The organism is Dyadobacter sp. BHUBP1, assembly GCF_050587785.1.
Classification (GTDB): Bacteria; Bacteroidota; Bacteroidia; order Cytophagales; family Spirosomataceae; genus Dyadobacter.
Genome location: NZ_JBOBIH010000001.1, coordinates 346,030 through 402,509, shown reverse-complemented (window position 1 = coordinate 402,509; position 56,480 = coordinate 346,030). Strand labels below are relative to the sequence as shown.

Genomic DNA, 56,480 nt, shown 5'->3' with positions numbered 1-56,480 from the left:
AATGACGGTCCAGGAAACAGAACGCCTTATACTCAAGATAGAAATACAGGTAGGGACTATAACCGGCAAGAACCATCTCTGGACGACGACGATCAGGATGATGACGATGCACCAGGCACTCCGGCAAGACCCGCCGAGCGTAATTTCGGCGACCGGGGCTTTTCGGGAGGAGGTAACTTCCGCCAGCCGGATAAGCAGCGCGACAAAGGGCATCACGATCGCGGACATGACCATAATCGTCATCAGGGAGGTCGGCCTAAAATGGAGGACCGCTACTCGAAAAAAGGCGGAGGCGGTTCGAAAGATTACGGCCGCCGGTATGGAGGTGGCGACGATGATTGGGATTGATACGTTACAAATGAAAAGAGCCTGCAATCACTTGCAGGCTCTTTTCATTTCCTGAATATGAAGTAAACAGCCAGTACCAGAAACAGGAAACCGACAAAGTGGTTCCACCGGAATGTCTCCGTTTTAAAAAAAACGAGCGTAAAAACCATGAATATGACCAGTGTAATCACTTCCTGGATCACTTTCAGTTCCACTAATGAAAATGGACCACCATTCTCTTTAAAACCAATCCTGTTGGCAGGGACCTGAAAACAATACTCAAACAGGGCTATTCCCCAACTGATGAGGATAATGGAGAATAGCCCCAGTTTACTAAACCAGGCCATCTCCTTGAATTTCAAATGTCCGTACCACGCCATAGTCATGAAGGCGTTGGACAATACCAGAAGGCCTATAGTCAGGACTGATTTCATGCAGCTGCTTTAACTTTGTTATCGCGAAAAAACAACACGAACAGCACCAGTACTACCGCTGCGATGCCCGCAGGCACCATCCAGATCGATGTCCAGTTTTTCACATTGTCGACGGTGTACATATCTGCCACCACGCCGGCAATCCACGAACCAATGCCCATACCGATTCCATAAGTAGCGATGGAAATCAGGCCTTGAGCGGAAGAACGGTACTGCTCGCCCGCTTTGCTGTCGGTGTAAATCTGGCCGGTGACAAAGAAAAAGTCATAGCAAACGCCATGCAGCACGATCGCCAGGTAAAGCAGCCATTCGCTGGAAGCGTCGCCGTAACCGAAGCCGATGAAACGGATGATCCAGGCGATAAGCCCTACTACCAGCATCCATTTCACGCCGAAACGAGAAAAAGCCAGTGGGATCAGCAACATGAACACAACTTCCGAAGCTTGCCCAAGCGACATTTTATTCTCTACATTGGTCATCCCGGAATCCGTCAGCGACGGGTTTGCCATTGCATAGTAGAATGACAACGGGATACAGATCAGCAGGGAAGAAATAAAGAAGATTGCGAAAGAGCGGTCCTTGAACAATTTGAATGCGTCCAAACCCAAAATGTCGGAAAAAGAGGTGTGTGAACTTGGTTTTGGAGGGGTATCAGGCAAGAAGAAAGAGTAAACGCCGAGAAATGCAGCCGTAAACATTGAAATCTTGAAAATCAATGCGGTACCGCCAATTTCATAGTATCCGATAATGTTCGTTACCGCGATCCAGGCAACGGTTCCCATGACGCGGATGGCGGGAAAGTCCTTTTCGGAATTGGTAACTTGCTGCATGGCAATGGATGTCGTAAGCGACATCGCCGGTGCGAAAGTAATACAGTAGGCCAGGATCACCCAGAAAAACGTGTCGGGATCTTTCACTTCGGACAGCACATACAGAATACCGGCCCCCACCAAATTGAGGATACCCAGCACTTTTTGTGCTGCGAAATAACGGTCGGCGATCATTCCCACGAAGAATGGCGCGATGATCATCGCAATGGAGAATGCCGCGTATGCATTTCCAACCTGGACGCCCGTTGCGCCCAATTCTGTAAACATATACTTGCTCATTTGCCCGTACCATGCACCCCACACAAAATAGAGCAGGAACATCATGGCCATCAACTGAAAGCGGGTCGAATTTTTCATAAACTAGGTTAGCGGTTGTAGGAGATTGATTGGTATAACATGAGATAATAGGTTACTTTTTGATAAGCTTCTGAAACTCGTTCAGTTTCAGCAATGCCTCGATGGGCGACAGGGTGTTGACATCCACGAGCAGCAGCTTTTCCTTCAACTCGTCCAGCTTCGGGTCTGCCGGCTCGAAAATGCTGAGCTGGAAATTGTTTTTGGGAATATCCTTCACCCGCTTCTTGTGCTCGTGCGCCACGTGGTCTTTTTCCAGGTGCTGCATGATTTCGCTCGCCCGCAAGACGATTGGCTGCGGCATACCGGCGATCTGCGCCACGTGGATACCAAAACTGTGCGCGCTGCCGCCGGGTTTCAGTTTCCGGAGGAAAACCACTTTGTTATCCACTTCCTTTACGGCCACATTGAAGTTTTTGATGCGCGGGAAATCTTCCGCAAGCTGGTTCAATTCGTGGTAATGGGTGGCGAAAAGTGTTTTAGGCCTGCAATTCGACTGACTATGGAGGTATTCTGTAATGGCCCACGCAATGGAAACGCCGTCGTAGGTGCTCGTTCCACGGCCGATTTCGTCCATCAGCACGAGACTCTTGCTGCTCAGGTTGTTTAGAATGCTGGCTGTTTCAGTCATTTCGACCATGAAAGTACTTTCCCCTTTGCTGAGGTTATCGCTCGCTCCTACCCTGGTGAAAACCTTGTCGACCAGGCCGATCGTCGCCGATTTGGCCGGGACAAAGCTGCCCATTTGCGCCATCAGTACAATCAATGCAGTTTGCCGGAGCAATGCCGATTTACCGGCCATGTTCGGACCGGTAATGATGATGATCTGCTGGCTGGCATCGTCAAGGTAAACGTCGTTTGGCACATAGCTTTCTCCCACAGGCAATTGCTGCTCGATTACCGGGTGACGTCCCTCCTTAATATCCAGCTCGTTGCCTTCACTGATAACCGGCTGTACGTATTTGTTCTTCCGGGCAGCTAATGCAAAGGAACTCAGCACATCCAGCGCCGATATGACCTGCGCATTTTGCTGGATCGCGGCCACATATTCCGAAGCCGTTTGTACGATTTCACTGAATATCCTGAATTCGATCGCCGCAATGCGGTCCTCCGCATTCATGATTTTTTCTTCGTATTCTTTGAGCTCGGGCGTAATGTACCGCTCCGCATTGACGAGCGTCTGTTTCCTGATCCAGTCGGAAGGAACTTTACTCTGATGTGCGTGGGTAACTTCGAGATAGTAGCCAAATACCTTGTTATACGCAATTTTAAGCGAACCGATACCTGTCCGTTCAATTTCGCGGTTTTGAAGTTTGATCAGGTAATCCTTGCCTTCGTAGGAAATAGCGTGCAGTTCGTCCAGTTCGCTATCGACTCCGCTCTGGATCATCCGCCCCTGGTTAGAGAGTACGGGAGCATCATCGCGGAGTTCCCGTTCGATCTTCTGAACCAATGCCCCGCAGGCATCCAGTTGGGAAGCGAATTTATCGAGCATACCGCCCGCCAGCAATTCCTTTACGGGGGCGATCTGTTTCAATGATTTTTTAAGCTGAACCAATTCCCGTGGATTGATGCGACGCACCGCCACTTTGGAAATCAGTCGCTCCAAGTCGCCAATCTGCTTGAAATATCCTACCAGCGATTCGTGGAGCTCTTCGTGCGTGAGGAAATGCGCTACGGCGTTCAGGCGCTCCTCTATGGGCGCCTTGTCTTTCAACGGCAATACCATCCATTTCCGCAGCTGCCTCGCGCCCATGGGCGTAACCGTGTGATCGAGAATGTCGATCAGCGGCACACCACCTTCCTGCTGGGGGTACACGAGTTCCAGGTTGCGAACGGTAAAACGGTCGAGCCACACATATCTTTCCTCCTCCAACCTTGTAATGCGGCTGATATGCGCAACTTCCTTGTGCTCGGTTTCACGCAGGTAATGCAAAATTACACCCGCCGCAATAATACCCAGCGGCAGGGATTCGATGCCGTAACCTTTTAAAGTTGTAGTCTGAAAATGCCCTGTAAGTTGCTCATAGCCATAATCGTAGCCGAAGCACCAGTCTTCCAGGTGAAAAGTGTGGTATTTCCCTCCGAAGAGTTCGTTGAATTCCTGCTTGTGTTTTTTGCAATACAACACCTCGGCCGGACCAAAGCCTTGCAGCATTTTATCCACGTACGCCGCATTACCCTGCGATGCCATGAATTCGCCTGTGGAAATGTCGAGAAAGGCGATTCCGTAAAGACCGTCGCTGCCGACGTGTATCGCCGCCAGGTAGTTGTTTTTGCGGATATCGAGCACATTGTCGTTGAATGACACGCCGGGTGTAACAAGCTCGGTTACGCCGCGCTTCACAATGCCTTTTGCAGCAGCGGGATCTTCGAGCTGATCGCAAATCGCCACGCGTTCGCCCGCACGAACGAGTTTCGGCAGATAATTGTCCAGGGAATGGTGTGGGAAACCCGCGAGCTCCTCGTGCGCACCGCCATTGTTCCGGCGCGTAAGTACGATCCCCAGGATCTTGGAAGCCCTTACCGCATCCTCTCCGAAAGTCTCATAAAAGTCGCCAACCCGGAAAAGCAGCAACGCTCCGGGGTATTTGGCTTTAATCTGATTGTATTGTTTATTAAGCGGAGTTTCTTTGTGTGCCTTTGCCAATTATCAGCCTAATTTTGAGAACAAGGATTTGTACAAAATTAAGCCTTCTCTCCGGTTTGACAAGTCAGGGCAAACGATTTATACCCTTGTCAAAAGGTCCTTTCATAAAAAAGTTTAGCCTCTTTAGGTGTAACTTCCCATACGTCCCCTGGTTTAGGAAAATTTATTTTCTTATCCGCCAATGAAATTTTTCCGATAGACCAGCGCACCAGCCGGAGTGTCGGAAAACCGACGGCCGCCGTCATCCGCCGCACCTGCCGGTTCTTGCCCTCGTGCAATGTAACCGATAGCCATGAAGTAGGGATATTCTTTCGGAAACGGATGGGCGGATTACGTTCGGGAAGCTCTGGTTCCGCTATTTTTGAAACCTCTGCCGGCAATGTCTTATACTGTTTCCCATTGATAGAAATAGCAACGCCATTCGAAAGCTGCCGGCAAGCCTCGTCAGTCACCTCGCCCTCCACCTGCACGTAATACGTACGCGTGTGCCTGTTGCGCGGTTCGAGCAGCTTGGTTTTAAGGAAATTATCGTTGGTCAGCAGCAAAAGGCCTTCGCTATCCGCATCCAGGCGACCGACTGGGTAAATGTCCCTGGCAAATGTAAAATCCAGATCGGCTAATGTCTGGTGATCGCCCTCGCGGGAGAATTGGGAGAGCATGCCGAAGGGTTTGTAGATGAGGTAGTATTGGAACAAGATGGAGAATATTAATGAACAAAAAATAGCTATTCTAGAAACTCCGTAAGGTCAATTGAAAAGCCTGGAAGGATTTCCTTATCAGAAAGAATCTCATTGATCTGCTTGACTTCGACAGTTCCATCGATGCGAAAAACATGAACCTTTTCATCGAAACTGTCGATCAACCAGCCCAATTGGGCTCCGTTAGCAATGTATTCTTTCATTTTTTCCACCAGATATTGTAAGCTATCAGATACGAAACGGATTTCAATAACGAAGTCCGGACAAATCGGAGCAAATTTCTGCTTTTCCTCTTTGGAAAGAGCATTCCACCTTTCCCTCCTGATCCACGATACATCCGGCGATCTAACAGAACCATCCGGCAACTTAAAACCAGAAGATGATTCAAAGACTTTCCCTAGACCTGCCTGTTTGTTCCAAACATTTAAAGCAGTAATTACATCTGCATTAAATCCTCCTCCGATTGATCCAGTTGGTGACACAACTATAATATTTCCATGCGAGTCCCTTTCGAACTCTAGTGTGTCGTTTATTTGGCAGAACTCAAAGAATTCGTCATCACTCATCGGCCTAACCGTTCTAAAAGTCACCAGCATCTCGGTATCCATAGGTCATTGAGTTTTTGCTTCTACCAAAATAAACAATTATCACCTGCATCGAAACACACATTTAACCGATATCCCCTACCGAATTTCCAACCACACAGGACAATGGTCCGAGTGGACAGCATCGTTATACTGCCGGGCGGCGATGATGCGGTCTTTGATCGGTTCGGCTACGGAAATGTAATCGATGCGCCAGCCTTTGTTATTGCCCCGGGCACCGGCGCGGTAAGTCCACCAGGAGTATTGGCGCAATGTCGGATTCATGAAGCGGAAAGCGTCGGTGTAACCGTTCGCGAACCATTCGGTCATCCAGGCGCGCTCTTCGGGTAGGAAGCCGGACGACTTCTGGTTTCTTACCGGGTCGTGAATGTCGATTTCGGTATGCGCGATATTATAGTCGCCACAGATAATCAGGTTCGGACGCTCTTTTCTCAATTCGTTTACCCAAACAAAAAAGTCGGCAAGAAAGCGCATTTTCACGCTCTGGCGCACATCGCCACTTGTACCCGACGGGAAGTAGCAGTTCAGCACCGTGATATCGCCGAAATCAGCCCTTAACACACGACCTTCCGAATCATAGGCCGGAATACCGCATCCCTCGACAACCTGATCCGGCTTGATTTTAGAGAATATAGCGACCCCGCTGTAACCCTTTTTTTCAGCTGCATGCCAGCCCGCCAGTTCGTAACCCAGCTTCCGGAAGCCCGAAAGGTCGACTACATCGGGGGTGGCCTTCACCTCCTGGAAACAAAGAATATCGGCCGGCGTGGTTTGAAGCCAGTCAAGCAGGCCATTTTTTAATGCGGCACGAATGCCGTTCAGATTGTAGGTAAGTATTTGCATAAATGAGGGGCAGGCGTTGGCGGCCTTAATAAAACAGTACTTGTTTTCCGGTATAAGCCGATTCCCACTTCCCGGATTCGCCGCGCGACATAATCCACGCACGGTATTTCCCCTCGGGAAGCTTTGCCTTATAAAGCGAGTACTGATAATTGTTGCTGTAATATGAGGCTTTTTGTAAAAAATCCGAAACCGTGTTGGATTCCGGGACCGCTGGGAGCACGATCGTATGCTGCTCCGATTCCAGGACAATGTAAAAGGTTTCCTTTTGCGCTTTCTCCGGCGTCACAAAAAACTGGAAATACTTTGCCGGGAGGTTGCTTTCGCCATTTCTGTATTGTGATCTCGCGTCGAAGCTCCCTTCGAACGGTTTTCCGGAACCGGTCTGACGGATCAGGTCTTGCTGCGCCGGCATATCATAAAACTGGTAGAAATCCGTGATTCCGTCCGATTCAAGGCCGATGATCAGATCGCGCATACGCGTAGGATGGTTCCAAAAAGGAATATCGGTAAACAGATCCCCGACAGTCAGGAATGTCTTGTAGTTCTTCCAAAAATAGCTATCGATCACCAGGTCATCGTGCAGCTTTCGAATCGATACAATGGAGGTGAAATAGCTCACGAAATTCAAGCCGATAAAAAACGCCGTCGCAACAATGGCAGCGAGCTTTTTCCAGGCTTTGAAATTCTTTAAAACAATCAGAACACAGACATAGCAAGCAGCGACCAACACAATTCCGAATATCATGTACCGCCTCGAAAACACCGTGCCGCCGTACATAACATAGTTGTTGATCGGCCGGCTGATAACGAACATCGCACCCGTACCCATGATGAACATCATTGTGCCCAGCAGGAACCATTCTGACCAGGTCGGTTTGCGTGCAAGCAATATTCTCAATGCCCAGGCAGCGAAAATGAATGTAATACCGGCCCCCAGCACGACGCAAGCAATCATATCCTTGTGAAATACCGGCACCAGCGGATGCCGGACGTCGAGGTACAAGGCATTACCCCAGAATGCCATCACGAAGATCACATTGAAAAACGGGTGGTTCCAGACTTTCTCGCCAGGGGAGCTGACGAACTGGTAGTCGAAAAAGAAATAGAACAGCAAGACTGCCACGCTGGCCGCAATCCACCAGAACAGGTTTTTGAAACGCTTCTGAAAGGCTAGTATGATCATTCCCACGATCCACGCGAGCAGTCCGCTTCCGCTTGTAAAGGTGGTAAGCAATGCGGCAACGAGCCCGATGCGAAAGCCCTTCTCATCTTCACGCGCGAGACCATAGGCCGTAAGCATCGCAAAGAAGATCAGCGGTGTGTTTTGCAACGCCGCAATTCCCCAATAGGCGTTTTCAAAATAAACCAGATTGAAAAGTATATAGGGAACAGGAATGAACCAATACCAGGAAATCCCCTCCCTTTTCAGGCTGCGGTAAAACAAATAGCCTATACCTAGCATGAAAAGATCCCCGATGATGATCTGCGTTTTGATATTGACCGTGCCGGTCAGCACGAACATGACCAGCATGACGATCCGCTCGAAACCAAACCGGTGCTGGTTCACCTGCTCGAAAAGCGCTTTCAGCATTCCCGTAAAACTCTCCGAATTACGCAGTTTCTGCACGGTTTCGAGCAGGTTGAAATCGTCGGTATAAGGGATATTGACGAGGTGCGCATCGAGGAGGATGAAAAAATAGAGCACCGGCAGCACGATCAGGCCAATGCCGGTCCATTGCCGCCAGGACTTTATTTTTTCTATCAAAAACGTAGCTCCAAACAGCAGCAGCAGCACAACAACAAGGCTGTAATACTCAAACAGATGAGGATCTTCGAGGAATAGCTTCAAAACGTAGGGGATATTTGGGAACTGAATGCGCCTGCTTACCGCGTTCCGGTAATCATCTGGCTGGTTATTTCTTTCTCAAAAGTAATGTAGCCGGGATAATTGACCTGCTTTCCGGCGATATCCAGCGTCGGCCTCACTTTCACAACAAATTTCGACGGTCTGGCATCCGACTTGCCGGTGAGGGCGAGGATCATGTCTACAAACTGATCGCGCGTTTTGTCGTTCGAAAGCAACTGGTACGCATTGGTTTGCAGACTTACAGGTACCCGCGTGGGCGTAGTGCTCGGCATTACTTCAATCAATTGGCTCAGATAGCCGTTAAAAATCTCGCTTTCTGTCAGCAGCACCTTGTATTCCAGCTGGTTGATCGCCGCCCGCTTGCGGGTAGGATTCGTGATATCCACGTTCACCCGGAGGTTCAACGGTACATCTTTTCGTAACAGTCCCATGGCCAACCGCGGATACCTGGCCAGGTCGAAATCGCTGAAACTTCTGATATTCCTGAACTCGCGGATGTCGATCCCCGCAAGATACACGCTATCGACCGATGCAATATCATATTTACAATCACCAAAAACCTTCGCTTCCGAAACCTGGCGGCTCACGCCGCAACTTGTCATTACAACCGCAACCAGGACGATTGCAGCCAACCAAATGTGTTTTTTCATTACAATGTATTTTTCGCAAGTTAAACAGTAGGTATCAGAACGCATACCCGGGGCAGGGATTATTACTTTCTGGTGTTATTTTTTTGCGTGCTTTCTAGCCAGCCTCTACATTTGCACACTCTAATTTTCACCCAATCGACACGAACAATGGCCAGCTGGTATTTAGGAAAAATTCGGTATCAAAAAGAAGATGAAGCAGGAAGGTTGAAAACGATCAATGAGACGTACCTCGTGGATGCAGTTTCATACACCGAGTCGGAAGCGAGGCTGTACAAGCAGATCCTCACCGATGCCAGCGATTTCAGCGTGACCGCCATCAGCAGAATGCGCCTCGCCGACCTCTTCTCGTATGAAGAAGGCGAACAGTGGTTTAAAGCGAAGGTCATTTACTTCTCCGTAGATGAAAAAAGCGGCAAGGAGAAGAAAATTGTAAACTATATGCTGGTGAATGCGGAAGGCATCCAGCAAGCCCTCGACCGGATCAACGAAAGCATGCGCAACTTCCTGATCCCGTACGAAGTGACTGACATTACCCTCACGCCTATCCTCGATGTGTTCCCATACTCAGCAGATGAAGATAAGGAACCGGAGATTCCCGCCAATATGCGTCCGCTATCCGAGGTAATGGCCGAACGCGCACAGGCGGAGGCTAGCACGGAAACCGTGGTTCCAGTAGAGAACGCATAACAAATGTCATCCTGAGCGCAGTCGGAGGGCATGTGAGACGCCTCCGTACTGACTGTCTTCGACTTCGCTCCTGACATTTATCAAACATCAGTCATTCACCTTCAATACTGTATACCCCTTGGCATTCGCCGTATATGGATCTTTTCCAAAGTTTTTCAGTTTCAATACTACATCCTTAGAATTGATTTCCGAGAGCAATAAATCCGAAGGCAGCAGGTTCATGTAATCGAATGAAACCGGTAGGCTAACGGCGCTTTCGACAAATTCCAGGCCGTAGAGCGGGTAGACACTGAATGGTGTTTTGGTAAGCCAGATTTTCTCCTGACTACCGGAAGTGGCGTAAGTCAGGTCGTATTCCGTACTGGTAAGGCCGAATTCCTCTCTTTTATTTTCTGTGGGAATTACGTAGGTCTTGAAATCGTCCTGCTGTTGCTTTTTCGTATCCGCATCAGGTTTAAATTCTTTCACCACCTCATTAATCCTCACTTTCTTCCCGTCCTCGTCCGTGCCGCAGAAAATGTATTTCCCGTCGGGGAAGCCGATGACAAAATCGAACGATTTCCCACCCTGTCCGAAACTTGTTTCCTTTACAAAACACATCGCACCGGTAACCGGGTCGAGGTGTACTTTAAGTGTACCTGAAGTCTTGTCGGCTTTGTTCTGGTAATCGAAAACCAATGCGTGGCTGAAATAGTACTGGCCTTTGTCGGGCTTCCAAAGCAATGCGCGCTGCTTGTCGGCGGGTATCTTTTTCGGGGCTTGTGCCGATGCCGGCAAAACAGCGCCCAGGAGGCACACCGAGAGAGTGAAGATAGATATGTAGCGTTTCATTTTACAGGTTCTTTAAAATAGATGCAAGCTAGAAAGAGCCTGCTGAAAAACCATACCATCGCTGCATTTTCCACGAACATCGTAAATTGCACCGCATTTGACCAATCTACATGAGTCTTTCATTCCAGCAAAAAAACATTACCCTTGCCCCGGGTCGTCGCATTTACTTCGCGTCGGACTTTCACCTTGGAGTACCCACCGCCACTGCAAGCCGTGAGCGCGAAAGGCGCATCGTAAGCTGGCTGGAATCGATCAGGCACGATGCGCAGGTCATCTTTCTCGTAGGCGATATTTTTGATTTCTGGTTTGAATACAACCGGGCGATACCGAAAGGCTTTGTGCGTTTGCTGGGCAAGCTGGCAGAGCTGGCAGATGATGGAATCGAACTTGTCATTTTCACAGGCAACCATGATATGTGGATGTCGGGCTACCTCACCGAAGAACTCGGTGCACCCATTTACCGCAATCCGGTAAGCTTCACCGTTACCTCATCGACAGGACAGAAAAAGCTCCTCGTTGGCCACGGCGACGGTCTGGGCCCGGGAGACCATACCTACAAGTTTTTGAAGAAGGTATTCGAAAACCGCTTTTTCCAGTGGCTCTTCCGCGTCGTACACCCGGACGTGGGCATGTGGATCGCCTCCGAATGGTCGAAACGCAGCCGGCTGGCCAATGTCAATAAGGGTGAAGAGCGCTTTTTGGGTGCGGACAATGAATGGCTATTTCAGTATTGCCGTGAGGTGGAAGCCGTAGCCCCGCACGACTACTACATTTTCGGGCACCGGCACCTGGTGCTGGACATGCATGTCAGTGCCCATTCACGCTACATTAACCTCGGCGAATGGGTTACCCAGCAGCATTATGCCGTATTTGACGGAAATGATTTGCAATTGAAGAAATTCGGACCGGCGGTTTAGTTTCCGTTCCGCTTTTTGGCGGCTTCCGTTTCGGCAGGACTTGGAACAATGAAGTCCTGCTTCGTGATATTTTCGCGCGGGGTCGCATTCAGCTCTTTGCTCCAATCTTTCTGTTTCAAATCCCCGTTTTTGACAGATTTGATAAACTTGGCCCACGCAAATGGATTCAGGAATGGAAAGCTTGTCGCAAAACCCTTGTTCGCCGCTGATTCCCGGCCGAACATCAGCTGGTCCATCGAATACCGGTAGTTGGTCTGCGCGTTGTTGGGCATTTGGGCTGCAAGACGGTTGATATAATCCGGATCGGTGCTTTTTGCCAATGCATCCCGCTCTGCCTGATCGGGCAATTTGAGTGCGAGAAAAGCTTTTTTAAATTCCTCTTCGGTCGAATAAGGATAAATCGTAACGCCGGAAAGCGTCACTACATCTTCGCGCAAAGCCACAATCGCCGAATAAATATCCGTATTGTAGCCTCTTGGTATAATGTGGTATTGTTTTTTGAAACCCACATAACTAAACACGATGCTATCGCCGGGAAAAACCGGGATGTCAAAAGAACCGTCGCCCCGGGCAAGTGTTCCCCGTCCTGCATTCACGATAAAAATACTGGCACCGGGCAAGCGCTCCGTGGTTTTGCCTCCTACAACTACCCCCGAGAAGATAATCGCTTTTTTTTCACCCTGAGCAAATGCTTCCCGCCCACACAACATTCCCGTCAGCACGAGGAAAAATATTAAAAGACTCCGTTTCATTCCTTCCAAATTACGCCCCGGGAAGCACCCGGAAACTTTGATTAGCACGATGATAAATTTCCCTTCAAATAGTGTTTGCTGAATGCCTGTAAAAATTCCGTTCCTTATTTTACAAACGACCTGAGTAACCAGGCATTGCCTTATGAATTATACAAAGCGATTTTGCTCAGGAAAATAACTTCAAAAATGTAACAATAAATGGTGCCGACAGCAAAAGACCGTCGAAACGGTCGAGGAAGCCGCCGTGGCCCGGAATACTGCTTCCCGAGTCCTTGATGGCAATGCTCCGCTTGAACAACGACTCCACCAGGTCGCCGTAAGTACCGACCACTACAATAATGGCGCCGATGCAATACCACTTCCAGGGTTCGAAGGTACGGAAATAATGCCCCAGCGCAAATGCGATGATTCCCGCAAACACAGCGCTGCCCATAGACCCTTCCCAGGATTTTTTCGGCGAAATGCGCTCGAACAGCTTCCTTTTCCCAAACTTGGTACCTGCGAAATACCCCCCGATATCCGACGCCCACAAGAGCAGCAGACTGCCGAGCACGATCTCGTAATTGTAAATTCCTCCGCGCAGCGCCATCACGATGATCAACGCGAACGGCAACGCGACGTAAATAATGCCCAGGAACGTAAAACCGATGTTCGTAAAAGGTTTTAGGTCGTTCTTTTTATAGAGTTTGATAAAAAAGATCATCGACAGCAGCGGGCTGATAATGAAGTAATTTTCAAACTCGACAATGTCCTGTTCAATCAAATACGCAAGAAGTATCATGACTGTGCCACAGAACGTACCATAATATGTCAGCGGCTGGTTACCGTCGAGGCCGAGCAGTTTGTAAAATTCAAGCTGTGTGAGGGAGCTGATGGCGCAAAAAAGCAGCAAAAACGACCATTCACTGTAAACAATGCAACTAATAATGACAAATACGCCCGCTAACCCGGTGATGGTCCTTTGCTGTAAATTACTCAGGTTGTTTAAGCGCTTCTTCATTCGTTAGTATTGTTTGGGCCGTCGCTAGGTCGGCCGCGGGCACATGCACTTCAAAGTTTCCAAAGATCGGGTAGTTGCTGTCCTGTTTGTTCACAATCACCGCCCCGATTCCATTCTGTTCCAAAACCTCCCGGGCAATTTCGGCCCGGATCGCCTGCCCGCTCTGGTAGGCCTTCGCCCAGTTATTCTCCATTATTTTGAAAATGTTAAATTATCTTAAAAGTTACGCGGAACACCGGTTCGCGTCCCATGCCCGTTCTTTCTGATCACGTGCAGAATAGCGGCGGACACAATCACTGAAGCCGCAATAAGCGTCAACGGCATCGATTTTGCCTCCTCAATATTGATCTCTACTAAACCCACATTATGTAAGTACATCATTACCAGCACAAAACCATTATTAACGAAATGCGCCAGGACAGCCACCCACAAATTGCCGGTCCAATAATACAGATAGCCGAACAATGCACCAAGCATCATACGCGGCAGAAAGCCATAAAATTGAAAGTGAATAGCACTAAAAATAGCCGCCGACACCCAGATCGCGACGTGAATATTGCGCAATTCCTGAGAAAGCTTCGTCTGGATCACTCCTCTGAAAAGGGTTTCCTCACCCACCGCCGGGAGCACGGTTACCACGAACAATGCGATCAGCAGCTGACCAAAACTGGTATAACTCGTAAGAAACTCGGTCATCACCGAAAGTTGGTCTTCCTTGTCGCGCATCCATTTTTCGAGCCCCGATAATGCATCCGGCAAATCCATTGCCTGGTTCCATTCTATAAACTTGCTATTGGCCGGGATAAATGCCAGTACCAGCACAAATGCCAATATCCAGATGTACGGTGCAGGTTTTTTGTCTGCACTCAGGTCGCCGATGCTGCGGCGTTCGATATAGAACCAATAAATGAGCGTAGGAAGCAAATAGGAAAAGAAATGGACCACTCCCTGCATGATCATCAGAGCATTCCATCCATTTGGTATTTTTTCGGGTTCGGCGAATAGCTGGGTAAGCAGGGCTGTAACGCTTTCAGTGTCCGCACCGAGGTAAACCGCAAGCACCATTACAGCCAGTACATTGCCTACGGCCATGCCGATAAGCATGAAGCCGACCAGTACCAACAAACTGCCCCAGGTGCCGGGTACGCGCGAAACAACCAGATTCGGGTTACTATTTTGCATAATTGGTGTAAATTTACAGTTTATTATCATATTACTGCGAAGTGGTATTGAAGGATTATGGTTAAGATTGGAAATATAGAACTGAGTGATTTTCCGTTGCTGCTCGCGCCGATGGAGGACGTAAGCGACCCGCCGTTCCGTGCGGTGTGCAAGGAAAACGGCGCCGATTTGATGTACACCGAATTTGTGTCGTCGGAAGGGCTTATTCGCGATGCTGCCAAAAGCGTTCAGAAACTGGATATTTTTGAGTACGAAAGACCGGTGGGTATCCAGCTTTTCGGTAGCGACGTAGAAACCATGGGCTCATGCGCAGAGATTGCCTCACGCGTGAATCCCGACCTGATCGATATCAACTATGGCTGCCCCGTAAAGAATGTCGCTTGCCGCGGGGCGGGCGCTGCATTGTTGCAGGACATTCCCAAAATGGTGAAGATGACGGAATCGGTTATCAAATCGACGCATTTGCCCGTGACGGTCAAAACACGTCTGGGTTGGGATGAGAACACCAAGAATGTTGAGGAAGTCGCCGAACGTTTGCAGGATATCGGCATCAAAGCATTGTCCGTGCATGGCCGCACGCGCGTGCAGATGTATAAAGGCTCCGCCGACTGGTCGCTCATCGCCAAAATCAAAGAAAACCCACGCATTACCATCCCTATTTTTGGCAATGGCGATATCGATACGCCCGAAAAAGCTTTGGAATACAAAAATACCTACGGCGTGGATGGTATTATGATCGGTCGTGCCACCATAGGTAATCCCTGGATCTTCAATGAGATCAAGCATTACCTCAAAACCGGTGAAAAACTGCCGCCGCCCACCATGGAGCAGCGCGTGGATGTTTGCCGCAGGCACCTCGAATTCTCTATCCGCTGGAAAGGCCCGGTAGCGGGTGTTTTTGAAATGAGAAGGCATTATACCAACTATTTCAAAGGGCTGGAACACTTCAAACCTTACAGAATGCGCCTCGTGGAAGCGCCTACATTTGACGAACTCGACAGCATACTCAAAGAAATCTCGAACGATTACAGTGAAATGGTATGCTGAAAGTAAATGTGGGCAACAAGCCGCAGGCCGAGCAGCCTGAAAACGGTCATGCATTTGAAATAGATCAACGGAAAGAAGGCTGGTTCATTAATGGGAATATTTTCGACGGCGACATTGCGTCGCTCGGCGGCGACCGTTTCCACGTAATCTGGCAAAACAAATCCTACAATATCGAGGTAATCGACCGTAACCCGGCTGAGAAAACGACGCATTTGCTCATCAACGGCCAGCATTACCACACCACAGCAAAGGACGACCTGGACCTTTTGCTCGAAAAAATGGGGATGCAGAACGGCTCCGCTCAAAAAATCAACAATGTAAAGGCTCCCATGCCGGGCCTGATCCAGTCCATCGCCGTAGCCGAAGGCGACAGTATTGCCAAGGGCGACAACCTGCTCGTGCTCGTGGCGATGAAAATGGAAAATGTGATCAAATCGTCGGGCAGCGGGGTCATTAAAACGCTGAAAGTGACGCCAGGACAGATTGTGGAAAAAAACCAGGTATTATTGGAGTTTCACTAAATTACTTGTGATTCTGAACTTCGTCCGCTTATTTTTACGGATCAAAACACCACTCACAACCATGCCGGAACCAAAATATAAACGTTTATTACTGAAACTCAGCGGAGAAGCACTCAACGGGGGCGACAAAGCCCAGGTCATCGACTTTAACATTCTCGACAATTATGCCAAGGAAATCAAAAGGATTACCGAGGTCGGCGTACAGGTTGCAATCGTAATTGGTGGTGGAAACATATTCCGCGGGGCTTCTGTGGAAAAATCAGGGATCGACCGCGTGCAGGGCGATCATATGGGCATGCTTGCGACTGTGATCAACGGGATGGCCATCCAGAGTTCGCTGGAAAAGCATGGAATGAACACACGCCTGATGTCGGCGATCAAAATGGAGCAAGTTTGCGAGCCATTGATCCGCCGCCGTGCAGTGCGCCACCTCGAAAAAGGACGTGTGGTGATTTTCGGAGCAGGAACCGGCAACCCTTATTTTACAACCGACACAACCGCAGGCCTTCGCGCCATCGAGTCGGAATCGGAAGTGGTTTTGAAGGGTACGCGTGTAGACGGCGTTTATACGGCCGATCCGGAGAAAGACCCATCTGCAACGAAGTATGACCAGCTTTCATTCGACGAAGCCCTGGCTAAAAATCTCAAGATCATGGACCTCACCGCATTCACGTTGTGCAAGGAAAACGATCTGCCGATCATCGTATTCGACATGAACAAGCCTGGTAACCTGTACGACCTCGTAATGGGCGGCAATGTCGGAACCCTGATCTCGAATTAATAGAAAAATACAGCTTACTATAAAACAATGGAAGAAATAGAATTATATCTGGACGACGCCAAGGATACAATGGAAGGCGCAATCAAACACCTTATTATTGAATTGGGTAAAATCCGCGCCGGAAAAGCATCCCCACAAATGCTGGAAGGTCTTCAGATCGAATACTATGGTTCAATGACGCCGATCCAGAACGTGGCGACGATCAACACGCCCGATGCACGGACGCTCGCTATCAAACCTTTCGAGAAGAAGATTATCAACGATATCGAAAAGGCGATCCGCAATAGTAACCTGGGCTTCTCCCCTTCGAACGATGGCGAGCTGATCCGGATTTCTGTTCCCCCATTGAATGAAGAGCGCCGCCGCGAGCTTGTAAAACGCGCGAAAAACGAGATTGAAACCGCGAAGATCAACGTTCGTAACATTCGTCAGGACGCGAACAACTCGCTGAGAAAACTGACTAAGGAAGGTGTTTCCGAGGATTTGGTAAAATCTAGCGAGGAACGCGTTCAGAAACTGACCGACAGCTTTGTGGCCAAAATCGACCAGATATTCTCCGTGAAGGAAAAGGAGATCATGGAAGTATAAGACGACTGATTCTAACCTTGACCAACTTCGGCTGTCGGCTATCGGCAGTCGATTTTTTTTGAAAAACTTCGGCTTTCGGCAATCAGCTGTCGGCTTTTTTAAAAGAACTTCGGCCGTCGGCTATCGCCTATCAGACTTTAAAAAAGCCGATTGCCGACAGCCGACAGCCGAGGTAAAACAACTACCGAAGTAAAACTTACTTTTTCGCGCTGAAACCTTCGAACCCCCTGTGGTTCGATTCTTCGTACAGGCGCTCTTTCGGGAGGCTCCGGAAATAGTCGTAAGTAATGCGAAGGCCTTCTTCGCGGGATACTTTTGGCTCCCAGCCCAGGATTTCCTTCGCTTTCGAGATATCCGGCTGGCGTTGCTTAGGATCGTCTTGTGGAAGCGGCTTGTACACCACTTTCTGGTCAGTACCGGTCAGCTTGATGATCTCTTCTGCAAACTGCCCGATGGTGATCTCCTTAGGGTTACCGATGTTGACAGGCAGCGAGTAGTCGCTCATGAGCAAGCGATAGATACCTTCCACCAAATCATCCACATAGCAGAATGAGCGGGTTTGGGTACCATCACCGAACACGGTAATATCCTCGCCGCGCAATGCCTGGCCCATGAATGCCGGCAACACACGTCCGTCGTTGAGGCGCATTCTAGGTCCGTAAGTATTGAAAATGCGTACAATGCGTGTTTCCAGGCCGTGGTAACGGTGGTAAGCCATCGTGATCGCTTCCTGGTAACGTTTCGCCTCGTCGTAGCAGCCACGCGGCCCGATCGGGTTCACGTGGCCCCAGTAATCTTCGGTTTGCGGGTGTACGAGCGGGTCGCCGTACACCTCCGAAGTAGAGGCAATAATGAAACGTGATTTTTTGGCACGGGCCAATCCCAACAGGTTATGCGTTCCCATTGCCCCTACTTTGAGCGTCTGGATAGGGATTTTCAGATAGTCGATCGGACTGGCGGGAGATGCGAAGTGCATAATGTAGTCGAGCTCGCCCGGTACGTGCACGTATTTCGTCACATCATGATGGTAAAACTCGAAATTCGGGTTAGGCATCAGGTGTTCGATATTGCGCATATCGCCGGTAATCAGGTTGTCCATCCCGATCACGTACATTCCCTCCTTTAAAAAACGCTCGCAGAGGTGCGAACCCAGGAAACCTGCTGCTCCCGTAATTAAAACACGTTTCATTAAGATGAGTAAGTTAGAGTATTTACTAGTTTATGATCAGGCCGGCACTACCTTCTCACGACCGATGCTGTAATAGGTGTACCCCATTTCGCGCATCTGATCGAGTTCGTACAGGTTCCTGCCGTCGAAAATCACTTTGTTTTTCAGCAGTTTACCCATTTTCTCAAATTCCGGCGTGCGGAACTGAGGCCATTCTGTAAAGATCATTAGCGCATCGGCATCATCAAGTGCCGCGTAAGGTGTGTGGCAGAACGTCACTTTATCGCCCAGAACTCCCTTTACATTTGGCATCGCCTCAGGGTCGTAGGCAGTCACTTTTGCGCCGGCTGCTAGCAATGCTTCGATATTTTCCAACGCTGGCGCTTCGCGGATATCGTCGGTATAAGGTTTGAATGCCAATCCCCAAACCGCGATCGTTTTGCCTTTCAATCCATCCGGAAAGTACCCTTCTACCATCGGAAGCAGTTTCTTCTTTTGGTCGTAGTTCACATCCATTACGGATTTCAGAATGCGGAAATCATAATTGTAATCCAGGGAAGTTTTGGCCAATGCCTGGACGTCTTTCGGGAAACAGCTACCACCGTATCCGATACCCGCGAAAAGGAAACGTTTGCCGATACGGCTGTCCGTTCCGATACCACGACGAATATCGTCTACATTGGCACCTACTTTCTCACAAAGGTTTGCGATTTCGTTCATGAACGTGATCTTCATCGCCAGAAACGAGTTTGCCGCGTATTTGGTCATTTCCGCCGAACGCTCATCCATGAAGATCACCGGGTTACCCTGGCGTACCAAGGGAGCATACAACTTCTCCATTACCTTTTTGGCTTTTTCCGAGGTCGTACCCACCACTACACGGTCGGGCTTCATGAAATCTTCCACAGCAACACCTTCGCGAAGGAACTCTGGATTTGACACGACGTCGAAGTCTACCTTCGCATTTTTAGCGATCGCTGCATGTACTTTCTCGGCGGTTCCAACGGGAACTGTGCTTTTGTCGATGATCACTGCATATTGATCCAGGATCGGTCCGAGATCATCGGCAACTTTGAGAATATATTTTAAGTCGGCCGAGCCGTCTTCACCCGGAGGGGTTGGTAATGCAAGGAATATCACCTGCGCATCCTTCACACCTTCCGCCAGACTAGTCGTAAACAACAAGCGCCCCTCGGCCACATTGCGGTCGAACAACACGTCGAGGCCCGGCTCGTAAATGGGTATTTCTCCTTTTTGAAGGCGTTCAACCTTTCTGACGTCGATGTCGACGCAAGTAACCTGGTTGCCGGTCTCGGCAAAGCAGGTACCTGTCACCAAACCCACGTATCCTGTTCCTACTACTGCAATTTTCATAAACGGTTAATTATTATATAGCTGTTTTGGCACTTGTTTAATAAAATCCGGGAATTGTACTTAACTAAGTCCAGTGCGTAAGGACGGATGCAAAAGTAATTTTTTTAAGTGAATGTTCACCTCCGCGATTTGGATTTGTTCGTTACTGGCTAGCGATTTTGTCGCATTCTCACTATCATTGGGTAATCACACAAATATAATCATCAACACCCATGGACATACGAGAAAAGGGCCTGACTAATAACCCCTCCGGCGAAATATGTAACCTCATCCAACAAACCGTCAGGGATTTCGCAGCGCTGCATATCAAGCCGCATATCCGTACCTGGGACGAGCAACAGCACTTTCCGAAGGAAGTTTTCAGAGCCATGGGCGAGCTGGGCCTCATGGGCATGCTCATTCCCGAAAGCCTCGGCGGCGCAGGCCTCGGCTACCGCGAATATGTGACGGCGATCGTCGAACTGGCGAAAGTTGACCCGTCGGTAGCCTTGTCGATGGCGGCGCACAATTCGCTTTGTACCAATCATATATACATGTTCGGCACCGATGAGCAGAAGCAAAAATACCTCCCCGGCCTCGCCTCGGGCACGCTTGTGGGTGCGTGGGGCCTTACCGAACCCAATACCGGTTCCGACGCTGGCAATATGCGCACGGTGGCCGTGCGGGACGGCAATGACTGGGTGATCAATGGTTCCAAAAACTTCATTACCAACGGTAAGAGCGCCGATGTACTGGTAGTGATGACCCGTACCGGTGAGCCCGGCGACAAGCATGGTGCTACCGCATTCGTACTCGACACTACAACCCCGGGCTTCACCGCAGGCCGTAAGGAGGATAAGTTAGGCATGCGTGCCTCCGAAACCGTCGAGTTGCTATTTCAGGATTGCCGCATTCCCGACGGCCAGCGGCTGGGCGAAATCGGTGACGGGTTTATCCAGTCGCTTAAAGTGCTCGACGGGGGCCGCATTTCCATTGCAGCGTTGGGTGTAGGCACGGCCTGGGGTGCATACGAGGCCGCATTGGCTTATTCCAAAGAACGCAAGCAGTTCGGTAAAGCGATCTGCGATTTCCAGGCCATCGCATTCAAACTCGCTGATATGTACACCGACGTCCAGGCGTCGTCTCTACTCACCTTCCACGCGGCAGCATTGAAAGACGCTGGTGAAAAAGTGACACTGGCGAGCTCAGTGGCCAAATACCATTCCTCTGAGACCGCCGTGCGCGTAGCTAATGACGCAGTGCAAATATTTGGTGGATATGGCTTTGTGAAGGATTATCCCGTCGAGAAATTCTACCGCGACAGCAAGCTCTGTACCATCGGAGAGGGCACGAGTGAGATACAGAAGATAGTTATATCAAAAGAAATATTGAAATAATCATATTTTATTTCAAACCGCCTATCCTATGGCACAACCGATAAGCAAGTTTCCATGTATGTTGGTCCCGGAACAATAGGAAGCAAGTCAGGTTATGGCTATTTTCGCCATAGACCTTAAACCGACTTGTTATGACCCCTTTCATTGTTCTGCTCGTCCTGGTGGTGCTCACCATTCTGATGACCGTCAAGGTTGTCCCTCAGCAAAGCGCTTACATTCTGGAACGTCTGGGAAAGTTTTATGCCGTCCTGCAACCGGGCGTCAATTTCATCATTCCCTTTTTCGACCGGATCGCCTACAAGTACACGCTCAAAGAAGCGGCTGTGGATATTCCCGAGCAGATCTGTATCACCCGCGATAACGTGCAGGTACGCATGGACGGGGTCATTTTCATCCAAGTAATAGATCCGCGAAAAGCCGCTTACGGTATTTCTGACTATACATTTGCAGTAATTCAATTAGCACAGACCACCATGCGGAGCGAGATCGGTAAGCTGGACCTTGACAAGACTTTCGAGGAACGTATGACGATCAACCGTGCTGTGGTTGAATCCATCGACGAGGCGGCCACGGGCTGGGGTGTGAAAGTGCTCCGCTACGAAATCAAGAACATTACCCCGCCGCAAAGCGTGTTGAATGCGATGGAGAAACAAATGCAGGCGGAGCGGGAACGCCGTGCGGTGATCCTGCAATCGGATGGTGAAAAGCAGGCTGCGATCAACGTGGCCGAGGGACAAAAGCAGAAGGTGGTACTGGAGTCGGAAGGTATCCGTCTACGACAAATCAACGAGGCTGAAGGTGAGGCTTCGGCCTTGAAATCGGTGGCAGAAGCTACGGCCGAAAGTATCCGGTTGGTAGCACAGGCCATCCGCGAGGAAGGCGGTGCCGAGGCAGTGCAATTGAAAGTGGCTGAAAACTACGTGGAGCAGTTTGGTAAAATAGCCAAGGCCGGCAATACGCTCATCCTCCCTGCCAACCTGGCCGACATGGGCTCGCTCATCGCGACGGCTTTAACCGTAGTCAAATCGTCGGAACACAAGCAATAGTATCATGGATTTGACCTTACCGCAGATTTGGCTCATCGTAGGGCTGGTAATGCTTTTGGCAGAACTGGTCAGCGTCCTGCTCGTGTTCGTTTTCTTCGCGGCCGGCGCATTGCTCACATCCCTCCTTACGTCTATCGGGCTACTGCCAAGCACCGAAAGCCAGATACTGGCATTTTCGGCGATATCATTGATTTCACTGCTCGTACTTCGAAAACATGCCCGCAGGTTGCTCGAACGCCGTTCCGCGGCAGAGTACAGTGAATTTGCCGGCGAAACCGCCATGGTGATCCGCGACATTCCCGGTAACGGCGAAGGCCGAATTTATTACCGCGGCGCCGAATGGAAAGCCATTTCAGAAAATCATCAGAATATTCCGGCCGGCAGCAAAGTGGTGATTAAAAAAACAGAAGGCATTGTCCTGATCGTGGAAGAATCCTGATTTTCAATATTAATCCAAACAAAAAGCCGTGAGCATGATCGATTCGTACTCACGGCTTTTTGCTTATCCTAAAAAATTCACTTTTTCAACGCTTCCTCCACCGGATGCCCGATATTACCACTGGCTGGCAAAATGTGCAGCAAAGAAGCAATGGTAGGCGCGATGTCGCAAACGGAAGTCCTTTTTACAGTCTCACCTTTGTTGATGCCCCAGCCAAACATCACGAACGGAACCTGGGTGTCGTAATTGTAAGGTGTACCGTGGGATGTTCCCGTGGAAGTTCCGTAGAACCAGCCCGGCTGCGATATTACCTGCAAATCCCCGCTGCGTTTCGCGTTCACATTGTTTTTATACAGTTCCAGCTGATAAGTATTCAGTGGAGCCTTGCCCATGTCGGTCAGGTCGATCACGTCGGCAATGCCCGGCACAGTCAATGCTGCATCGCGTACCACGCTGTGTGCGGCTGCAATAGTGATATTCTTTTTTCTCAAAAGGCTGTGATCCAAATAGAGCTGATTATTGTCCGTAGCTATCACATACTTATCTTGTCCAAAAGCCTCATTCAGCGCATCGGTAACGGAATTGGTCAACAACTTACGATCCACCAGGCCTGCTGGCAGCTTGTGCTCTTTCGCGAAGCCGGGAACATCCACAACCCCGTGGTCGGCGGTCAGGAACACGGTGTATTGCCCTTTTCCTACCCAGCTATCGAGGAAGTTGAACAAATCGGCAAACTCGCGGTCCAGGCGCAGGAAATCATCCTGCTGCTCCACGGAGTTCGGGCCTACACGGTGGCCAATTTTATCGGTCGATGAAAAGCTGATCGCCAGGAAATCGGTATCCGTTCCTTTTCCAAGCTGCTCGCCTTTGATCGCCTCAATAGCCATTTCCTTCGTGATGGTGTTACCCCACGGCGTGTCGGTCACAATCCCAAATGCATCGCCCGCCATTCCAACGAGTTCATAAGGGAATACCGGCTTTTTCGCTCCGGGCAGCTTGCCTTCCCAGGGCACATCGTCGGGAGAGCTCTGGGTGTACGCGTCCGCTGTCAGCAGGAGGTCCCAGCCCTTTTGCGCATAAACGGCCGGCATTTTCTTTGCATTGTAATCTTTGGCCCATTGCGGTAAATCGTCCATATAATAGGTACTACTCACCCAGTTACCGGTTTTGGAATCAAACCAGTAGGCAGCGTTCGCGGCATGGCCTGCGGGCAGGATCGAGCCGCGGTCCTTAATAGCTACGCCAATGGTTTTAGAACGGAAGTTGGTCGCAATGCGAAGTTGATCGGTCACCGTGCTCACGAGCAGATTTCGCGGTGACATTTTACCGACCGCCACATTGCTGCTTCCTACGGTTTTTACGGTACTGTCTTCCACGCAATACACGTCCTGTTTCGCAATGGGATCATACCATTCGTTACCAACAATCCCGTTGATCGCCGGTACCGAGCCCGTGTACGCCGATGCGTGACCCGCGGCCGTTACCGTGAGCGCGTAGCTGTAATGATTGTTGCGGCAGTTGAAGCCCTCGTTCATCATTCTTTTGAAACCGCCCTCGGTATACTGGTCGTAATAGCGGTACAGGTAATCGTAACGCATCTGATCTACTACAATGCCTACCACCAGTTTGGGTCGGGCAAGCGCAGTTGACTTTGTGCCCTCAGCCTTCGGGGCTGCGGCCTTCTTGGGGGTTTGCGCGGAAACGGCCGTTGTAGCCATTGCAGCAAACACCCAGCAAGCTAGTTTTTTCACAGTTAAGGGATTTAGATAAAACAAAAAAACTGCGGAGCCCGGTACCGTCTGAACCCGGTATGGCCCGCAGCAAATACACTTTTCAGTTTACTTTTTCAATGCTTCCTGCACTGGATTACCTACGTTGCCGCTTGGGGGCAGAATGTGCAGCAATGCTGAAATGGTAGGAGCAATGTCAGCAATAGAGGTACGACGAAGCGTTTCCCCCTTGTTGATACCCCAGCCATACAGCAGGAAAGGCACGTGTGTATCGTAATTGTAAGGCGTGCCGTGGTCGGTACCGGTGCTCATGGTCGAAGCAAACCAGCCCGGTTGCAGCAACACCTGCAAATCGCCGCTGCGCTTGGCATTGATGTTGTTCTTAAACAGCTCCAATTGATAGGTATTCAATGGTGCTTTACCCATGTCGCGCAGGTTAATCACGTCGGCTACGCCATCCACGGCCAGAAGCGCGTCGCGCAATGTCTGGTACACATCGCTCACTGTGATTTTCTTCTCTTTCAGGATCGCCTTGTTGAGGTAAAGCTGGTAGTTTTCAAATGCAGAAACATATTCCGCCTCGCCGTAGGCATCGTTCAGCGTCTTCACGATGGTGCGTGTCAGGGTGGTGGTGGCACTTAGCAGGCCCGCAGGCAGCTTATGCTCCTGCCAGAATGCGGGCACATCCATGGCGCCGTGGTCGGCGGTGAGGAATACGGTGTAATTGCCCTTGCCTGCCCAGCTATCGAGGAAGTTGAAGAAATCAGCGAACTCGCGATCCAGTTTCAGGTAGTCGTCCTCCTGCTCTACCGAGTTCGGCCCAAACATATGGCCGATACGATCGGGCGAAGAAAAGCTAACGGCGAGGAAGTCAGTGTCGGCACCTTTGCCTAGGTTTTCGCCCTTGATTGCGGCGATAGCCATTTCTTTGGTAATCGTGTTGCCCCATGGCGAAGTTGTCATCGGGCCGTATGCATCACCTGCATTGCCTGTTAGGTCATGCGGGAATACCGGCTTGGTAGCCGTCGAGAGTTTCCCTTCCCAGGGCACATCGTCCGGTGAGCTTTGGGTATATTCTCCAATAGGCAACAATGTATTCCAGCCTTTGCCCATGTACTCGGCAGGCTTTTTCAGGCCGTTATAATCGGCAACCCATTGTGGCAATTTGTCCATATAATAAGTACTTGTCACGAAATTCCCGGTTTTGGAATCAAACCAGTAGGCACCTGATGCCGCGTGACCGGCCGGCAGAATGGAGGCGCGGTCTTTGATCGCTACGCCAATGGTTTTCGAACGAAAGTTGGTGGCGATACGAAGCTGATCCGTAACAGTTGTAACGAGCAGATTTCGCGGTGACATTTTGCCTACCGTCACATTACTGCTTCCCACCGTTGCTACTGTGTTGTCATCTGTACAATACACGTTTTTAGCTTGCGCAACGTCATACCAGTCATTACCCACAATGCCATTCATAGCCGGCATCGAGCCCGTATACACAGCCGAATGCCCTGCCGCTGTTACGGTCAATGCGTAATGGTAATGGTTGTTACGGCAGTTGAAACCCTCATTGATGAGCCTTTTCAAACCGCCTTCTTTATATTTGTCGTAATAGCGGTACAGGTAATCGTAACGCATCTGGTCGACGACCATGCCGACTACCAGCTTGGGCCTTTCCAGCCTGGTTGCAGCCGGGGAAGCCGCCCCGCCCGTTTTACTTTTGGTTTGGGCCAAAACAGGTTGAATAATGACGAGTCCCGCGAACAAAACTCGGAGAAGCGGATGATGGATCAATTTCATTGTGATGCTATTGACAGCGTGAGGTTCCGTGTAAATATTACTCGGCAAAGATAAAGATGTACTACGTTTAAAAGCAGAAAACCGGCGTGCTTTTCACGACCGGCTCTCTGAATCTTAATTTTATTTTAATCTTATTTTTTATCGCTTCCACCAAGTTGCGCAGGGGCTCCCCCCGTTTGAACGCCTTTTTTGGCCTTCTCAAAATCACCGGCTTTGATGATCACGAGCTTGTTGTAGTCAATATGCTTGTTAAATGCAGCTTTGATCTGTTCCGGTGTCAATGCTTCTATTTTCTTCTCAAAATCGGCATCCCATTGCATGGTACGGTTTAGATAAAGGTTGCTGCTAAGCGTGGTGGTGAGGGATGCATCCTGCGAGCGCGCCACCTGCCGCGACTGCAGATATCCCGATTTGGCAGCCTTCAACTCATCCGCTGTAAACCCTTCCTTCATGACCTTTTCGATTTCCTCTTTGAACGCCGCTTCCAGTTTCTCCGCATTTTGAGGAGCATAAATGGCATACGACATGAATGTCCCGTTCTTATCCAGCGGGCTGGCCGAGAATTGCGAGCCCACGCCGTAGCTCAACCCCTCCTTCTGACGAATGCGGGTAGCGAGGCGCGAGTTCAGGAAGCCTCCGCCGAGCATATAATTACCCATAATCAATGCCGGGTAATCAGGATCGGTGTCCTGCAGGGGCATATTCAATCCGGCGACAAACATCGCATTGGCCTTGTCCGGCGTTTCGATCGCCTTGTTTTCGGCTTTTACAGGCTGATAAGGCGAGCTTATGCGGGTGAATGGCTTGGCGCTTTTCCAGTTTCCGAATTCGTCGTTCAGGATTTTCTGGATCACATCCTTATCGAAATCGCCCACCACGGTCGCCGAAGCATTATTAGCTCCATAAAACTCCTTGTGAAACTGCCGGATCTGATCGATGGTCGTGGCCTTAATACTCTCGACGTCCTCATCGAATGTACCGACGTAGCGCACATCGCTTTTCGGATAGGGCGAGGTAATGCGGCGGTATTGATTAAACGCGATGGCCTGTGGTTCACTGCGTTGCGATTCGATGCCCGCGAGCTCCTCCTGTTTCAGTTTTTCAAACTCGTTTTCGTCGAATGCAGGGGTTTTCAATACTTCTGCTACCAGTTTCATCACGGCAGGCAGGTTCTCTTTGGTGGTTTCGATACTCGCCCCCGCCTGGTTTGTATTACCGAAGAAGCTGACACGTGCTTTCAGGCGGTCAAATTCATCTTTCACTTGCTGGCGCGTTTTGGTTTTGGTGCCCTTGTCAAGCATCGAGCCGGTCAGGTCGGAGATTGTGGCCTTGTTTTGCAGGCTCTTCTCGTCACCGAAGCGGAGGAAAATGCGCGCCGCTACTACATTCCCGCGGGTCTTTTTAGGAAGCAATGCAGTTTCAATGGTGTTTGGCTTCTCTACCCGCGTTGTACGGCTTTCTACATTCGCTGGCGAAGGATCGAATGCCTCACCTTCCGCTACCACGGCCTCGCCTTTGTAATCTTTTACGAGGTCGGCTACTTTCGGCGCTTCGGGAATTTCGGCCCGCACCGGATTAGCTTCCGGCATGAACGTTCCCAGTGTGCGGTTGGATGGTTTGAAATAATATTGTGCAACCCGGGCTACGTCCTCAGGTGTTACTTTGCGGATATTGTCACGGAAAAGGAATGCCAGCCGCCAGTCGCCGGTGGCGATGGACTCGCTGATACTCAACCCTACCCTTTCCGAGTTCCGGAATTCGAGGTCCCAGTTTTTGAGAATCGTTGTTTTGGCCCGTTCTACATCTTCTTTCGACGGTTTGAAAGTGGCGGTAGAATCCAGCGTAGCAATAAATGCCTTTTTCGCTTCGTCAAGAGATTTCTCTTTCAGGATCTCAGCCCCGAACAACACGAAACCGGGATCGTATAGCTGGAATGTGTATCCAAATTGCGACGAAGCTTTCTTCGTGTCCACGAGGTTTTTATACAATCTGCCGTTCGGCTCGGTGGTAAGTACTTCGGTGAGTACCTCCATTGCCGGGTAGTCGGCGTGCGAGCCGGGCATGATATGGTACATCGCCATCAGCATTTGCACATCGCCGGTTCTTTTCAGCTCTACAAAGCGCTCGCCGTCCTGGGTAGGCTCGACGGTGTAGGACTGCGGGAGAACGCGAGTCGGTTTGGGTATTTTGCCAAAATAATCGTTGATCAACGCCAGTGTTTTAGGCTCGTCGATCTTTCCGGCGACGGTCAGCACTGCATTATCGGGCTGGTAATATCTTTTGTAGAACGCTTGCAGATTTTCAATGGGTACACGCTCGATGTCGGAGCGATTACCGATCGTCGATTTGCCATAATTGTGCCACAGGTAGCCGCCCGAAATAACCCGCTGCATTAGCACGCGGAACGGACTGTTTTCGCCCGATTCGAACTCATTGCGCACTACGCTGAATTCACTATCAAGGTCCTTTTTAGCGATAAATGAGTTTACCATCCGGTCGGATTCGAGGTCGAGCGCCCATTTGAGGTTCTCGTCGGAAGCCGCGAAGGTTTCAAAATAATTGGTACGGTCGTACCACGTGGTGCCATTCGGTCGTGCACCATGCTCGGTGAGCTCCTGTGGAATGTTAATATGCCTCGGAGAGCCCTTGAACACCAGGTGTTCGAGCAAGTGCGCCATCCCTGTTTCTCCATAACCCTCATGGCGCGAGCCTACCAGGTAGGTAACATTCACCGTGATGGTCGGCTTTGACGGATCGGGGAACATCAGTACTTTCAGGCCGTTCTCGAGATTGTATTCTGTAATCCCTTCGACCGACGTCACTTTTGTAACGCCTTTGGGCAGCTGCTGTGCCTCGGAAGGCATTGCCAGCATTACGGCGAGCATCATTCCGACCAGCGAGCCGTGCCTGAACAAATTTGTTCTTTTAGATTTCATGACCATATTAAAAACCATTAGTTTAGATTTATAATCCTTGAAAATAGTGCAGAATATCACATTTACCAATGGATTGGTGACAAATGGCAAAATATATACGTTGCAACATAATGTCGTATGAGGCGTGTATGGGTTGCATATGAATTTTCAAACATGTCCCTCATTTCAAAATAATGAATACGAGTAAAAGTGCCCCGTACCTGTGTTCCTTCTTTGCGGCAATAATGCTTTCGGCCTGCGCAGGAAATGGAATACCTATTTCATCCAATACCAAGTATCCGATCGAGGTCCTGTACGATAACCAGCCGCTGGAACGCCCCTATTCCGAACTGGCGGTGGTGGAAATCAGCAGCGAGGATTCCCTCACGGCCGACCAAACCAAGGACAAAAGAATGATGTTCCGCGGAAACGATGCGAAGACGAAAGAGCTCCTGACCGCGCGACTGGTAATGAAGGCCCAGAAAATCGGCGCCGATGCGATTATCAACGTCAAATACAAATACTACACGAGCGTGAACAAGGAAGGCTATATACTGAGCGGGCTGGCCGTGCGGTACCGCGGAGAATGACACTTCTAACAAGAAAAATTAAAAACCATGCTGTTTACCGCCAAACTATCCGACATGCCCGTCGAAGCGGAATCGAGGGTGATCATCCGTTTTCAGGATTGCGACCCGCTGATGCATCTGAACAATTCCAAATACTTCGATTACTTCTTCAATGCACGGGAAGATCAGGTTTCCAAACTGTATGGTTTCAGTTTCGAGGCAATGTTCCGTGAGCTACGCACGAGCTGGGTCGTGTACCAGCACCAGATCGCGTACGTAAGGCCTGCGCGTATCAGCGAGTGGGTGCGCATTACCTCGCGCGTGATCTACTATAATGAAGATACGATGGTAACGGAGTATTTCATGACAAACGACCTCCGTACCGAGCTCAAAACAGTGCTTTGGACCACTTCCAAGCATATCAGCATTGCCTCCGGGCAACGCGTACCGCATCCGAAGGAGGTAATGGATTACCTGGGCGCCACCTGCGTACCCAGCCTCGATTTTCCCGGTCTGCATTTCAACGACCGCATTCATGCGATCAAGCAGGAACTGGCGGCTGGTGCTAGCGTGTAGTGTCTTTTTCTGAAATCAGTTTTCTTGTTGTATCCTGCTTGGCATCCTGCGGGGCATCCTGCGGGGCATTCTGGCGAACAGAGTCCGCAGGCAGAAAAGGTATCTGCACGCCAGGCTTCGGCGAACGGGTAAAGCGGTTGAAGCTATGGGTAAACTGCATACTCACACCGCCGGTTGTAAAGGTGCCGCTGTTGAACACCAGGTTGTTCTGTATGTTACGGTTATAGGCTTTCACCCGCACCGTACCTTTAGCATTCAGCCAGTATTCTAATGTCCATTCGCCAAGCAAACTCGCCGCATCGTATTGCGAGGCGCCCGTCTGCGATTGCGTCCCGGAGGTAAAGCGGCCATCGCGCGTGACACGAAAGCGGTCGTTCAGGAACCGGTATGAGAAGCGTAACTGCAAATTATTCAATGCATTCTGATCCAGTGAAAGGCCCGAAACACCTACTTCCAGATTTTCGTTAATGCCCGAGGCCCAGCGGCTGATCTGGTTCGATACGAGTTCACTGATACTACTTCCGAGGAAGTTCTGGCTGCCTACTGTGGCCAGGCTGCTTTCAGGCAAAAGCTGGTTCACTACCAGCAAGCTACTTACCTGCCGGCTCAGCTCCTGTTCGTCGGATTTCAGCTTGTTCTGAAATGCTTCCAGCTGACCACGGTAAGCGCTTAAAGAGGGATTATCCAGGATTTTGAGGTCGTATCGGATCGTGGGCGACATCAACCGCTCGGACAGCCCGATCGTCACTTCCACGGGATACCTTCTCGACAATGCATCCCCGCTGTTGTTACCCAGATTCCCGGTGTTAGGCAACACGCCTGCCAGCGAAACCATTTGGGTATAGCCTGCTTTCACATCGAGCTGCGCGCCATAGGGATCTCCCGCCCAGATGATCCTGCTGCCCGGTTTGATATTAAATTTCTTGTTGATAACATTCTGCAACGTAAAATTATACTCGCCCTTTTCGATCTCGTACGTTCCCGCCATCGTGAAATCGCCCTGCGTGTCGATGTTCAGGTTAAGACGCCCGCTTCCGTTTCCGCGCAGCACGTCGCCGGTTTGCCGGTCGAAGATAATCTCACAGGTCGCGTCGGGGGTAAGGTTGAAGTTGAAATCCATTTTGATCCCGCCGGCAATCTGGCTCCTGGCGATGGAGTCGGCTGCGGGCGCGCCTGCCGTACTGTCGGAGGGCACCATTTTACTCACAAACTGAATATAATCCTGCGTCGCCACCTCGGTAGCGCCGTCCAGCGGTATGTGAATGCGCGTACCTTTGTTACTGGTCACGTTGGCTTCGATATTCAGCTTATCGATTGGGCCGTACACTGCCACCGGGCCGGTTACGTAGGCCGTTCCGTAGAACATGTCGTTGTCCTTCGCTGTGGTATTCAAAATTTTGAAATTGCGAAGATCCGCATTGAAGCCGAGGGAGAAGTATTTGAAACCGTCATGAAAGACCCCGCCGCGCAATGTCGCCGTATTGCCGTCGGAATCGGTGACGAGAATATTGTTGCCCGTGATCTCACTTTCTGAAAAATTGATTTTATCGCTGAATGTAAAGACCGATTGCAGGTAATCGAACTTCATCCGGCCCTTGTCCACGGTAAGCGAGCCTTCCAAAATGGGGGCATCCACCACGCCCCTGATCGATACCACTCCCTGCGCCGTTCCACTGATGTCGGATACGAGCCCCTCGGCGAAAGGTTCAAGCGCTTTGAAATCAGCCTGATTGAAAATGGCTTTCAAGTTCAGCGTATTTGCTTCGAGTTTCGGACGGTATGATCCCACCAGGCTGAAAACCCGCCGCGCGTTTTTGCTCAGTTGGGCGTCGATCTGCAACTCGCTCGTGGTTTGGTCCCAATCGCCGGTGCCAAGCAGGTTCCCGAACTCGTACTGACCGTACCCAAGGCCTTCGATCGCAAAATTAGCATCCAGAATGACGCTGTTATAAATGTCTTTCACCTTCGCCGAGCCATCCATGATCCCCGATAATTTGGTATTGAACACGGGGTTCAAACTGGCCAGTTTGAAGTTTTTAATATCCAGCAAAAGGCTCTTTTCCGGATCTTCGGACGCAGTTCCGCTAAGGAAAATGCGCTGCTTACCACTCACCAGGCCAAGGTTCGACATCGTAATATCGTCGCCCACAATCGAGATCAGGCTTTCCGAAGGCACGTTCCATTCTTCATCCAGCAGATTGAGTTTTGAATTTTTGAAACCAATATCCAAACCCGCCGGCAGGAACCGTATTTCCCCCGCCAGATTGGCCCGGTTGGTACTTTTGAACTGATGAACTGCACCATTGAAGTCGATGTGGTCCACATCCCAGGTGCCTTCCAACTCCATTTTTTCGGTAGGCACCATCTTGCTGATCTGCTGCTTCTCGGAAGTCACTAGAATGGATGCGAGTACTTCGGCGCTGTTGACGAATTTCGAGGTGGTAACATCCACTTCTGCATTCATGAAATGGTTTTTTCCATAACTCACCGTGTCTGATACCGCATTGAAAGTCAGCACGGCCGTATTATCCATTTTAAAAATTCCTTCCGCCTTTGCGCCGCGCGAAATGTAGATATCCGGACTCAGGAAGGCCAGGAATTTCGAGAGGTTGTGCGTCTGGACCGAGTAGTCGATATCGTACCTCCGCGACAGCATCTTCAACGGCTTCCGGGCGTAGTATTCGTTCCGGCTGGCCTCGTTTTCAAAGAAATACAATTTATACTCTTCCAAAACCTGGCTCACATCCTTCCAGGCCTGAGTGGGTAGGAAATTTCCTTCCACCTTCGCTGTCAGAAACTCGCTGTCAAGCTGCAAGCGGCGCTTGCCGAGGTGATTCCTGGAAGACAGCACGAGCGTATCCACGACGAGGTTACGCTCCTTATTGGTCATCACGAGGTAGGTATTCAGCAATTTGGCATTACCTACGAGCTCATCCACTGTATTACCCGTCACATTCACATTCAATTGCGTGCGGAGGGTAATCGGATCTTCGCTGAGACCCAGTTCCTTCAAATTGGCCCTTTCAATGAGGCCTCTTACGTCGAACAAGTTCTGTTGTTTCGAAAGGTCGAATTCCCCATCGAGGTTTACGATCAAGTTACTGTCTCGGGCACTTACCAATCCATTGAAATACTGATTTTGCAGATTGCCCCTCAGCCGGATGTTCTTATAATCATAATTCCTGAAGCCCACCCGGTGCACCAGCGCGTTCATATCAGCGGAAGCCACCGATAGCTCCAGTCCCTTCCCGTAAACCTTTCCTTCAAAATCCAGCTCCTGCCAGTTATCTTCGTCTTCCAGCAAAGTACCCAGATTGAAAGCCGCTGTTTTCACTTCACCCGAATAGGTGGTCGTTCTGGCATCTGCAATATGGAACACCAGGTCGCCGGACAACTCGCCCAGCTCCGACGAAGCCGAAGCATTCACCGCAAAGTCTTCCAGTGTTCCTTTGAATGTACCATCCAGCAGCGTGTAACCGAATTTTTGCAGCTCGGGGTGCATGTCCCATTCCGGGTAATATTGAACCAGGTCGACGGGGTCGATTTTGGAGACCGACAGCCGGATGTCCATCAGCACGCCTTCAATTGTAGGAAGTCCTTTGAAACCGATATCACCGATGAGCCTGCTGTTTTTGCCAAAATGCAGGTCGGTGTTGGAGAGCACAAAATCATCGACCTTCCCATTGAAATCGCCCGATATCAGCCAGGTTTCGTTCAAGCCATCGATATAGCTCGAAAATAGCCCGAGATCCCGCGAATCCACCCGGCTGCCTACCAGGTGCCCTTTCATGCGGATCTTGTGATTGAAATCGCCCAACTCACCCGAGCGGTTATAATAGAATATCACCTCGTCTTTCAAATGCGAATTGCCGATGTGTGCGTCGAGCTCCTTCAACTCCATTTTCTTCTGGCAGAAAAGGAATTTCGTATCGAGGTCGTGCATTTCCAGGCCGGTCTGCTTATCGACGGTTTTCAGGTTTTTGGCACGAAAAGCAATGGTATCTCCCTGAACAAGGAAATCGCTGAGTTCTCCGTAAAGGTGTTTGAGGCTGAAATGCGAGTAGTCAAATACCCGTGAACCCCGATCGCGGGGCTGGCGGGGGTCGTCATAACCAAACGTACCGTCGATCACCTTGGCTTTGCCGATGATAAAAGGCGTGTTGTTCTCAGGCGCGTTCGGTGGCCGGGGCACTGCCGGGGCGGTGAGCTCATTAATGCGTGCAATGAACCCGTCGATATTGAGATCGCCCGATTTTGGCACGATTACCAGGTGCACGTTAGGGCGGTATACATTGACTTCGTCGAGAAATATCTCCTTCGACGAGTCGCGGATAATGTTGTTGACATTCAGATTGACATCCAGCCGGCCGACATCGATCATGTCTGCGCCCGAAGAATCCTTCACGGAAACTCCCTCGAGCGAAACCACGTCGAACCATTTGATATTGACCCTTTCAATGGAAATGGGATACCCGAGCTTGCCGGAGACCTCGGCCGTTATGTGCCGCACCGCCCAGGTTTGCACGGAAGGAAGCTGTAATGCGGTGGTAGCAATCCCAAGCGCCAGCAGCACGAAGATGATAACCACGATCAGACCATTACCAAGCGCCTTCAGGAATTTTAACATATATAGCTTCGCAGCGGGATACTGCTTATCTTATTGTTAATGCTTAATTTTGCGAATATTTTCCACAGTATGAATATCCTCGCCATTGAATCGTCTTGTGACGAAACCTCCGCAGCTGTTATAACAAACGGGAATATCCGCTCCAATGTTGTTGCTACACAACTCATCCATACCCAGTACGGCGGCGTCGTCCCGGAGCTGGCTTCGAGAGCGCATCAGCAACACATTCTACCGGTAGTGGACAAAGCATTGAATGATGCAAAAATAGCAAAAAAAGACCTGGATGCCATTGCTTTTACCAAGGGGCCGGGTTTACTGGGGGCTTTGCTGGTAGGGACTTCGTTCGCCAAGTCGATGGCGCTCGGATTGGATATTCCGTTGATCGAGATCAATCACATGCAGGCGCACGTGCTGGCGCACTTCATCGACGAGCCCAAACCCGCATTCCCGTTCCTGTGCCTTACTGTGAGCGGCGGGCATACGCAGATCGTGAAAGTTACCGGCCCGCTCGACATGGAAATCATTGGTGAAACGCGTGATGACGCCGTGGGAGAGGCTTTTGATAAAACGGCCAAGCTGCTCGACCTGCCCTATCCGGGCGGTCCGCTGATCGACAAATATGCCGCGCAGGGAAATCCGCAAGCCTTTCCATTCCCGCTTCCGGAAATGCCCGGGCTGGATTTTTCATTCAGCGGAATCAAAACTTCGTTTCTGTATTTCCTCCAAAAACAGGTCCGCCAGAACCCTGATTTCATCCAGGAAAATATCGCCGACATTTGCGCGAGCATTCAGTTTACATTGATTGATATTCTCCTCAAAAAATTAAAAAAAGCATCCCGCGAAACGGGGATTAAGGAGATTGCGATTGCCGGCGGCGTGTCCGCTAACTCAGGTTTGCGCAAATCGCTGCGGGAACTCGGCGACCAGTTAGGCTGGAATGTGTATATTCCTGCTTTCGAATATTGTACCGATAATGCAGCCATGATCGCGATCGCGGCGCATTACAAATTTGAAGCAGGCGATTTCAGTGATCAGACGGTTAGCCCGCTTGCGAGGATGGAGTTTTAGAAACACCGGTGACGAAAACGATTGTATGAGACACTTTTGCCCGGGCATTCTTTTTCCCGCAATCCTGTTGGTGGACAAAGACGGAAATCTTTTTGTTACAGATTCAGCAAATCAACGTAATCGTAAGCCGACCATCGAATACTCATGGCCATGACATTGTCAGAAATCTGGGTCTATCCCGTCAAATCCCTCGGCGGGATCAGGCTCACCAAAGCATTAACCGAAGAAAGAGGGCTGCAGTACGATCGCCGCTGGATGATCATTGATGAAGGAAATGTGTTCATTACACAGCGCGCCCATTCAAAAATGGCGTTAATAGACGTCGCATTGGAAGATAAGGGATTGAAAATATACCTTCGGACGGATCCGGCGGATTCTGTACTCGTGCCCTACGAACCGGCAACGGCATTTCCCGTCACCGTGCAAGTATGGGACGATACTGCGGAAGCACTCACTGTTTCTGACGAAGCCGACGCCTGGCTCAGCCGGCAACTTGGCATGAAACTCCGGCTGGTAACAATGCCTGATTCGACCGAAAGAAAGGCCGATCCACGCTATGCACGGCACAACGAAAATGTAAGCTTTGCCGACGGCTTTCCCTACCTGGTCATTTCACAAGCTTCCCTCGATGATTTGAACAGCCGCCTCGCGGAGCCGATCGAAATGCGGCGTTTCCGCCCTAATTTCGTGATCGGCGGCACCGAGCCATTTGCCGAAGACCAATGGAAGCACATTACCATTGGCGGCCTGCGTTTCGAAGTGGTTAAGCCTTGCGCGCGCTGCGTACTCACGACCATTAATCCGGAAACAGCAGAAAAAGGCGCAGAACCGTTAAAAACGTTGGCAACTTACCGGCGCTACGGCAACAAGATATTGTTTGGACAGAATGTGACGGTGCAGGATTTTGGAGAACTGAAGATAGGCGACCGGCTCACGGTCATTGAATAGCAAAAAAGCTCCAAATGGAGCTTTTTTGCATTATAAATAATTGAATCAAAACCACCAGCCATGCCCGGCTTACAGCCCATTGCTTATAGCTTAAAGCCTATTGCCCCAGGAAACCTCCATCAAGACTGAGCTTCCGTTTCGCTTGCTCCGGTTGTCTGGAACGGACTTTTCATAATACCCCTTTCCGAATTGCGGATAAAATTGATGATTTCGTCGCGTTCGTCCGAAGGCGCCATTTCCAGTTCGATCTTTTGAAGCGCTTCCGCGTTGTTGAGGCCCTTCATGTACACGAAGCGATAAATATTCTGAATATCGATGATCTGCTCGTTGGTAAATCCTCTTCTGCGTAAGCCGACGGAGTTGATACCCACGTAGGAAATAGGCTCGCGTGCGGCTTTGGTAAACGGAGGCACGTCTTTACGCACCAGCGAAGCACCCGATACAAATGCGTGGATACCGATTTTAACAAATTGATGCACAGCACTCAATGCACTCACAATAGCCCAGTCGCCCACATGGACGTGCCCGGCCATTTGCACATTATTACCGATGATGACATTGTTACCAACCCGGCAGTCGTGCGCTACGTGCGCATAGGCCATGATCAGGCAGTCGGAACCTACCACCGTTTTCCAGTGCTCCTCGGTACCACGACTGATCGTCGCATACTCGCGAATCGTCGTATTATCGCCAATCACCGTCAGAGTGTATTCATTGTTGTATTTCAAATCCTGCGGCGTTGCCGAAACAACGGCACCAGGATAGATCTTACAGTTTTTACCAATACGCGCACCGGAGTTGATTACAGCGTGTGATCCTATCCAAGATCCTTCCCCGATCTCAACATCGGCGTGAATCATTGCAAAAGGTTCAATCTCTACATTCTGAGCAATCTTAGCGTCAGGATGGATATATGCTAATGATTGAGTCATTTTTTCTTTACCAGGCTTGCTATCATATCCGCTTCACACACCAGCTGTCCGGCTACGTATCCCCGGCCACTCATTTTGACTATTCCCCGCTTCATCGGGGAAGTGAATTCGCATTTAAAAATAACTGTATCCCCCGGGAAAACATTGCGGCGGAAGCGGCATGCGTCGATTCCGATGAGGTATGGCCAGTAGTTGTCCGGATCAGGAACGCTGGAAAGCACGAGGATTCCTCCTGTTTGCGCCATGGCTTCCAACTGCAGGACACCGGGCATTACCGGATTACCCGGAAAGTGCCCCAGAAAAAACTGTTCGTTGATTGTCACGTTTTTCACCCCTACGACGCTGTTTTCGTCGAGAGCGATGATCTTATCGATCATCTGAAACGGATAGCGGTGCGCCAGCAACTGGCCTATCTGGTTGATATCGAATATGGGAGCCTTGTTCGGATCGTATTGCGGGATGTCGCCTTTTCCGGATTTGATCAGTTTTTTGATCTTTTTAGCCAAAGCCACATTCGCCGCGTGGCCAGGACGTGCAGCGAGGATCTGCGCCTTGATCGGCCGGCCTACCAGCGCCAAGTCACCAATGAGATCGAGCAACTTGTGGCGCGCCATTTCATTGGAATAATGCAGATCCACATTGTTGAGGATCCCCTTGGACTTGTCGACACTCACTTTCGGCTTATTCAAAAGTTGCGACAGGTGATCCAGTTCACCATCTTTCACCTCACGGTCCACGATCACGATCGCATTCGTCAGGTCCCCGCCTTTGATCAGGTTCTGCTTGTACAATGCTTCCAGCTCGTGCAGGAACACGAATGTACGGCACGATGCGATATCGTCTTTAAACAGTGTGATATCATTCAGTGAAGCGTGCTGGCTGCTGATGACTGTGGAATTATAATCCACCATCACCGTAAGGCGATAGTCCGAAAGCGGCAGTGCCACCAGTTCGGTATCCTTATCCTTGTTCTTATAATGAACGTATTCCGGAACTTCGAAATAATTGCGGTAAGCATTTTGCTCTTCGATACCCGCGTCCAGCAATGCATCCACGAATTTGATGGAGCTGCCGTCCATGATCGGAGGCTCAGGGCCATCGAGCTGGATCAGCACGTTATCGATCTGCAAACCTACCAGCGCGGCAAGTGTGTGTTCAACCGTGTGGATTCTCGCGCCGTTCTGTTCGATGGTAGTGCCACGGGAAAGATCCACTACATTATCGACATCTGCATCAACAATGGGCTGGTCGGGTAAGTCAACACGTTGAAACTTGTACCCGTGGTTGGCTGGTGCCGGCACGAATGTCATCGTAGCGACAACACCGGTATGTAAACCCACTCCAGTTACGGATACAGACTTAGAAATGGTTTGTTGTTTTTCGTTCATTATATCTATTTCCTTTTCTAAATAAGGTGCGTACGGGTGCTGTGACTACTGAAAATCAGACGTTTCCTGCTTCCGTTCCAGGTCTTTCAGTCGTTCCTCCAGCTCAGGCAGCCTCCGCACCAACGCCATGGACCGCAAATGTTCGTTCAGCTCCCTGGCGGGGGAGCCCGATAGCGACAGGCCTTCCTTTTTAATGGATTTGCCAAGCCCGCTCTGAGCCCCGATCTTAGTATTGTTTGCTACCGTAATATGTCCAACCAAACCAACCTGACCGGCAATCACACATTGATCACCCACAGTGGTAGAACCGGACACACCCGACTGGGCCGCAATTACGGTATTTTTTCCAATCTCTACATTATGTGCAATCTGAACCAGGTTATCTATTTTCGCTCCCTGGCGGATAATGGTCGAGCCCATCGTCGCACAGTCGATTGTCGCATTCGCGCCGATGCTTACATTATCCTCTATCACCACATTTCCGAGCTGCGGGATTGTCTTATAGCTGCCATCAGCCTGCGGCGCGAAACCGAAGCCGTCGCTACCGATCACCGTATTAGCAAAAATCGTCACATTCTTGCCTATCACCGTGTTGTCATAAATTTTCACGCCAGGATGGATCACCGAATAATCGCCTACCTCGACTCCGTCACCCAACCAGGCCTGCGGGTAAATCTTCACCTCTTTTCCAATCACGCAATTTTTCCCGATATAGGAAAATGCGCCGCGGTAGCAGTTATCCCCTGTCTGGCTGTTCTCTCCAATGAAACTAGGCTGCTCTACCCCGGACTTGACGCCGGCGAGGCGTTTCTGATATTCTTCCAACAGGATTGTGAAGGCGGTATAGGCATTTTCGACGTAGATCAACGTCGCTGCAATATCTTTTTTGGGAGTAAAATCTTTATTGACAATTACTGCCGAAGACTGTGTGGAGTAGATATAATGCTCATATTTGCTATTGGCCAGAAAAGAAATACAACCCGGCAGGCCCTCTTCAATTTTTGCAGCCGAACTAATTGTAATCTGATCATTTCCAACAACAGTTCCATTCAGCATCTGAGCAATCTCGCTGACAGTAAATTTCATATTTTATCGGCTAATTTCGGGTAATGGTATTCGAGTACGTTGTAAAAATTATTAATTCTACCTTCTTTTTAGGGTCCTGATTAACCACGCAAAGATACATTTTTACCCCAACATACATAGTACTTGCGCACAATCTTAGTGAGGGCTTCGATGGTCGGAATGTCGGATGCATCGGCGATATCCAGCAAATTCCCCTTTTTCATTTTAACGCGAATCGGGTCCTGCTCTTTTGCATAGGCCCAATTGGTGGTTTCACCGCTGATCAGGAAATATTTCATATCCGTTTCGGAAATTCCCCGGGCTATCAGACGTGCACGAAGCGGCCCAAGTACCTCCTCGCCCGGCGGCTCATTGAAAAAGCTGATTTTGAACAGATTCCTATCCAGAAGCATTTGACACAGCGTCGATAAAATGGAATCTGGGTGCGTTTTCCAGCCTTTTACAGATGCCCATACGTCGTTATCGTCCAATCCGTTGAATGCCGCCAGCAAATCGGGCTCATTATCGAAATCAGCGAGGGTAAAACGGTTATAAAGAAAGCGTGCAAAATCGGGCGTCGCGAATAGTTGCTCTCCTGCCGCCGCCAGTTCACGGGCGCGGTGCATGATCTGCGTGAGCATCGCCTGCGCGCTCAGGAGCGTCTTGTGCAGGTACACCTGCCAGTACATGAGCCTGCGGGCATGCAGGAAGTTTTCAATACTCAAGAGCCCCTTCTCTTCGACAACCAGCTGATCATGACTGATATCCAGCATCTTAATCAGGCGATCGGCGCCAATGGACCCTTCGATGACTCCTGTATAGAAGCTATCCCGGTTCAGGTAATCCATCCGGTCCATATCCAGCTGACTGGAAATCATCTGGTGGTAAAATTTGCGCGGGTATTTCCCTTCGAACATCTGGATCGCGATGTCGAGCCGACCATTCAACTGACGATTGAGATCCTTCATCATCACCAGCGTAATCGCCTCATGCGGGACACCAGGGAGCACCACACTTTCCAGCACATGGGAAAACGGCCCGTGCCCAAGGTCATGCAGCAGGATCGCCGCCTGCGCCCCTTCCGATTCAGGCTCCCAGATCATATGGCCTTTTTCCTGTAAAGTCCGTAATGCCTGGCTCATGAGGTGCATAGCGCCGAGGGCGTGATGAAAACGTGTGTGCAGTGCGCCGGGATAAACGATATCGGCCAGGCCGAGCTGCCTTATCCTCCTAAGCCGCTGAAAGTAAGGATGATCGACCAGATCATAGAGCAGATCCGATGCGATGGAGATAAACCCGTAGACCGGATCGTTAATGATTTTCCTCTTATTCAAAATCGATTTTTTGGCAAAAGTAATAAACAACCAACGGACAAAAGAAGCTAATCTTGTCGTATTCATTTGGAGAATTGAACCGATTCGCTAATTTTGCACTCCAAACGAAGGTTTAAAAAAGGGCCTATAGCTCATTCGGTTAGAGCAACTGACTCATAATCAGTAGGTGCTTGGTTCGATTCCAAGTGGGCCCACTTTGAAAATCAAGCACTTACGAGGTAAAACTCGCTAAGTGCTTTTTTATTTGCTACACAATTTGAGACACAACTATTGATTGTAAAGGTTGTTGAACTCCAAATCGCTCACATCATATCGACATTTCCTTAAGTTGTTCTGACATTCTTCGAGCTCTTCTTCGGTTCGCTGCAATTTGTTCTCTAAATCCTCCACTTCCTCTTGAAGCTGTTTTTTCTCCTCCTCAATTTTGGCATATTCACTTTCACAATTATCGAGTTCACTTTGTAACCGCTCTTCTTCTCCACTGCATCCTGACAGGAAAAATGCGAGTAACACGGAAATGGTAAAATGCTTCATAAGTTTGTTTTTGAGGGATGGTTAAGAAACTTTGATATTGTGACAGGATTAACACAAAGCTGCGTTGCACCTAAGTGGAAAATGAAAGGCCTAGCTCTTCAGCATTTAAATGTAATTAAGATTCGAAGCTTGCTGACGTGTAACGGCATAGAGTATATTCGTACAATTGACTCTAAGTTAACCTCTCTCATCCACACAACAAAGTACAGAATTTGAGGAATTTCCACCAGTCGCCTGCAACGAAAACAGCAATTCCAGGGTCTGGACGACGGAACCTTTACTTCTTAACAATGAATCGACTACTTAAGGCTATCCGTCACACATTCTGTATTTCAACAATTGCACTTTCGGGTACTGGTTGCAATAATAATGTAGAATGCATGACTCCTCCACCGGAGTTGGCTATTCAAATTATGGACGGAGCGCTTACTTATCCGGCTGATTTGGATATAGCTGCGAGGGTAAAGGTGTCATATCTAGAAATCGCAAACAGAAATACGTGGCTGATTTGGTTAGAATGGGAGATGTATTTCTTGTATCGATGCTGATCCAAGAATCTCGGAAAGCCAATGATCCAGAATTTTCCTTGGAGTTAAACGGCAGAGTTCTGGCTAAGGTGAAAATAGGAACTTACATCAAAAAGACAAAGTGTGGTGATTGGGCGAATGTTTCGAAGGTGTATAACGGTGGAGAAGTCCTCTCGAGGTCAACAAATGGGGCTTATTTGCTTAAATGATCACCGTGTCGTCAAGGCTCCTATTTATGCGACTACCATCCGTGGCATCAAGTACTCGAAATCTTCAAAAATGGGTTTGTACATGGAATCAAAGAAAGGTTACTGGGCGTTGCTGCTGATATTCTTGTTCTTGTTGACATTGCTCGGTTGCAAGGATGGAGGGATCTTTTCACGAAAGAGTACAGTCCACGGGCAGGTGACGGAGATTGGTGGATCTGGTCTGGATAGCATTGCTGTGATTTTTCTGGCGTCTAGGCTTTCTAGTGAAAAGGGATTACTTCGCGTTTACACCGATAAGAATGGTAATTATAGTGGGATCGTAGATGTTCCTAGACGCTATGGAACACTGTCCGTTTTCGTTGCGGAGAATGGAAATCCGAAATACTCCGATGTGTATAGAGGCTTTGACATCTACATCAATGGAAAGAGAACGAATGACTGCTGCCCAGCGAACATTGGCGGAAAGACGCAGATTGATTTTAAAGTGTTCAAATAGTAAAGTAGTGTCTGAGGTGACTCATCGTCGACTATGCGCTAAACCGATTAAGTCCTACACTTTGCGTTCTGAGGTGTTTTTAAGTCTTGGATGGCCGGTCTCTCGGAACTTATAATTGGAGGAATAGTATGTGGAGTATTTTTAAGTGCGCAACTTTAATCTCAGGTTTAATAATATGCCAGTGCTTTCTGTCCTGCTATAGAACACATTGTGAGCTTCCCAATGGGCTTTCCCCAAGTGAGCTACTCATAAACACCTCAAAAGAAGGCAATTATGATTATTGTGAGCTTTTAAGGTCAGCATTGAACGGCAATAACAGCTCCATTGGAAAATTGGCATTATTGGAATTTTCTGGTGCGGCTGGCTATGATCACGGGACTGTATTGATAGAAGTTATTCAGACGATTGGTTTGGATTTACTGCTAAGCGAAGACAGTGAGATTGTGACTATTCGGAGAGTGGTTTGCCAAAAATGATTGGGACATTCTGTTTCTCATTGTTATTGGCTTTTTTTAGATACCTATTTGCCGCCTTGCTATGTTTGTTTGTTAGCGAATTATAGACGTTAGTTCGTTTCTTGAAGCTCTCTTTTGTTCCAATTGTTTGACCTTTCTTGGTAATCAGGTAGTTGAATTTCCATTTGTTGTCAGTTGTCAATACAAACTGTATTTTGGCAATAGGAACTACTTTTGAAAGTTCGTCAATCTTCGCCCTAACTTTATCCAGTCGTTTCTTGCCGAATGCCTTTTTTAGTACACTCTCATCTCGTGTCTTCATCAATAATTCGATGTGGGGTTCGCCAGGTATGTCGAAGAGCACGCAAACAGGCTTTGCTAATGGAATCATTTGATTGAACGCATCTTTTAGTACTTTTAAAAGATACTTGGCCACCTTACTGCCACTGTCGACGGCGGAGTCAACTAGTTTGTCCGCTGCTTTCTCGCCCAATTTCTTGAGCAAAGGTTTTGAGATTTCATACAATGCTTGGAATTCTACAAACCGTAGCAGAATTTCAGGGTCAGGAAGGTCTGACTTTCTGCCGTGGAATGTAACCTCGATCTGTTCTGGTGCGCCACGTTTTATCTCGTCTGCAAAGGTAAATGCTTGATTTCTGGATGGGAAATTGATCGTGTCAAATGAAATTTCAATGCTGCTGGCAGAGATATTTTCTACTTCAACAAATTGAAAAGGATCGCTAAATTGCTGAATTTGTAGGGATAGATCCCAGTTAACAGGTTGAGGATCTGGAAAGTAGGCCATTTCGACTAATAAGTAGTGGAACTCACCTTTTTCGATGACACGAGCGTTCTCAAGTCGCCCCATCGGTGGAAAATCCCGTCTGTGCTCCACTGCGATTCTAATTTTTTTCTCCCTGGAATTGATCTTTTTGTAAGCTTCCCCTAAAAGTGATCGTTGAATAAATGGAGCTTTCCGATTATATTTTCATAAACGGAAGGAAACATGAAGAAGAATCGATTCAGCGAGGCCCAGATCGTGGCCATTCTAAAGCAACAGCAAAACGGGCAGACAGTTGTGCAGATTACCCGTGAGCATGGAATCAGTGAAGCCACTTTTTACAACTGGCGGCAGCGATATGGAGGCATGGAGGTTTCTGAGTTGAAACGGATGAAGGACCTGGAAGAAGAAAACAGGCGGTTGAAAAAGATGTATGCGGAGTTGAGTTTGGAGCATGAAGTGGTGAAAGAGGCATTGAAAAAAAGTGGTAGGGCCTGCTCAGCGTCGTCAGTTTGCGCATTGGATTGTTAAAACAAAAGCTTTTAGCAAGCAAAGGGCTTGCCGATTAGCAGGATTAAGTCGACGGATGTTTGCTTATCAATCCAAACGTCAAACAGATAATGAAGTTGAACAGGCCGTTCAAGCTGTCGCACAACGTCATCCTGGTTGGGGTTTCTGGAAGATCCGTTACAAACTACGCCGACAAGGATATCCTTACAACCATAAGCGAATTTGGCGTGTTTACCGGCAATTAGGACTGAATTTGCCTAGACGTAAGAAAAAGCGGTTGCCTGATCGGATTCGACATCCCTTAGCCAAGCCCACGGCGACTAACCAAGTTTGGTCGCTCGACTTTATGTCTGACGTATTGAGAGATGGACGCCGTTTTCGTACCTTGAATGTATTGGATGATTACAATCGGCAAGCATTAGGGATAGATATTGACTTTTCTTTACCTGCCAGACGAGTTATCCGGCTTTTGGAACAGACAATTGAAACTTATGGCAAGCCCGGCTGTTTGCGATGTGATAACGGTCCGGAATTTATCAGCATCGTGCTGACCGAATGGTGCGAATCAAACGAAATTGAACTGCGCTGGATACAACCAGGCAAGCCGACACAAAACGCATACATCGAGCGATTTAATGGTACGTTTCGCAGAGAAGTCCTAAGCGCTTATTTATTCCGAAATTTAAGACAAGTTCGTGAAGTGGTCGAGCATTGGATTAAGGATTACAATACACAAAGACCCCATCAAGCACTTGGATTTTTGACACCAATTGAGTTTAAACAAACTGGATAAGCTCTATTCAACAATTGATCACCGGAGAGGGAATAACACACGACGAACAAGTATCCGCCGTGGAGATTGCGGCGAAAGACGGAACCCCAATTGTACAAGTAGAGCGCAACGACTTTCACGCACTAGCGTCCCCAACTCCACCGATTGATGGAGAAACGTCAGAAAGGCCACAAAGCGCCATTCTTAGCATTCTAAAATTCTCTTTCGACCCTAAGTACAAATCCGACTTTTATTACCAAGGGAATAAAATCTCTGCTTATATCAGAGATAAAGCGTTTTATGAAAATGTGGATAACGGAGACAGCTTTTCCAAGGGAGACGCGTTAGAAGTCGTGATGGATGTAAAAAGAGCTTACGACCCTTCGGTAGATCACAAAGTCATTAAAGGATACGAGATCAAGGAGGTAAAACGACATATACCACGTGGCGAAAAGGGACAAATCGACATGGAGATGTAAGCAACCTGAATACTCCTCTTCAAGGTATGACAACCCTCCCGAAAATTAGTTGCAGTATTTCTAAACTAGTAGCATGACAACTATTTAACGGTATGGCCTGTATCTGAGATTAATTCTAGATTGGGAATTTGTAACCTCTATCATATGATATATGCTATCAACTTCCCAACATCCCGCACCGCCAAAAGGAGGCAGCTCTACGTTTGGTCTCGTTGCTATCGCTATCTGCGTAGTTTCATTTTTCACCATCCGACTTTTCCTGTCAATGATCCTAGTAGGAATAGCGATTTTCGCCATCATAGGGTTGATTCGTGACAGCTCCAAGATCTGGTCTATACTTGCTCTGTGTTGGGCGGGATTCCTTATATACTCAGAATCCGATCGCGCTTCAAAGGATTTTGAAACTTATAGTGTAAAATATGAAGTTACCTGCGGAAAGTGTAGTGTTACATATACCAATGCAACTGGAGGTAACGAAAACTATAAAGACATCGACCACTTTCTGAAGACTGTATCTTTGAAAGGAGACACTTATGCAAGCTTGTCAGCCATAAATGACTATGAATCGTTTGGCACCGTAACTGTCAATATATTTGTTAATGGTAATCTACTAAAAACTGAAACTTCAACTGGACAGATGGCGGTAGCTTCCGCCTACTGCTTCCCGCGAGAGGCCGCCGGATATTAGAGATTCCTGTGGCGTAAGTTATTAGTTGAGTCAAAGGATATTTAGGAGACAAGATAGCCGACTCGGGAGCGGCTATCTTGTTAAAATGAACGAGTTATCACTTCAATATTGAAAATTTCCCTCACTTCATCAACGTTGATATCAATTGTAGGGTATTGTGCTTTGTCGGGGTTGTAGGATTCACACCGAAACGAGTTGCTGACCGGATCATATGACACAATTTTTCTAACAATGATATCATTAGTTGCATGAATTATGAAAATCTTGTACTTGTTAAGTACTGATTTGTGAGTCCAATCGGGCCTCGCGATTTCTTTGCCTAAGACAATCGACCTTTTTTAAATCGATGCGCTCGACCCATCATCCATGCTGTCATCTGGAACAAAAACAGATAGGTAGTTTCCGAGAGTGATGAAATCAACAGAGACGGCAAATTGGGGAATTTCCGGATAGTACTTTGTACCCCAGGTACTAACATATTCGCTCTTATCAAATTCGCCTACTAGCGGGGCCACGATTAAGAATTTGTCAGCCAATTTGCGAATCTCGGTTAAATGGATACCGTGTACCACCGGAAGACTCTTTCCCTCTATATATTCTCTTAACTCCTTTGACTTCTTGATCTTCGATTTACTAAGTATCATGTCGCCTCCTCCCGTCTGCACTCACTCATAATTAAGGTCGGGATAGGATCGCGATATATGAAGACTCATGTTTACGTCTATGAGCTCATCGCCATTCCTTATTGCTTGCAGTTTCTGGACAGGTATATTTATATAAGTGGGTATTTAGGAGAAGTTGACCACCTGATTCCGTGGCAAATACACCCTTAAACTAAAAATGCTCAGTATTGTCACCCCGGCACTCTATTTCCCCTTCGACCAGCCAAGGTTCTCGGTATTCTTAGATGGGAATGTTGTGGTTGGCAACCATTTTATCACCGTTGATCTGATAAACCCTGCCTCCCCTTTCAATGAGTGGCAAAACGGTTTCCAGTTTACAGACATTGTGATCGATGTCAAATAAAGAACCACAAAACCAAAATCGCAGCCCATGAAAAGAACGCTCTCCATTTTATTGTCCGTGACATTTGCATCGACAATGGCCCAGAACCTGAATAGTATGCAAGAAGGTTTTAGTTTTGATAGAAAAGGTCAAATACTAGCCGTCAAAAATCCGGATGGCCACATTCTGCACATCGATTTGAACAAACCCGCCTTCAAAGGAAAAGCAATCGCATTTACTTATTCAGCCAAAAAGAAAGCCGTCTATAGCGAACCTGAGAAAAAACGAAACTCGGTTCAGGTATTCCCAAACCCCGCCCCCGGAAGCGTCAACCTGGTATTAGACGGATCTTGGAGTTTCCCGGTTCAAATGCAAATCTGGGACAAAAACGGAAATGCGATCAAAACCCAAAAACTGGAAACTGAAAAGACAATCGTTAATACCAGCTCCTTCCCGCAAGGAATTTACATGATCAGGTTGCAGGCACCCAATGCCTCTGCCATACATAAATTCTCTGTGCAATAAGAGGTGGAGAAAGCATAGGTAGCTGGCTGGCAACCCCAAACCGTTTCATTTTAAAATCAAGCACTTAACGAATCAAACTCGCTAAGTGCTTTTTATTATTGAAGGTTCAATTGCCACGTAACTCCGAATTTATCCCCAACCCATCCGAATTTCCGGCTAAATCCGTAGTTATTTAATGGCATATATACATTTCCATTTTGGGATAGGTTATTAAATAGTCTTTCAAGCTCGTCTTCTGTCCTGCATTCGACATACAAGGAAATTGCCGGAGAAAAAGTCCAAGCGTGCTTTACAAAACTGTCGCTGCAAATAAATTGCTTTCCATTCAGCTCAAAGCTGGCCATCATAATTGTCCCTTCTTTGGCGGGGCCGCCACTTCCATGGCGGCGCAGATCGATAATCCTGGAATTTTCAAATAATCCCACGTAAAAATTCATAGCCTCTTCTGCATTATTTTCCTGGAATGTAAGAAATGTCGTGATTTGCTTTTCCATATCGACTTCTGCTCTTGTTTTTTGATATGTGATTTAAAGTATAACTGCGACAAATCTAGCAGCGGCCAACAAAACATCCGTCATACTTTAGTACCAAAATGACGCTATTAGCCATATATTAACTGCTAATATTGAGCCACCTGGTCACTCATGCATATCCTATTGCAATGAACTGATTTTTCAATGTACTACTTCCCCGCAGCTACCGGCTATGCCAAACCCCTCTAAATAGTAGATCAAAACGCATATCGCAACATCCCTGAACTATCAGGCCTTCCGCACCGCACCGATACGCATTGGCGCCAGCTCATAGGTACATATTCCCGCAGCAATGACAGGATCTTTCTGCGCAAGCTCATTGGCCTCCTCCTCTGAAGCAACCTCCATAATGGCCATTCCAAAGGCGCCTTTCGGGTCGAGGACCGGGCCGAACAAAAGGGAAGTGCCCGCGTCGGTGAGCATGGTCCAGTAGTCGATGTGCTGCAACATGATCGTCCGCTCAGTTTCGGACATATCAAGATGGTAAGTAGAGCGTGGGGGAATGAGTCGGAAGAAAAAATACATAGCAGAATAGATAAGGTGGTTCGGTGAAGTAACTTTCCTCCCTAAAACTACTCAAAAACCTCCGTTCACTAACTGTTTCTTGCCATTGCGCCTTAGCTGCCGCAATTTCGTGAGTCTTTACACTATCTCAAGAAATGGGAATGCTCACACTTTACACGATCGCTTCACTCGCTTTTGCAACAGTTACGCTCTTCGGTAGTAGCAAATGGATGCTGGTACGCGAAAACAGGAAATTGAAACGTGTGCTGAAAACCGGGAGAGAATATGAGGCGCTGATCCTCGACGCCCGGCCTATCAGACCTTCCATCTTCAATACAGAAAACATCCGGTTGAAAGTGCAGATATTGGCGGAGAAGCCACTGGTCGTGGAGTTTGATTACGATGCATCCTATCCCGAATGGCGCGAATTGGTGGCAGGAAAGGTGATCACGGTGGATATCGACCCGGCCGATCCGCATAATGTCCTGATCATCCGCAAATCTTCGCGGACATCGAAACCATCTTCTACCAGCAATAGCGCGTTACTGGCTCTCTAAAGAATGATCATAATATCCGGATTGGGCCGGTCGTTTTTGTCGAGGTATTCCCAGGATACAATGTCTTCTTCCGGGTAAATATTGCCGGTATCCTCCGGCCCTTCGTCTCCAATGGCTTCAACAAATGCCTTCGAAGCCTTTTTGTAAGTTCCTTCACGGGGAACGCCATTCATATCGGTAAACAAAACCAGCGATTGGTCTTCGGGGAGTTTTCTCTCTTTCATTATGCCATTTTTTAATGTTAAAAGAAGGCATTTCTACCTTCTTTTACCTGTTCACCGGCAAATTTTATGCCTGCGGCCGGTTAATGGCCAAAGACCAACCCGAGCGTCAGTTCCAGTCTGGCCAGACTTTCATACTCGCCTTTTTCCAATTGCACCGTTTCTTTCCGGCCTCCGCTATTCACATTTACCTTCGAAATGGTCCCGCTCAGCACCGAAAAGTTCAGGTATAGTTTCGAGGCATCGCTCATTCTCATGCCATACCCAATTTCCAGCCCCACACCCACAGTTCCGCCGGTAATGCTTACCGGCGCACCGTTGCTATTCACCTGATCTTTATATGATTGGTAACCCATATTCGCGCCTATGTATACGTCGCTTCCCGACTGCAGGACCAACCTGTTCAGTGCCGACACGGCGAAATAGTTGAGATTAACCCTATCCTGAAAACCGGCGTTTTTGAACTGGTAATGATTGTAACTGTACTTCGCCCCTAATCCGAACGGCTCGGAAATGAAGTAATGAATATCCCCGCCTAGTGTATAGCCCGACCTCATTTTCTTCAAATAGCTCATCGCGCCCGGGGATACCTGATCGCTGACCCTTGCGACACGACGTGAATAGCCTCCATGAAAACGGTACTGCCAGCGATTGAACACCGGCTTTGAAACGATTTCGACAGGCTCATGATAAAAATTTGTGCGCTTATCCGCGATGTCGCTCGTGGCCATGAGTGTTTTTGCCGGCACTCCGAATTTATTGTAGGTGAAATACACAAAATTGCCCTGCTCACGCGTGATTTTGCACCGAATCGAATCACCCGACGTTGTTACAATAAGGTCCTGGGCATGTGCGGCCGCAATCCCGATCAGACAGACCAGGAATGTGAAAAGGAAGTTCTTCATCGGAGGGCTTATTTACGTTTTTTACTAAAGTATTCGGCTTTACCTGTCCGGCTATCGACCAGGTCGAGGGTCGGACGGCCGACGACCACGCCCATTCCTACTCCGCACCGGAGATAGTAGGTGCGCCCTTTTCTGATATCGATGGGTACATAGGCCTTCGACTCCGTTTTAGCCCAAAGCTCCTGCGCTCCCTCCGTCCGGATTTCAATTTTCTGGCGGAATTTGTTCGTAACCCGGCATATGACCGAATCCCCAAGGCTCAGATTATAACTAACCAACGCCCCGGCTCCTCCATTACGATAAACATAGAGAATAGCATGGTCGATCAACGAATCGGCTTCGGTTTCGACCTGTTTCAATACCGCGATCTGATCGGGGCTAATCCGTAAAACTTCTGCGGTGATGCGGTGGCAGGAACTCATAAAATCCGGAGTCTTGTGTTCGATAACCCGCACCGCATTACCACCCGCTTTGCGGGCCTCCTCTTTGGCTTTTTCGAGTACCACGGTGTAACTGCAATTGGTTGTCATACCGGCATCACCAACCTTCACAGTCCCCAGCACTTCCGCCAGGCCTATACCCACCGAGTCTTTGGGAAGCACCCAAACCTCTTCATTGTAATTAAGCGGCTGATATTTTTGAGAGACATTCGTCCGGATTTTTGGAGCGCACCCGGCGATGAGCAGCAACGCGAAAAGCGACGCGATCGTAAACTTTTGAAACATAAATACTGATAGGAAATAGAGGTAAATAGGGATGTTCGGTTACTTAGAGCCAAATCTAATTTAAACCGTTGCACGTCTCAAAACTTCCTGGCAAACCGGACAAAATTGCCCCAATCATAGGCCGTCATGTTATGCTCGCCCTCACGATTGTGATAACCAAAATGCGAACCGATGACTGGCTTATCGATTCCCGGCGGGTCTTTGGGCAATCCCGATTGGATCTTGTACAATGCATACACCGGCTCAGCAGCCTTCAACGCGAGAAACGTCCCTTTGGGATCGGCCCAGAGGTCTTTGGACGCATTGGTGGCGTATACGGGCCGGGGTGCGATGAGCGCGATCAGCATGTGCTGGTCTACCGGCAGCGCATTTTCCCTGTCATTGTATTTTTTGTAATTGTTGTTAAACCAATGTGGGAAAGTAGTGTTGATCCGGCTGATCCGCTCGCCAAATTGGCGCCGCGCCAAAGCTGCACCGGTATTGCCCGAGCAGTTGGTAATGCAAGCCGCAAAGCGCTGGTCCTGCGCAGCCGCCCACAACGATGTTTTACCACCCCTCGAATGCCCTACTACTATCACCTTTTTAGCATCGATATCTTTGTCGGTTTCAAAATAATCCATCACGCGGCTCGCGCCCCAGGCCCAGGCCCCTATCGCCTTCATGCCATTATCCTTTTTCAGCTGTTCGGGGTAAAGTTTTTGCAGAACGCCATTCATGTAAGTGTCTTTATTATCGGGCGCGAGGTCGCTCACATGGAATGCGGCGATCGCGAAACCGCTGTCTATGACCATTTCGGCAGGCCAGAACTCGCTCTTTTTCGCCCTTGTCGGATCGGTATTCTCTTTTCCGCGGTTGTTAATCAGCAAAAACACCGGCACCGGCTTCTTGGCCTGGACAGGAACAAAAAGGACCACGTTGATCTGCACCGAGTTCCCTTTTCTGAAAACGGTGATACCTACCTGTTTCAAAACCGCCTTGCCAGCCATTTCCGCACCGTCGTCTTCTGTCAGTGCATAGCGGATGCTATCGTAGTCCGTAGGCATTTGCCCGTAAATATGGTCTTCAAACAGTTTCAGGACTTCCGGCCTTCTCAGCTTCTCCCATTTTTCTTCGTTACGGATTGTTTTCCCCGAGGTGGTTTTCAGTACATCCGGTAAGATGTAATGCGGAACTTTCGCTTCATCGTAATTCTGGGAAAAAACCGGAGAACCAGCCAGCAGGATCAAGAAAAGGGCTATTCGTTTCATGTGAATTAGTTAGGCATCCATTTCAAAATAAAACGCGCAATTAACTGGTATTTACTGACAAAGCACATCTTAATCGAATTCTCTGAACATTTTTTTAAAAGAGACCCAACCTTCCGCCCTCCCTCCGTAGTTTATTTTATTGACAGGGTGGCCACCTCATTTATATTTTCTAAATTTTAAACACTGATGGTCATGAGAACAGAAAAATGGCTGGTATTATGCGTTGCATTGTTGTTAATCCAGCTGGTCGCCTGCGAACGGGGCAAATTGGAGGAGAATGCTCCGGTACCGGTTTCGGCGAGGATGGGGAGTGATAGTGCGAAGCTCGACAGTATTCCCTTGGATACTATCAGAACAGACAGCATTTGGAATGACAGTATTAGAAATGACAGTATCCACAAGGACACAACCCTCCGGGATAGCATTATCGTCGACAGCTCTTTCTCCGATACCCTTGGAGCCCGACGCCGATCCATTGCTTCAGGAGCTTTGGCACGTCTCAAAACTGTTCGTTGAAGGCAGGTATGAGCGATTTCCGTAAATGTCGTTTTTAACGTTTCAATGAAACAAAACAAGTGTAGCCGGCGTCAAACATCGCTGGCTACGCATCTCGATACTCATTGGATACATTACATCATACACTGGCGGGTTGCAGGCGACGGGAGCGCCAGAGTCAGGAAAAATTGTACCGGCAATTTTACCCTGTCCTGTTTGCGCTTTGCAAGAACTTTTTTGAAGACAAACATGACATCGTCACGGCGATCAACAATGGTATGCTGAAAGTATTCGCAAATATCGACCAGTACGACTCGGCCAAAGGCGAGTTTTTCAGCTGGATGTACACCACCGTCCGCAATGCTGCACTCACCATGCTCCGCGACCGGAGAACACAGGCGTTTGATTATGTGGAAATCGAGGATAAGATGGGGTTTGTTGCGCACGAAAACCCTTTTGAACAGCTTTCGGGAAGCGATATTCGCATATACCTCATGCAGCTGCCGGTGGCGACACGCCGTATTTGCAGCTTGTACTACATGGATGGCTTTTCGGTGAAAGAAATAGCCGGCTCACTGGCCATCAACGAAGGCACCGTCAAATGGCATTTAAGTGAGAGCAGGAGCAGGTTGAAAATCATTTTTGAAAACCTTCTGTGATGAAAAGGAACGACAAACATATCGACAAGTTTCTCCGTGACCCGCTGCCGGAACCCGAAATTCGGGCGGACGACGCGTGGGCAGGCATGAGCGATATGCTGGACGCCACGGCAAACGACGAAATGAATAGCGTAAAATGGCCGGCACAGTTCTGGAAATCTTTGGGAAGTTTCAAAGGATTATTCATAGCGTTCTCTGCAGCAGTGACTGTTTCGGCGGTAATTGCATTAATTGTTTTTAATAGCAATAAAGCTGAATACCGGCAAATCGCACCATCAGGGATTCCTTCTGAACATAGAAATACCACAGATATTGGAAACGCTAATCCTGTCACCGAACAAACAAAAACCGCTAAATATCGTGCGAACACCGCCGTCGACAGAGATGCTAGCTCTGAAACCGACCGGGCAAAAATCGGAACCGGCAGCAGCGAAAGCTCTGTAAATGGCAATCACCCCGAGCAAAAAGCCTCGGAACTGATCACGGCGAGGCGTATCGAATCGAAGCTGAAAACTCCCGATCATGCAGGGCCCGCTCATGTCTCCTCGTATACGCGCAGGCGTAACGCACATTCATCCGCTGCGCCCGAACGCAACGCGCGAATTCACAAGGTCGACGATCAACCCGATATCTCATCACCGAATACTCTTGCCCGATCCGAAAACGCCGGTAGTGCCCAAAAACCAACCGAATTTTCCGTTGTCAATCGGGCCAATACGACCTCTGTTAGCCATGAAAAAACATCGTCTGCTCCGCCCGCAGGAAGTTTGCTCAATAGCCTCGAACCACTTCGCGGGCATTTCATGGGTTCTCCAAGCGATTTAGGCAAACTTGTTCGGAAACCGGTACTGAATGAAGCCCAACCGAAACCAAAAGAGCAAAAGTCTATCTTTACAAATCTGCATTTCGGCCCTGAATGGAACATCACGCGGTCGGTGGTCTCGACCAATTATATGCTCACCGGAGCCGACAGCGCGAAGCATCCGTTGCGACTAGCGATCCCTGGTGTATTCGTTTCCAAAAGTTGGGACAGGCATACTGCCACCTTTATTTTCAATCCCTTACATTCCTATTTCGGCGACAAAGAGCGCGTCGGCCAGCGGGTTGACTCGATTGCAACGGCGGACTCAACCTACCGAGAAATTTATCGCAATACCAACTTCATTAAAGCATTTGGGCTGAATTTTTCCCTTCAATACCAATTTCAGATGACCCGCGGATTATCACTGGTAGGCGGCCTTTCGTATGCCCGGTACTCGTCGGCATTGCTTCGAAAAGAAACCGACTATGCAAACGGCACAATCGTCGACGGATCGTATTTGACAGCAAGAGGACAGGACGCATTGAGGTCGTATATCAACCCGGAGCAATGGAGCCTTCGTGTAGGAATATTATTCTACTCCAGAACAGTCTTCAACAACCGCTTGCAAACTGGCTTAACAACTATCATACCTCTTTCAAATTTGTCATTAGGTGGGTTCAAGAGCGTCAAATCCCCTAATTTTCAGATGTCGATAAGATTTTTGATAAGATGATTGACGCCCCGTGGACCGGAATCATTTCGCGGTTATTTCACCAGCGCTATGCTTCCGGATGTCACAGCAGCGGCCGCGAAAACACTCATAGCCGGTACCGAACTTAGTACTGTTCGGTACCGGGGTGGAAGATGCGCCAACTATGCCAGAATTCCTGGTAAGCGTTGAGGTGTTTCAGATCGTTGCCAGTGCCGGTGAGGCG

At 48.9% G+C, this 56,480-nt stretch carries 56 protein-coding genes and 1 tRNA gene (2 of these 57 only partly in view); 24 read left to right on the top strand and 33 right to left on the bottom strand.

The window, feature by feature from the left end:
* Nucleotides 1-348, top strand: the 3' portion of a protein-coding gene (locus tag ACQ4MZ_RS01625; protein WP_430842301.1) for an RNA recognition motif domain-containing protein. Its footprint begins 321 nt before the window's first position; 348 of the gene's 669 nt are visible here — the last part of the coding sequence; its start codon lies off the left edge, out of view; it ends in the stop codon at nt 346-348.
* Between the two features lie 44 nt (nt 349-392).
* Here ACQ4MZ_RS01625 and ACQ4MZ_RS01620 read toward each other — a convergent pair whose 3' ends face one another.
* The 8 genes from ACQ4MZ_RS01620 to ACQ4MZ_RS01585 form a co-directional block, all read right to left on the bottom strand.
* Complete coding sequence (locus ACQ4MZ_RS01620) at nt 393-761, bottom strand: DMT family protein (RefSeq protein WP_430842299.1); 369 nt, start codon at nt 759-761, stop codon at nt 393-395.
* Nucleotides 758-1,948, bottom strand: coding sequence for an MFS transporter (locus tag ACQ4MZ_RS01615; protein WP_430842297.1), 1,191 nt, complete (start codon nt 1,946-1,948; stop codon nt 758-760). Before ACQ4MZ_RS01615 ends, ACQ4MZ_RS01620 begins: the two co-directional genes overlap by 4 nt.
* 52 nt (nt 1,949-2,000) lie before the next feature.
* Nucleotides 2,001-4,595 (bottom strand): DNA mismatch repair protein MutS, encoded by a 2,595-nt coding sequence (mutS, locus tag ACQ4MZ_RS01610; RefSeq protein WP_430842295.1) that lies wholly within the window; start codon nt 4,593-4,595, stop codon nt 2,001-2,003.
* Between the two features lie 89 nt (nt 4,596-4,684).
* On the bottom strand, nt 4,685-5,290 hold the full coding sequence (locus ACQ4MZ_RS01605) for a pseudouridine synthase (protein ID WP_430842293.1): 606 nt from the start codon (nt 5,288-5,290) through the stop codon (nt 4,685-4,687).
* 29 nt (nt 5,291-5,319) lie between these two features.
* Complete coding sequence (locus tag ACQ4MZ_RS01600) at nt 5,320-5,901, bottom strand: Uma2 family endonuclease (RefSeq protein ID WP_430842291.1); 582 nt, start codon at nt 5,899-5,901, stop codon at nt 5,320-5,322.
* Between the two features lie 75 nt (nt 5,902-5,976).
* The gene (locus ACQ4MZ_RS01595) at nt 5,977-6,741 is read right to left on the bottom strand and encodes an exodeoxyribonuclease III (RefSeq protein WP_430842289.1); all 765 of its coding nucleotides are present in this window, start codon (nt 6,739-6,741) and stop codon (nt 5,977-5,979) included.
* 25 nt (nt 6,742-6,766) lie between these two features.
* The gene (locus tag ACQ4MZ_RS01590) at nt 6,767-8,590 is read right to left on the bottom strand and encodes a hypothetical protein (protein ID WP_430842287.1); all 1,824 of its coding nucleotides are present in this window, start codon (nt 8,588-8,590) and stop codon (nt 6,767-6,769) included.
* Nucleotides 8,591-8,625: 35 nt separating this feature from the next.
* Nucleotides 8,626-9,258, bottom strand: a complete 633-nt coding sequence (locus tag ACQ4MZ_RS01585) for a hypothetical protein (protein WP_430842286.1) — start codon at nt 9,256-9,258, stop codon at nt 8,626-8,628.
* A gap of 147 nt (nt 9,259-9,405) precedes the next feature.
* Between ACQ4MZ_RS01585 and ACQ4MZ_RS01580 the strand changes: the two genes are divergently transcribed.
* Entirely contained in the window at nt 9,406-9,945 is a 540-nt protein-coding gene (locus ACQ4MZ_RS01580) for a DUF4494 domain-containing protein (RefSeq protein ID WP_430842284.1), read from the top strand.
* Nucleotides 9,946-10,032: 87 nt separating this feature from the next.
* Here ACQ4MZ_RS01580 and ACQ4MZ_RS01575 read toward each other — a convergent pair whose 3' ends face one another.
* A complete protein-coding gene (locus ACQ4MZ_RS01575) occupies nt 10,033-10,776 on the bottom strand; it encodes a hypothetical protein (protein WP_430842282.1) in 744 nt (247 codons plus the stop codon).
* A gap of 110 nt (nt 10,777-10,886) precedes the next feature.
* Here ACQ4MZ_RS01575 and ACQ4MZ_RS01570 point away from each other — a divergent pair, with 110 nt between their 5' ends.
* Complete coding sequence (locus tag ACQ4MZ_RS01570; protein WP_430842280.1) at nt 10,887-11,693, top strand: UDP-2,3-diacylglucosamine diphosphatase; 807 nt, start codon at nt 10,887-10,889, stop codon at nt 11,691-11,693.
* On the opposite strand, the gene ACQ4MZ_RS01565 is transcribed toward ACQ4MZ_RS01570, so the two are convergent.
* The 4 genes from ACQ4MZ_RS01565 to ACQ4MZ_RS01550 form a co-directional block, all read right to left on the bottom strand.
* Nucleotides 11,690-12,445: a carboxypeptidase-like regulatory domain-containing protein gene (locus tag ACQ4MZ_RS01565; protein ID WP_430842278.1), complete on the bottom strand. Its 756-nt coding sequence runs from the start codon at nt 12,443-12,445 to the stop codon at nt 11,690-11,692. The genes ACQ4MZ_RS01570 and ACQ4MZ_RS01565 overlap by 4 nt on opposite strands.
* A gap of 166 nt (nt 12,446-12,611) precedes the next feature.
* Complete coding sequence (locus ACQ4MZ_RS01560) at nt 12,612-13,445, bottom strand: phosphatidate cytidylyltransferase (protein WP_430842276.1); 834 nt, start codon at nt 13,443-13,445, stop codon at nt 12,612-12,614.
* Nucleotides 13,417-13,638, bottom strand: a complete 222-nt coding sequence (locus ACQ4MZ_RS01555) for a DUF2007 domain-containing protein (protein WP_430842274.1) — start codon at nt 13,636-13,638, stop codon at nt 13,417-13,419. The genes ACQ4MZ_RS01560 and ACQ4MZ_RS01555 overlap by 29 nt, the downstream gene beginning before the upstream one ends.
* Nucleotides 13,639-13,661: 23 nt before the next feature.
* Nucleotides 13,662-14,627 carry a lysostaphin resistance A-like protein gene (locus tag ACQ4MZ_RS01550; RefSeq protein ID WP_430842272.1) on the bottom strand — a complete coding sequence of 322 codons (966 nt, stop codon included), beginning with the start codon at nt 14,625-14,627 and terminating at the stop codon, nt 13,662-13,664.
* A gap of 57 nt (nt 14,628-14,684) precedes the next feature.
* Between ACQ4MZ_RS01550 and dusB the strand changes: the two genes are divergently transcribed.
* The 4 genes from dusB (at nt 14,685) to frr (ending at nt 17,564) form a co-directional block, all read left to right on the top strand.
* A complete protein-coding gene (gene dusB / locus ACQ4MZ_RS01545) occupies nt 14,685-15,674 on the top strand; it encodes a tRNA dihydrouridine synthase DusB (RefSeq protein WP_430842270.1) in 990 nt (329 codons plus the stop codon).
* Nucleotides 15,668-16,195, top strand: a complete 528-nt coding sequence (locus ACQ4MZ_RS01540) for a biotin/lipoyl-containing protein (protein ID WP_430842268.1) — start codon at nt 15,668-15,670, stop codon at nt 16,193-16,195. Before dusB ends, ACQ4MZ_RS01540 begins: the two co-directional genes overlap by 7 nt.
* A gap of 61 nt (nt 16,196-16,256) precedes the next feature.
* A complete protein-coding gene (gene pyrH, locus ACQ4MZ_RS01535) occupies nt 16,257-16,976 on the top strand; it encodes a UMP kinase (protein WP_430842266.1) in 720 nt (239 codons plus the stop codon).
* 27 nt (nt 16,977-17,003) lie between these two features.
* Nucleotides 17,004-17,564, top strand: a complete 561-nt coding sequence (gene frr / locus ACQ4MZ_RS01530) for a ribosome recycling factor (RefSeq protein WP_430842264.1) — start codon at nt 17,004-17,006, stop codon at nt 17,562-17,564.
* A gap of 196 nt (nt 17,565-17,760) precedes the next feature.
* Here the strand turns inward: frr and ACQ4MZ_RS01525 are convergent, their stop codons facing one another.
* Nucleotides 17,761-18,753, bottom strand: a complete 993-nt coding sequence (locus ACQ4MZ_RS01525) for a UDP-glucuronic acid decarboxylase family protein (protein ID WP_430842262.1) — start codon at nt 18,751-18,753, stop codon at nt 17,761-17,763.
* A gap of 36 nt (nt 18,754-18,789) precedes the next feature.
* Entirely contained in the window at nt 18,790-20,106 is a 1,317-nt protein-coding gene (locus ACQ4MZ_RS01520; protein WP_430842260.1) for a UDP-glucose dehydrogenase family protein, read from the bottom strand.
* 212 nt (nt 20,107-20,318) lie between these two features.
* Between ACQ4MZ_RS01520 and ACQ4MZ_RS01515 the strand changes: the two genes are divergently transcribed.
* The 3 genes from ACQ4MZ_RS01515 to ACQ4MZ_RS01505 all read left to right on the top strand — a co-directional run bounded on the left by ACQ4MZ_RS01515 (nt 20,319) and on the right by ACQ4MZ_RS01505 (nt 22,967).
* Nucleotides 20,319-21,482 carry an acyl-CoA dehydrogenase family protein gene (locus ACQ4MZ_RS01515; RefSeq protein WP_430842258.1) on the top strand — a complete coding sequence of 388 codons (1,164 nt, stop codon included), beginning with the start codon at nt 20,319-20,321 and terminating at the stop codon, nt 21,480-21,482.
* Between the two features lie 131 nt (nt 21,483-21,613).
* Entirely contained in the window at nt 21,614-22,528 is a 915-nt protein-coding gene (locus ACQ4MZ_RS01510; protein WP_106596933.1) for an SPFH domain-containing protein, read from the top strand.
* A 4-nt stretch (nt 22,529-22,532) separates the two neighbouring features.
* Nucleotides 22,533-22,967, top strand: a complete 435-nt coding sequence (locus ACQ4MZ_RS01505) for an NfeD family protein (RefSeq protein WP_430842255.1) — start codon at nt 22,533-22,535, stop codon at nt 22,965-22,967.
* Nucleotides 22,968-23,044: 77 nt separating this feature from the next.
* Here ACQ4MZ_RS01505 and pafA (ACQ4MZ_RS01500) read toward each other — a convergent pair whose 3' ends face one another.
* The 3 genes from pafA (ACQ4MZ_RS01500) to ACQ4MZ_RS01490 form a co-directional block, all read right to left on the bottom strand.
* Nucleotides 23,045-24,685 (bottom strand): alkaline phosphatase PafA, encoded by a 1,641-nt coding sequence (gene pafA, locus ACQ4MZ_RS01500; RefSeq protein WP_430843795.1) that lies wholly within the window; start codon nt 24,683-24,685, stop codon nt 23,045-23,047.
* Between the two features lie 120 nt (nt 24,686-24,805).
* A complete protein-coding gene (pafA, locus tag ACQ4MZ_RS01495; RefSeq protein ID WP_430842253.1) occupies nt 24,806-26,494 on the bottom strand; it encodes an alkaline phosphatase PafA in 1,689 nt (562 codons plus the stop codon).
* A 131-nt stretch (nt 26,495-26,625) separates the two neighbouring features.
* The gene (locus ACQ4MZ_RS01490; protein ID WP_430842251.1) at nt 26,626-29,436 is read right to left on the bottom strand and encodes a M16 family metallopeptidase; all 2,811 of its coding nucleotides are present in this window, start codon (nt 29,434-29,436) and stop codon (nt 26,626-26,628) included.
* 167 nt (nt 29,437-29,603) lie between these two features.
* Here ACQ4MZ_RS01490 and ACQ4MZ_RS01485 point away from each other — a divergent pair, with 167 nt between their 5' ends.
* Together ACQ4MZ_RS01485 and ACQ4MZ_RS01480 are read left to right on the top strand one after the other, a co-directional pair.
* On the top strand, nt 29,604-29,999 hold the full coding sequence (locus ACQ4MZ_RS01485) for a hypothetical protein (protein WP_430842249.1): 396 nt from the start codon (nt 29,604-29,606) through the stop codon (nt 29,997-29,999).
* Between the two features lie 27 nt (nt 30,000-30,026).
* Nucleotides 30,027-30,554, top strand: coding sequence for an acyl-CoA thioesterase (locus ACQ4MZ_RS01480; protein ID WP_430842248.1), 528 nt, complete (start codon nt 30,027-30,029; stop codon nt 30,552-30,554).
* Here ACQ4MZ_RS01480 and ACQ4MZ_RS01475 read toward each other — a convergent pair.
* Nucleotides 30,544-35,181 (bottom strand): translocation/assembly module TamB domain-containing protein, encoded by a 4,638-nt coding sequence (locus ACQ4MZ_RS01475; protein ID WP_430842246.1) that lies wholly within the window; start codon nt 35,179-35,181, stop codon nt 30,544-30,546. The two genes, ACQ4MZ_RS01480 and ACQ4MZ_RS01475, sit on opposite strands and share 11 nt — an antisense overlap.
* Before the next feature lie 69 nt (nt 35,182-35,250).
* Here ACQ4MZ_RS01475 and tsaD point away from each other — a divergent pair, with 69 nt between their 5' ends.
* Together tsaD and ACQ4MZ_RS01465 are read left to right on the top strand one after the other, a co-directional pair.
* Entirely contained in the window at nt 35,251-36,249 is a 999-nt protein-coding gene (gene tsaD / locus ACQ4MZ_RS01470) for a tRNA (adenosine(37)-N6)-threonylcarbamoyltransferase complex transferase subunit TsaD (protein WP_430842244.1), read from the top strand.
* Nucleotides 36,250-36,393: 144 nt separating this feature from the next.
* Nucleotides 36,394-37,197 (top strand): MOSC domain-containing protein, encoded by an 804-nt coding sequence (locus ACQ4MZ_RS01465; RefSeq protein ID WP_430842242.1) that lies wholly within the window; start codon nt 36,394-36,396, stop codon nt 37,195-37,197.
* Between the two features lie 119 nt (nt 37,198-37,316).
* Here the strand turns inward: ACQ4MZ_RS01465 and lpxA are convergent, their stop codons facing one another.
* From lpxA to ACQ4MZ_RS01445, 4 genes are all read right to left on the bottom strand, one after another.
* Nucleotides 37,317-38,129, bottom strand: a complete 813-nt coding sequence (gene lpxA, locus ACQ4MZ_RS01460) for an acyl-ACP--UDP-N-acetylglucosamine O-acyltransferase (RefSeq protein ID WP_430842240.1) — start codon at nt 38,127-38,129, stop codon at nt 37,317-37,319.
* Nucleotides 38,126-39,517, bottom strand: a complete 1,392-nt coding sequence (locus ACQ4MZ_RS01455; RefSeq protein WP_430842238.1) for a bifunctional UDP-3-O-[3-hydroxymyristoyl] N-acetylglucosamine deacetylase/3-hydroxyacyl-ACP dehydratase — start codon at nt 39,515-39,517, stop codon at nt 38,126-38,128. The genes lpxA and ACQ4MZ_RS01455 overlap by 4 nt, the downstream gene beginning before the upstream one ends.
* Before the next feature lie 45 nt (nt 39,518-39,562).
* Complete coding sequence (lpxD, locus tag ACQ4MZ_RS01450) at nt 39,563-40,603, bottom strand: UDP-3-O-(3-hydroxymyristoyl)glucosamine N-acyltransferase (RefSeq protein ID WP_430842236.1); 1,041 nt, start codon at nt 40,601-40,603, stop codon at nt 39,563-39,565.
* An 80-nt stretch (nt 40,604-40,683) separates the two neighbouring features.
* Entirely contained in the window at nt 40,684-41,919 is a 1,236-nt protein-coding gene (locus ACQ4MZ_RS01445) for an HD domain-containing protein (RefSeq protein ID WP_430843794.1), read from the bottom strand.
* 117 nt (nt 41,920-42,036) lie between these two features.
* On the opposite strand from ACQ4MZ_RS01445, the gene ACQ4MZ_RS01440 reads away from it, so the two are divergent.
* Nucleotides 42,037-42,110 (top strand) — tRNA-Ile (locus tag ACQ4MZ_RS01440).
* Between the two features lie 73 nt (nt 42,111-42,183).
* Here the strand turns inward: ACQ4MZ_RS01440 and ACQ4MZ_RS01435 are convergent.
* Nucleotides 42,184-42,450: a hypothetical protein gene (locus tag ACQ4MZ_RS01435; protein ID WP_430842234.1), complete on the bottom strand. Its 267-nt coding sequence runs from the start codon at nt 42,448-42,450 to the stop codon at nt 42,184-42,186.
* Nucleotides 42,451-43,268: 818 nt separating this feature from the next.
* On the opposite strand from ACQ4MZ_RS01435, the gene ACQ4MZ_RS01430 reads away from it, so the two are divergent.
* Nucleotides 43,269-43,682, top strand: a complete 414-nt coding sequence (locus ACQ4MZ_RS01430) for a hypothetical protein (RefSeq protein ID WP_430842232.1) — start codon at nt 43,269-43,271, stop codon at nt 43,680-43,682.
* A 447-nt stretch (nt 43,683-44,129) separates the two neighbouring features.
* Here the strand turns inward: ACQ4MZ_RS01430 and ACQ4MZ_RS01425 are convergent, their stop codons facing one another.
* A complete protein-coding gene (locus ACQ4MZ_RS01425; protein WP_430842230.1) occupies nt 44,130-45,032 on the bottom strand; it encodes a hypothetical protein in 903 nt (300 codons plus the stop codon).
* A 111-nt stretch (nt 45,033-45,143) separates the two neighbouring features.
* Between ACQ4MZ_RS01425 and ACQ4MZ_RS01420 the strand changes: the two genes are divergently transcribed.
* The 5 genes from ACQ4MZ_RS01420 to ACQ4MZ_RS01400 all read left to right on the top strand — a co-directional run bounded on the left by ACQ4MZ_RS01420 (nt 45,144) and on the right by ACQ4MZ_RS01400 (nt 48,897).
* Nucleotides 45,144-46,221, top strand: a protein-coding gene (locus ACQ4MZ_RS01420) for an IS3 family transposase (RefSeq protein WP_430842228.1) whose coding sequence is annotated in 2 segments (ribosomal slippage) — nt 45,144-45,397 and nt 45,396-46,221 — 1,080 coding nt in all. Because the reading frame shifts where the segments join, the coding sequence is not laid out codon by codon here.
* Nucleotides 46,222-46,235: 14 nt separating this feature from the next.
* A complete protein-coding gene (locus ACQ4MZ_RS01415) occupies nt 46,236-46,679 on the top strand; it encodes a hypothetical protein (RefSeq protein ID WP_430842226.1) in 444 nt (147 codons plus the stop codon).
* 151 nt (nt 46,680-46,830) lie between these two features.
* Nucleotides 46,831-47,367 (top strand): hypothetical protein, encoded by a 537-nt coding sequence (locus ACQ4MZ_RS01410; protein ID WP_430842224.1) that lies wholly within the window; start codon nt 46,831-46,833, stop codon nt 47,365-47,367.
* An 840-nt stretch (nt 47,368-48,207) separates the two neighbouring features.
* Nucleotides 48,208-48,393 carry a hypothetical protein gene (locus ACQ4MZ_RS01405; protein WP_430842222.1) on the top strand — a complete coding sequence of 62 codons (186 nt, stop codon included), beginning with the start codon at nt 48,208-48,210 and terminating at the stop codon, nt 48,391-48,393.
* Nucleotides 48,394-48,420: 27 nt separating this feature from the next.
* Complete coding sequence (locus tag ACQ4MZ_RS01400; RefSeq protein ID WP_430842220.1) at nt 48,421-48,897, top strand: T9SS type A sorting domain-containing protein; 477 nt, start codon at nt 48,421-48,423, stop codon at nt 48,895-48,897.
* A 95-nt stretch (nt 48,898-48,992) separates the two neighbouring features.
* Here ACQ4MZ_RS01400 and ACQ4MZ_RS01395 read toward each other — a convergent pair whose 3' ends face one another.
* Both ACQ4MZ_RS01395 and ACQ4MZ_RS01390 read right to left on the bottom strand, forming a co-directional pair.
* Complete coding sequence (locus tag ACQ4MZ_RS01395) at nt 48,993-49,391, bottom strand: VOC family protein (RefSeq protein ID WP_430842218.1); 399 nt, start codon at nt 49,389-49,391, stop codon at nt 48,993-48,995.
* Nucleotides 49,392-49,658: 267 nt separating this feature from the next.
* Nucleotides 49,659-49,955 carry a YciI family protein gene (locus tag ACQ4MZ_RS01390; protein ID WP_430842216.1) on the bottom strand — a complete coding sequence of 99 codons (297 nt, stop codon included), beginning with the start codon at nt 49,953-49,955 and terminating at the stop codon, nt 49,659-49,661.
* Nucleotides 49,956-50,095: 140 nt separating this feature from the next.
* Here ACQ4MZ_RS01390 and ACQ4MZ_RS01385 point away from each other — a divergent pair, with 140 nt between their 5' ends.
* On the top strand, nt 50,096-50,491 hold the full coding sequence (locus tag ACQ4MZ_RS01385; protein WP_430842214.1) for a hypothetical protein: 396 nt from the start codon (nt 50,096-50,098) through the stop codon (nt 50,489-50,491).
* On the opposite strand, the gene ACQ4MZ_RS01380 is transcribed toward ACQ4MZ_RS01385, so the two are convergent.
* The 5 genes from ACQ4MZ_RS01380 to ACQ4MZ_RS01360 form a co-directional block, all read right to left on the bottom strand.
* Entirely contained in the window at nt 50,488-50,715 is a 228-nt protein-coding gene (locus ACQ4MZ_RS01380) for a hypothetical protein (protein WP_430842212.1), read from the bottom strand. The genes ACQ4MZ_RS01385 and ACQ4MZ_RS01380 overlap by 4 nt on opposite strands.
* Before the next feature lie 80 nt (nt 50,716-50,795).
* The gene (locus tag ACQ4MZ_RS01375) at nt 50,796-51,617 is read right to left on the bottom strand and encodes an outer membrane beta-barrel protein (RefSeq protein ID WP_430842210.1); all 822 of its coding nucleotides are present in this window, start codon (nt 51,615-51,617) and stop codon (nt 50,796-50,798) included.
* Nucleotides 51,618-51,625: 8 nt separating this feature from the next.
* Nucleotides 51,626-52,342: a hypothetical protein gene (locus tag ACQ4MZ_RS01370; protein WP_430842208.1), complete on the bottom strand. Its 717-nt coding sequence runs from the start codon at nt 52,340-52,342 to the stop codon at nt 51,626-51,628.
* A 77-nt stretch (nt 52,343-52,419) separates the two neighbouring features.
* Entirely contained in the window at nt 52,420-53,589 is a 1,170-nt protein-coding gene (locus tag ACQ4MZ_RS01365) for a prolyl oligopeptidase family serine peptidase (protein ID WP_430842206.1), read from the bottom strand.
* A 176-nt stretch (nt 53,590-53,765) separates the two neighbouring features.
* Complete coding sequence (locus ACQ4MZ_RS01360; RefSeq protein ID WP_430842204.1) at nt 53,766-53,954, bottom strand: hypothetical protein; 189 nt, start codon at nt 53,952-53,954, stop codon at nt 53,766-53,768.
* A 255-nt stretch (nt 53,955-54,209) separates the two neighbouring features.
* On the opposite strand from ACQ4MZ_RS01360, the gene ACQ4MZ_RS01355 reads away from it, so the two are divergent.
* The gene (locus ACQ4MZ_RS01355) at nt 54,210-54,743 is read left to right on the top strand and encodes an RNA polymerase sigma factor (protein ID WP_430842202.1); all 534 of its coding nucleotides are present in this window, start codon (nt 54,210-54,212) and stop codon (nt 54,741-54,743) included.
* Entirely contained in the window at nt 54,743-56,278 is a 1,536-nt protein-coding gene (locus ACQ4MZ_RS01350) for a hypothetical protein (protein ID WP_430842200.1), read from the top strand. The genes ACQ4MZ_RS01355 and ACQ4MZ_RS01350 overlap by 1 nt, the downstream gene beginning before the upstream one ends.
* 103 nt (nt 56,279-56,381) lie before the next feature.
* Here the strand turns inward: ACQ4MZ_RS01350 and ACQ4MZ_RS01345 are convergent, their stop codons facing one another.
* A protein-coding gene (locus ACQ4MZ_RS01345) for a DUF3179 domain-containing (seleno)protein (protein ID WP_430842198.1) crosses the window boundary here: on the bottom strand, nt 56,382-56,480 show its end. The gene runs 1,044 nt beyond the window's last position; 99 of the gene's 1,143 nt are visible here — the last part of the coding sequence; the start codon falls outside the window, past its right edge — the gene reads right to left on this strand; the stop codon is at nt 56,382-56,384.

Coding starts and splice junctions, on each gene's coding strand:
- ACQ4MZ_RS01620 (WP_430842299.1), bottom strand. CDS start 761: ATGAAATCAGTCCTGACTATAGGCCTTCTGGTATTGTCCAACGCCTTC.
- ACQ4MZ_RS01615 (WP_430842297.1), bottom strand. CDS start 1,948: ATGAAAAATTCGACCCGCTTTCAGTTGATGGCCATGATGTTCCTGCTC.
- ACQ4MZ_RS01600 (WP_430842291.1), bottom strand. CDS start 5,901: ATGGATACCGAGATGCTGGTGACTTTTAGAACGGTTAGGCCGATGAGT.
- ACQ4MZ_RS01595 (WP_430842289.1), bottom strand. CDS start 6,741: ATGCAAATACTTACCTACAATCTGAACGGCATTCGTGCCGCATTAAAA.
- ACQ4MZ_RS01585 (WP_430842286.1), bottom strand. CDS start 9,258: ATGAAAAAACACATTTGGTTGGCTGCAATCGTCCTGGTTGCGGTTGTA.
- ACQ4MZ_RS01580 (WP_430842284.1), top strand. CDS start 9,406: ATGGCCAGCTGGTATTTAGGAAAAATTCGGTATCAAAAAGAAGATGAA.
- ACQ4MZ_RS01575 (WP_430842282.1), bottom strand. CDS start 10,776: ATGAAACGCTACATATCTATCTTCACTCTCTCGGTGTGCCTCCTGGGC.
- ACQ4MZ_RS01570 (WP_430842280.1), top strand. CDS start 10,887: ATGAGTCTTTCATTCCAGCAAAAAAACATTACCCTTGCCCCGGGTCGT.
- ACQ4MZ_RS01565 (WP_430842278.1), bottom strand. CDS start 12,445: ATGAAACGGAGTCTTTTAATATTTTTCCTCGTGCTGACGGGAATGTTG.
- ACQ4MZ_RS01560 (WP_430842276.1), bottom strand. CDS start 13,445: ATGAAGAAGCGCTTAAACAACCTGAGTAATTTACAGCAAAGGACCATC.
- ACQ4MZ_RS01555 (WP_430842274.1), bottom strand. CDS start 13,638: ATGGAGAATAACTGGGCGAAGGCCTACCAGAGCGGGCAGGCGATCCGG.
- ACQ4MZ_RS01550 (WP_430842272.1), bottom strand. CDS start 14,627: ATGCAAAATAGTAACCCGAATCTGGTTGTTTCGCGCGTACCCGGCACC.
- dusB (WP_430842270.1), top strand. CDS start 14,685: ATGGTTAAGATTGGAAATATAGAACTGAGTGATTTTCCGTTGCTGCTC.
- ACQ4MZ_RS01540 (WP_430842268.1), top strand. CDS start 15,668: ATGCTGAAAGTAAATGTGGGCAACAAGCCGCAGGCCGAGCAGCCTGAA.
- pyrH (WP_430842266.1), top strand. CDS start 16,257: ATGCCGGAACCAAAATATAAACGTTTATTACTGAAACTCAGCGGAGAA.
- frr (WP_430842264.1), top strand. CDS start 17,004: ATGGAAGAAATAGAATTATATCTGGACGACGCCAAGGATACAATGGAA.
- ACQ4MZ_RS01525 (WP_430842262.1), bottom strand. CDS start 18,753: ATGAAACGTGTTTTAATTACGGGAGCAGCAGGTTTCCTGGGTTCGCAC.
- ACQ4MZ_RS01520 (WP_430842260.1), bottom strand. CDS start 20,106: ATGAAAATTGCAGTAGTAGGAACAGGATACGTGGGTTTGGTGACAGGT.
- ACQ4MZ_RS01515 (WP_430842258.1), top strand. CDS start 20,319: ATGGACATACGAGAAAAGGGCCTGACTAATAACCCCTCCGGCGAAATA.
- ACQ4MZ_RS01510 (WP_106596933.1), top strand. CDS start 21,614: ATGACCCCTTTCATTGTTCTGCTCGTCCTGGTGGTGCTCACCATTCTG.
- ACQ4MZ_RS01505 (WP_430842255.1), top strand. CDS start 22,533: ATGGATTTGACCTTACCGCAGATTTGGCTCATCGTAGGGCTGGTAATG.
- pafA (WP_430843795.1), bottom strand. CDS start 24,685: ATGGCTACAACGGCCGTTTCCGCGCAAACCCCCAAGAAGGCCGCAGCC.
- pafA (WP_430842253.1), bottom strand. CDS start 26,494: ATGAAATTGATCCATCATCCGCTTCTCCGAGTTTTGTTCGCGGGACTC.
- ACQ4MZ_RS01490 (WP_430842251.1), bottom strand. CDS start 29,436: ATGGTCATGAAATCTAAAAGAACAAATTTGTTCAGGCACGGCTCGCTG.
- ACQ4MZ_RS01485 (WP_430842249.1), top strand. CDS start 29,604: ATGAATACGAGTAAAAGTGCCCCGTACCTGTGTTCCTTCTTTGCGGCA.
- ACQ4MZ_RS01480 (WP_430842248.1), top strand. CDS start 30,027: ATGCTGTTTACCGCCAAACTATCCGACATGCCCGTCGAAGCGGAATCG.
- ACQ4MZ_RS01475 (WP_430842246.1), bottom strand. CDS start 35,181: ATGTTAAAATTCCTGAAGGCGCTTGGTAATGGTCTGATCGTGGTTATC.
- tsaD (WP_430842244.1), top strand. CDS start 35,251: ATGAATATCCTCGCCATTGAATCGTCTTGTGACGAAACCTCCGCAGCT.
- ACQ4MZ_RS01465 (WP_430842242.1), top strand. CDS start 36,394: ATGGCCATGACATTGTCAGAAATCTGGGTCTATCCCGTCAAATCCCTC.
- lpxA (WP_430842240.1), bottom strand. CDS start 38,129: ATGACTCAATCATTAGCATATATCCATCCTGACGCTAAGATTGCTCAG.
- ACQ4MZ_RS01455 (WP_430842238.1), bottom strand. CDS start 39,517: ATGAACGAAAAACAACAAACCATTTCTAAGTCTGTATCCGTAACTGGA.
- lpxD (WP_430842236.1), bottom strand. CDS start 40,603: ATGAAATTTACTGTCAGCGAGATTGCTCAGATGCTGAATGGAACTGTT.
- ACQ4MZ_RS01435 (WP_430842234.1), bottom strand. CDS start 42,450: ATGAAGCATTTTACCATTTCCGTGTTACTCGCATTTTTCCTGTCAGGA.
- ACQ4MZ_RS01430 (WP_430842232.1), top strand. CDS start 43,269: ATGGAATCAAAGAAAGGTTACTGGGCGTTGCTGCTGATATTCTTGTTC.
- ACQ4MZ_RS01410 (WP_430842224.1), top strand. CDS start 46,831: ATGCTATCAACTTCCCAACATCCCGCACCGCCAAAAGGAGGCAGCTCT.
- ACQ4MZ_RS01405 (WP_430842222.1), top strand. CDS start 48,208: ATGCTCAGTATTGTCACCCCGGCACTCTATTTCCCCTTCGACCAGCCA.
- ACQ4MZ_RS01400 (WP_430842220.1), top strand. CDS start 48,421: ATGAAAAGAACGCTCTCCATTTTATTGTCCGTGACATTTGCATCGACA.
- ACQ4MZ_RS01395 (WP_430842218.1), bottom strand. CDS start 49,391: ATGGAAAAGCAAATCACGACATTTCTTACATTCCAGGAAAATAATGCA.
- ACQ4MZ_RS01390 (WP_430842216.1), bottom strand. CDS start 49,955: ATGTATTTTTTCTTCCGACTCATTCCCCCACGCTCTACTTACCATCTT.
- ACQ4MZ_RS01385 (WP_430842214.1), top strand. CDS start 50,096: ATGCTCACACTTTACACGATCGCTTCACTCGCTTTTGCAACAGTTACG.
- ACQ4MZ_RS01380 (WP_430842212.1), bottom strand. CDS start 50,715: ATGAAAGAGAGAAAACTCCCCGAAGACCAATCGCTGGTTTTGTTTACC.
- ACQ4MZ_RS01375 (WP_430842210.1), bottom strand. CDS start 51,617: ATGAAGAACTTCCTTTTCACATTCCTGGTCTGTCTGATCGGGATTGCG.
- ACQ4MZ_RS01370 (WP_430842208.1), bottom strand. CDS start 52,342: ATGTTTCAAAAGTTTACGATCGCGTCGCTTTTCGCGTTGCTGCTCATC.
- ACQ4MZ_RS01365 (WP_430842206.1), bottom strand. CDS start 53,589: ATGAAACGAATAGCCCTTTTCTTGATCCTGCTGGCTGGTTCTCCGGTT.
- ACQ4MZ_RS01360 (WP_430842204.1), bottom strand. CDS start 53,954: ATGCTGTCTGTTCTGATAGTATCCAAGGGAATACTGTCGAGCTTCGCA.
- ACQ4MZ_RS01350 (WP_430842200.1), top strand. CDS start 54,743: ATGAAAAGGAACGACAAACATATCGACAAGTTTCTCCGTGACCCGCTG.